This window comes from Pseudomonas sp. KB_12, from assembly GCF_052114545.1.
GTDB classification, from domain to species: domain Bacteria; phylum Pseudomonadota; class Gammaproteobacteria; order Pseudomonadales; family Pseudomonadaceae; genus Aquipseudomonas; species Aquipseudomonas brassicacearum.
Genome location: NZ_JBFREY010000022.1, coordinates 57,672 through 114,297, shown reverse-complemented (window position 1 = coordinate 114,297; position 56,626 = coordinate 57,672). Strand labels below are relative to the sequence as shown.

The 56,626-nt window shown below is 61.5% G+C and carries 47 protein-coding genes (1 of these 47 running past the window's edge); 26 read left to right on the top strand and 21 right to left on the bottom strand.

All coding sequences use genetic code 11. From position 1 onward, the window contains the following. Window positions 1–273 precede the first annotated feature (273 nt). On the bottom strand, window positions 274–2,883 hold the full coding sequence (gene acnB, locus AB4Z20_RS18860; RefSeq protein ID WP_253478577.1) for a bifunctional aconitate hydratase 2/2-methylisocitrate dehydratase: 2,610 nt from the start codon (window positions 2,881–2,883) through the stop codon (window positions 274–276). A 408-nt stretch (window positions 2,884–3,291) separates the two neighbouring features. On the opposite strand from acnB, the gene AB4Z20_RS18855 reads away from it, so the two are divergent. Beyond that, window positions 3,292–3,762: a DUF1289 domain-containing protein gene (locus AB4Z20_RS18855; protein ID WP_214512754.1), complete on the top strand. Its 471-nt coding sequence runs from the start codon at window positions 3,292–3,294 to the stop codon at window positions 3,760–3,762. A 163-nt stretch (window positions 3,763–3,925) separates the two neighbouring features. Here AB4Z20_RS18855 and AB4Z20_RS18850 read toward each other — a convergent pair whose 3' ends face one another. Beyond that, on the bottom strand, window positions 3,926–4,789 hold the full coding sequence (locus AB4Z20_RS18850) for a universal stress protein (protein WP_253475667.1): 864 nt from the start codon (window positions 4,787–4,789) through the stop codon (window positions 3,926–3,928). Between the two features lie 178 nt (window positions 4,790–4,967). On the opposite strand from AB4Z20_RS18850, the gene AB4Z20_RS18845 reads away from it, so the two are divergent. Further along, window positions 4,968–5,573 (top strand): tRNA-(ms[2]io[6]A)-hydroxylase, encoded by a 606-nt coding sequence (locus AB4Z20_RS18845; protein WP_320388813.1) that lies wholly within the window; start codon window positions 4,968–4,970, stop codon window positions 5,571–5,573. A gap of 149 nt (window positions 5,574–5,722) precedes the next feature. Here the strand turns inward: AB4Z20_RS18845 and AB4Z20_RS18840 are convergent, their stop codons facing one another. From AB4Z20_RS18840 to AB4Z20_RS18830, 3 genes are all read right to left on the bottom strand, one after another. After that, complete coding sequence (locus AB4Z20_RS18840) at window positions 5,723–6,211, bottom strand: GFA family protein (RefSeq protein WP_442090394.1); 489 nt, start codon at window positions 6,209–6,211, stop codon at window positions 5,723–5,725. 175 nt (window positions 6,212–6,386) lie between these two features. Beyond that, window positions 6,387–7,004, bottom strand: a complete 618-nt coding sequence (locus AB4Z20_RS18835; protein ID WP_442090393.1) for a DNA-3-methyladenine glycosylase family protein — start codon at window positions 7,002–7,004, stop codon at window positions 6,387–6,389. Between the two features lie 23 nt (window positions 7,005–7,027). Beyond that, window positions 7,028–8,110, bottom strand: a complete 1,083-nt coding sequence (locus AB4Z20_RS18830) for a bifunctional transcriptional activator/DNA repair enzyme AdaA (protein ID WP_320388811.1) — start codon at window positions 8,108–8,110, stop codon at window positions 7,028–7,030. Between the two features lie 145 nt (window positions 8,111–8,255). Here AB4Z20_RS18830 and AB4Z20_RS18825 point away from each other — a divergent pair, with 145 nt between their 5' ends. Continuing rightward, on the top strand, window positions 8,256–8,756 hold the full coding sequence (locus tag AB4Z20_RS18825; protein ID WP_253475651.1) for a hypothetical protein: 501 nt from the start codon (window positions 8,256–8,258) through the stop codon (window positions 8,754–8,756). 76 nt (window positions 8,757–8,832) lie between these two features. Here AB4Z20_RS18825 and AB4Z20_RS18820 read toward each other — a convergent pair whose 3' ends face one another. Further along, window positions 8,833–10,287: a TrkH family potassium uptake protein gene (locus AB4Z20_RS18820; RefSeq protein WP_442090392.1), complete on the bottom strand. Its 1,455-nt coding sequence runs from the start codon at window positions 10,285–10,287 to the stop codon at window positions 8,833–8,835. Window positions 10,288–10,429: 142 nt separating this feature from the next. Between AB4Z20_RS18820 and AB4Z20_RS18815 the strand changes: the two genes are divergently transcribed. Beyond that, on the top strand, window positions 10,430–11,017 hold the full coding sequence (locus AB4Z20_RS18815; protein ID WP_253475645.1) for a LysE family translocator: 588 nt from the start codon (window positions 10,430–10,432) through the stop codon (window positions 11,015–11,017). 85 nt (window positions 11,018–11,102) lie between these two features. Here the strand turns inward: AB4Z20_RS18815 and AB4Z20_RS18810 are convergent, their stop codons facing one another. Continuing rightward, window positions 11,103–11,927: a helix-turn-helix transcriptional regulator gene (locus tag AB4Z20_RS18810; protein ID WP_214512747.1), complete on the bottom strand. Its 825-nt coding sequence runs from the start codon at window positions 11,925–11,927 to the stop codon at window positions 11,103–11,105. 138 nt (window positions 11,928–12,065) lie between these two features. Between AB4Z20_RS18810 and AB4Z20_RS18805 the strand changes: the two genes are divergently transcribed. After that, window positions 12,066–13,028: a GGDEF domain-containing protein gene (locus AB4Z20_RS18805; protein ID WP_253475642.1), complete on the top strand. Its 963-nt coding sequence runs from the start codon at window positions 12,066–12,068 to the stop codon at window positions 13,026–13,028. 192 nt (window positions 13,029–13,220) lie between these two features. Here the strand turns inward: AB4Z20_RS18805 and fabI are convergent, their stop codons facing one another. The 8 genes from fabI to gloB form a co-directional block, all read right to left on the bottom strand. Next, the gene (gene fabI, locus AB4Z20_RS18800; RefSeq protein WP_003202751.1) at window positions 13,221–14,015 is read right to left on the bottom strand and encodes an enoyl-ACP reductase FabI; all 795 of its coding nucleotides are present in this window, start codon (window positions 14,013–14,015) and stop codon (window positions 13,221–13,223) included. Window positions 14,016–14,034: 19 nt separating this feature from the next. Then, window positions 14,035–15,645 carry an ABC transporter ATP-binding protein gene (locus tag AB4Z20_RS18795; protein ID WP_442090391.1) on the bottom strand — a complete coding sequence of 537 codons (1,611 nt, stop codon included), beginning with the start codon at window positions 15,643–15,645 and terminating at the stop codon, window positions 14,035–14,037. Between the two features lies 1 nt (window position 15,646). Then, window positions 15,647–16,666 (bottom strand): ABC transporter permease, encoded by a 1,020-nt coding sequence (locus tag AB4Z20_RS18790; RefSeq protein ID WP_046062782.1) that lies wholly within the window; start codon window positions 16,664–16,666, stop codon window positions 15,647–15,649. A 1-nt stretch (window position 16,667) separates the two neighbouring features. Then, window positions 16,668–17,741 (bottom strand): microcin C ABC transporter permease YejB, encoded by a 1,074-nt coding sequence (locus AB4Z20_RS18785; protein ID WP_442090390.1) that lies wholly within the window; start codon window positions 17,739–17,741, stop codon window positions 16,668–16,670. 4 nt (window positions 17,742–17,745) lie between these two features. Further along, on the bottom strand, window positions 17,746–19,599 hold the full coding sequence (locus AB4Z20_RS18780) for an extracellular solute-binding protein (RefSeq protein WP_258688420.1): 1,854 nt from the start codon (window positions 19,597–19,599) through the stop codon (window positions 17,746–17,748). Then, entirely contained in the window at window positions 19,596–21,428 is a 1,833-nt protein-coding gene (locus tag AB4Z20_RS18775) for an extracellular solute-binding protein (protein ID WP_442090389.1), read from the bottom strand. Before AB4Z20_RS18775 ends, AB4Z20_RS18780 begins: the two co-directional genes overlap by 4 nt. A gap of 238 nt (window positions 21,429–21,666) precedes the next feature. Further along, entirely contained in the window at window positions 21,667–23,118 is a 1,452-nt protein-coding gene (locus tag AB4Z20_RS18770; RefSeq protein ID WP_442090388.1) for a transglycosylase SLT domain-containing protein, read from the bottom strand. Between the two features lie 99 nt (window positions 23,119–23,217). Beyond that, the gene (gloB, locus tag AB4Z20_RS18765; RefSeq protein ID WP_214512741.1) at window positions 23,218–23,985 is read right to left on the bottom strand and encodes a hydroxyacylglutathione hydrolase; all 768 of its coding nucleotides are present in this window, start codon (window positions 23,983–23,985) and stop codon (window positions 23,218–23,220) included. Window positions 23,986–24,050: 65 nt separating this feature from the next. Between gloB and AB4Z20_RS18760 the strand changes: the two genes are divergently transcribed. The 4 genes from AB4Z20_RS18760 to AB4Z20_RS18745 all read left to right on the top strand — a co-directional run bounded on the left by AB4Z20_RS18760 (window position 24,051) and on the right by AB4Z20_RS18745 (window position 27,245). Then, window positions 24,051–24,809, top strand: coding sequence for a class I SAM-dependent methyltransferase (locus AB4Z20_RS18760; RefSeq protein ID WP_214512740.1), 759 nt, complete (start codon window positions 24,051–24,053; stop codon window positions 24,807–24,809). An 88-nt stretch (window positions 24,810–24,897) separates the two neighbouring features. Continuing rightward, complete coding sequence (gene rnhA, locus AB4Z20_RS18755; protein WP_003180633.1) at window positions 24,898–25,350, top strand: ribonuclease HI; 453 nt, start codon at window positions 24,898–24,900, stop codon at window positions 25,348–25,350. Between the two features lie 241 nt (window positions 25,351–25,591). Continuing rightward, the gene (gene dnaQ / locus AB4Z20_RS18750; protein WP_253475633.1) at window positions 25,592–26,353 is read left to right on the top strand and encodes a DNA polymerase III subunit epsilon; all 762 of its coding nucleotides are present in this window, start codon (window positions 25,592–25,594) and stop codon (window positions 26,351–26,353) included. A gap of 277 nt (window positions 26,354–26,630) precedes the next feature. Beyond that, on the top strand, window positions 26,631–27,245 hold the full coding sequence (locus AB4Z20_RS18745; RefSeq protein WP_092145943.1) for a GNAT family N-acetyltransferase: 615 nt from the start codon (window positions 26,631–26,633) through the stop codon (window positions 27,243–27,245). Here the strand turns inward: AB4Z20_RS18745 and AB4Z20_RS18740 are convergent. Together AB4Z20_RS18740 and AB4Z20_RS18735 are read right to left on the bottom strand one after the other, a co-directional pair. After that, entirely contained in the window at window positions 27,211–28,104 is an 894-nt protein-coding gene (locus AB4Z20_RS18740; protein WP_253475630.1) for a LysR substrate-binding domain-containing protein, read from the bottom strand. The genes AB4Z20_RS18745 and AB4Z20_RS18740 overlap by 35 nt on opposite strands. An 86-nt stretch (window positions 28,105–28,190) precedes the next feature. Next, window positions 28,191–28,454, bottom strand: coding sequence for a hypothetical protein (locus AB4Z20_RS18735; protein WP_063320740.1), 264 nt, complete (start codon window positions 28,452–28,454; stop codon window positions 28,191–28,193). A 185-nt stretch (window positions 28,455–28,639) separates the two neighbouring features. Here AB4Z20_RS18735 and AB4Z20_RS18730 point away from each other — a divergent pair, with 185 nt between their 5' ends. The 3 genes from AB4Z20_RS18730 to AB4Z20_RS18720 all read left to right on the top strand — a co-directional run bounded on the left by AB4Z20_RS18730 (window position 28,640) and on the right by AB4Z20_RS18720 (window position 31,089). After that, the gene (locus AB4Z20_RS18730; RefSeq protein WP_320388807.1) at window positions 28,640–29,197 is read left to right on the top strand and encodes an NADPH-dependent FMN reductase; all 558 of its coding nucleotides are present in this window, start codon (window positions 28,640–28,642) and stop codon (window positions 29,195–29,197) included. A gap of 220 nt (window positions 29,198–29,417) precedes the next feature. Further along, window positions 29,418–29,768 carry a metalloregulator ArsR/SmtB family transcription factor gene (locus AB4Z20_RS18725; RefSeq protein WP_214512736.1) on the top strand — a complete coding sequence of 117 codons (351 nt, stop codon included), beginning with the start codon at window positions 29,418–29,420 and terminating at the stop codon, window positions 29,766–29,768. A 37-nt stretch (window positions 29,769–29,805) separates the two neighbouring features. After that, window positions 29,806–31,089 carry an arsenic transporter gene (locus tag AB4Z20_RS18720; RefSeq protein ID WP_442090387.1) on the top strand — a complete coding sequence of 428 codons (1,284 nt, stop codon included), beginning with the start codon at window positions 29,806–29,808 and terminating at the stop codon, window positions 31,087–31,089. A gap of 104 nt (window positions 31,090–31,193) precedes the next feature. On the opposite strand, the gene AB4Z20_RS18715 is transcribed toward AB4Z20_RS18720, so the two are convergent. Further along, window positions 31,194–32,273, bottom strand: a complete 1,080-nt coding sequence (locus AB4Z20_RS18715) for a DUF1853 family protein (protein WP_442090386.1) — start codon at window positions 32,271–32,273, stop codon at window positions 31,194–31,196. Between AB4Z20_RS18715 and AB4Z20_RS18710 the strand changes: the two genes are divergently transcribed. The 8 genes from AB4Z20_RS18710 (at window position 32,265) to AB4Z20_RS18675 (ending at window position 42,629) form a co-directional block, all read left to right on the top strand. Then, entirely contained in the window at window positions 32,265–33,155 is an 891-nt protein-coding gene (locus tag AB4Z20_RS18710; protein WP_003202709.1) for an NAD(+) kinase, read from the top strand. The two genes, AB4Z20_RS18715 and AB4Z20_RS18710, sit on opposite strands and share 9 nt — an antisense overlap. Continuing rightward, window positions 33,152–34,126: a metallophosphoesterase gene (locus tag AB4Z20_RS18705; protein ID WP_172436021.1), complete on the top strand. Its 975-nt coding sequence runs from the start codon at window positions 33,152–33,154 to the stop codon at window positions 34,124–34,126. The genes AB4Z20_RS18710 and AB4Z20_RS18705 overlap by 4 nt, the downstream gene beginning before the upstream one ends. After that, a complete protein-coding gene (locus tag AB4Z20_RS18700) occupies window positions 34,123–34,995 on the top strand; it encodes a rhomboid family intramembrane serine protease (protein WP_442090385.1) in 873 nt (290 codons plus the stop codon). The genes AB4Z20_RS18705 and AB4Z20_RS18700 overlap by 4 nt, the downstream gene beginning before the upstream one ends. Before the next feature lie 45 nt (window positions 34,996–35,040). Next, the gene (locus tag AB4Z20_RS18695; RefSeq protein ID WP_212800142.1) at window positions 35,041–35,301 is read left to right on the top strand and encodes a YeaC family protein; all 261 of its coding nucleotides are present in this window, start codon (window positions 35,041–35,043) and stop codon (window positions 35,299–35,301) included. Then, a complete protein-coding gene (locus AB4Z20_RS18690; RefSeq protein WP_442090384.1) occupies window positions 35,298–36,128 on the top strand; it encodes a DUF2797 domain-containing protein in 831 nt (276 codons plus the stop codon). Before AB4Z20_RS18695 ends, AB4Z20_RS18690 begins: the two co-directional genes overlap by 4 nt. Window positions 36,129–36,141: 13 nt before the next feature. Then, the gene (gene pepN / locus AB4Z20_RS18685; RefSeq protein ID WP_442090383.1) at window positions 36,142–38,799 is read left to right on the top strand and encodes an aminopeptidase N; all 2,658 of its coding nucleotides are present in this window, start codon (window positions 36,142–36,144) and stop codon (window positions 38,797–38,799) included. Window positions 38,800–39,157: 358 nt separating this feature from the next. Next, window positions 39,158–40,210: a WD40/YVTN/BNR-like repeat-containing protein gene (locus AB4Z20_RS18680; protein ID WP_442090382.1), complete on the top strand. Its 1,053-nt coding sequence runs from the start codon at window positions 39,158–39,160 to the stop codon at window positions 40,208–40,210. Between the two features lie 43 nt (window positions 40,211–40,253). Next, entirely contained in the window at window positions 40,254–42,629 is a 2,376-nt protein-coding gene (locus AB4Z20_RS18675) for an efflux RND transporter permease subunit (protein WP_214512729.1), read from the top strand. Between the two features lie 307 nt (window positions 42,630–42,936). On the opposite strand, the gene AB4Z20_RS18670 is transcribed toward AB4Z20_RS18675, so the two are convergent. The 3 genes from AB4Z20_RS18670 to AB4Z20_RS18660 form a co-directional block, all read right to left on the bottom strand. Next, window positions 42,937–47,607 carry a dermonecrotic toxin domain-containing protein gene (locus AB4Z20_RS18670; RefSeq protein WP_442090381.1) on the bottom strand — a complete coding sequence of 1,557 codons (4,671 nt, stop codon included), beginning with the start codon at window positions 47,605–47,607 and terminating at the stop codon, window positions 42,937–42,939. A 113-nt stretch (window positions 47,608–47,720) separates the two neighbouring features. Further along, entirely contained in the window at window positions 47,721–48,446 is a 726-nt protein-coding gene (locus AB4Z20_RS18665; protein WP_442090380.1) for a FadR/GntR family transcriptional regulator, read from the bottom strand. Between the two features lie 239 nt (window positions 48,447–48,685). Then, complete coding sequence (locus AB4Z20_RS18660; protein WP_024619882.1) at window positions 48,686–50,422, bottom strand: IlvD/Edd family dehydratase; 1,737 nt, start codon at window positions 50,420–50,422, stop codon at window positions 48,686–48,688. Window positions 50,423–50,615: 193 nt separating this feature from the next. Here AB4Z20_RS18660 and AB4Z20_RS18655 point away from each other — a divergent pair, with 193 nt between their 5' ends. From AB4Z20_RS18655 to AB4Z20_RS18630, 6 genes are all read left to right on the top strand, one after another. Beyond that, window positions 50,616–51,938, top strand: coding sequence for an MFS transporter (locus AB4Z20_RS18655; RefSeq protein ID WP_442090379.1), 1,323 nt, complete (start codon window positions 50,616–50,618; stop codon window positions 51,936–51,938). Window positions 51,939–52,088: 150 nt separating this feature from the next. After that, window positions 52,089–53,081, top strand: a complete 993-nt coding sequence (araD1, locus tag AB4Z20_RS18650; protein ID WP_258688344.1) for an AraD1 family protein — start codon at window positions 52,089–52,091, stop codon at window positions 53,079–53,081. Between the two features lie 12 nt (window positions 53,082–53,093). Beyond that, window positions 53,094–54,674, top strand: a complete 1,581-nt coding sequence (locus AB4Z20_RS18645) for an aldehyde dehydrogenase (NADP(+)) (RefSeq protein ID WP_442090378.1) — start codon at window positions 53,094–53,096, stop codon at window positions 54,672–54,674. A gap of 238 nt (window positions 54,675–54,912) precedes the next feature. Next, window positions 54,913–55,209: a DUF5629 family protein gene (locus tag AB4Z20_RS18640; protein WP_214512724.1), complete on the top strand. Its 297-nt coding sequence runs from the start codon at window positions 54,913–54,915 to the stop codon at window positions 55,207–55,209. Then, on the top strand, window positions 55,196–56,371 hold the full coding sequence (locus AB4Z20_RS18635) for a lactonase family protein (RefSeq protein WP_442090377.1): 1,176 nt from the start codon (window positions 55,196–55,198) through the stop codon (window positions 56,369–56,371). The genes AB4Z20_RS18640 and AB4Z20_RS18635 overlap by 14 nt, the downstream gene beginning before the upstream one ends. Window positions 56,372–56,527: 156 nt before the next feature. Further along, window positions 56,528–56,626, top strand: partial view of a hypothetical protein gene (locus AB4Z20_RS18630; RefSeq protein ID WP_018611529.1) — the 5' portion only. The gene runs 81 nt beyond the window's last position; only the first 99 of its 180 coding nucleotides appear in the window; it begins with the start codon at window positions 56,528–56,530; the stop codon falls past the right edge of the window.

The following is a 56,626-nucleotide window of genomic DNA, read 5'->3' as shown; positions in this document are numbered from 1 at the left end:
TGGGCCATGGATGGCCCTTCGCGGCGGCCCACGGAGCAATGCCGGAGTGAGGGCACACCGAGCCTAGGCGAGGYGCCGAGTGGTGGGGCAAAGCGCTTTTGGTTACTTTTGGCGCTCTTCCAAAAGTGACCCGCTGTAAGAGCGGAACCCTAAGCCGCCGTTACCGCAGCAACGGATATGTCCCCAGCAAAAAGGCATTCCCCGAAATAGACAGGCAAAAAAAACGCCGCCCCTCGCAAGAAGGGCGGCGTTTTCAGTCGGGCGTTTTAAGCTTTAGGCTTGAACGACCGGGATGTTGGCGTTTGCAGCCGCTTCACGGAACTCGGCGATCTGGTCGAAGCTCAGGTAGCGGTACACGTCCGCTGCCATGCTGTCGATCTTGCCAGCGTATTCCATGTACTCCTCGACGGTCGGCAGGCGACCCAGGATGGACGCAACGGACGCCAGTTCGGCCGAAGCCAGGTAGACGTTCGCGCCGTCACCCAGACGGTTCGGGAAGTTACGGGTCGAAGTCGACACCACGGTGGCGTTTGGCTCGACGCGTGCCTGGTTACCCATGCACAGCGAGCAGCCTGGCATTTCCATCCGTGCACCGGCCTTGCCGTAGATGCCGTAGTAGCCTTCTTCGGTGAGCTGGTGAGCGTCCATCTTGGTCGGCGGCGACAGCCACAGGCGGGTTGGCAGCTGGCCCTTGACCTGCTCCAGCAGCTTGCCGGCAGCGCGGAAGTGACCAATGTTGGTCATGCACGAACCGATGAACACTTCGTCGATCTTCTCGCCAGCAACGCTGGACAGCAGACGGGCGTCGTCCGGATCGTTCGGCGCGCAGAGCACAGGCTCGCTGATGTCGGCCAGGTCGATTTCGATGACTTCGGCGTATTCGGCGTCGGCATCGGCTTCCATCAGTTGCGGGTTGGCGATCCAGGCTTCCATCGCTTGGGCGCGACGTTCCAGGGTACGTGCATCACCGTAGCCTTCGCCGATCATCCAGCGCAGCAGGGTGACGTTGGATTGCAGGTACTCGGTGATCGACTCTTTCGACAGCTTGATGGTGCAACCGGCAGCCGAACGCTCGGCCGAGGCGTCGGACAGTTCGAAAGCCTGTTCCAGGGTCAAGCCTTCCAGGCCTTCGATTTCCAGGATGCGGCCGGAGAAGGCGTTTTTCTTGCCTTTCTTCTCGACGGTCAACAGACCGTTCTGGATGGCGAAGTACGGAATGGCATGAACCAGGTCACGCAGGGTGATGCCAGGTTTCATTTTGCCCTTGAAACGCACCAGGATCGATTCCGGCATGTCCAGCGGCATGACGCCGGTGGCTGCGGCGAACGCGACCAGGCCGGAACCGGCAGGGAACGAGATGCCCATCGGGAAACGGGTGTGCGAGTCGCCACCGGTGCCCACGGTGTCTGGCAGCAGCATGCGGTTCAGCCACGAGTGGATGATGCCGTCGCCCGGACGCAGGGAAACGCCGCCGCGGGTCATGATGAAGTCAGGCAGGGTGTGGTGGGTGGTGACGTCGATCGGCTTTGGATAGGCCGCGGTGTGGCAGAAGGACTGCATCACCAGGTCAGCCGAGAAGCCCAGGCACGCCAGGTCTTTCAGTTCGTCACGGGTCATTGGACCGGTGGTGTCCTGGGAACCCACGGTGGTCATTTTCGGTTCGCAGTAGGTACCAGGACGTACGCCTTGGCCTTCTGCCAGACCGCAAGCCTTGCCGACCATCTTCTGCGCCAGGGTGAAACCCTTGGTGCTTTCAGCGGGGGCTTCAGGCTTCTTGAACAGGTCGAACGCTGGCAGGCCCAGCTCGGCGCGAGCCTTCTCGGTCAGGCCACGGCCAATGATCAGCGGAATACGACCGCCGGCACGGACTTCGTCCAACAGCACAGGGGTCTTCATTTCGAAGGTGGTGATGACTTCGTCGGTACCGTGCTTGCAGACTTTGCCGGCATGCGGGTACAGGTCGATCACGTCGCCCATGTTCATGTTCGAAACGTCGAACTCGATTGGCAGTGCGCCGGCATCTTCCATGGTGTTGTAGAAGATCGGAGCGATTTTGCTGCCGAAGCAGAAACCGCCAGCGCGCTTGTTCGGCACATAAGGAATGTCGTCGCCGAAGAACCACAGCACCGAGTTGGTCGCCGATTTACGCGAGGAACCGGTACCGACCACGTCACCGACGTAGGCGATCGGGAAGCCTTGGCCGCGCATTTCTTCGATCTGCTTCATCGGGCCGGTCTTGCCTTGCTCGTCCGGAACGATGCCGTCACGGGCCATTTTCAGCATGGCCAGGGCGTGCAGCGGGATGTCAGGACGCGACCAGGCGTCTGGAGCAGGGGACAGGTCGTCGGTGTTGGTTTCGCCGGTGACCTTGAACACACGCAGGCTGATCTTGTCGGCCAGCACCGGGCGCTTCTTGAACCACTCGCCGTCAGCCCAGGATTGCAGCACGGCCTTGGCGTGAACGTTGCCGTTCTTGGCTTTTTCAGCCACGTCGTGGAAGGCATCGAACATCAGCAGGGTGTGCTTGAGTTCTTCGGCGGCTACCGGCGCCAGCTCGGCGTCGTCCAGCAGCTCCACCAGGGTCACGATGTTATAGCCGCCCTGCATGGTGCCGAGCAGTTCAACGGCACGCTTGTTGTCCAGCAGAGGGGATTGGGCCTGGCCCTTGGCCAGGGCGGACAGGAAACCGGCCTTGACGTAGGCAGCCTCGTCGACTCCAGGCGGAACGCGATTGGTGATCAGGTCAACGAGGAAAGCTTCTTCGCCAGCCGGAGGATTTTTCAGCAGCTCGATCAGGCCTGCGGTTTGTTCGGCGTTAAGCGGCTGGGGAACGATACCCAGGGCTGCGCGCTCTTCGATATGTTTGCGGTAGGCTTCAAGCACAGTTATTACCCTCATCAGTGGTCCCAAATGGGTGTCCGGGACGCTCATCCAGGAACCCACGGTACTCATGCGCGTCGGCGGCTTTTTGAGCCGCCAGGCCAGAGTTTCCGCACGTTCCTCACAGAAGCTGCTTTCAAAGTTTTACGCCTGCAGAACGGGGAGCTGATGAGGGTTGGCGTTGGGCTTTCCCCGCTGGAAAGACCCTTCGCCAACACCGCTCTGAAGGAACGACTGTGCTCGTGACGCTTTGAAAACAGCTTCTAACGGACATTGGCGCCTTAAAAGGCTGGCTGATTCTACGGGAAAAAAAAATTAAAGGTAAGTTGGGCCTGGAAGTTTGAGGGGTGATCAATCTTAGACAAAGGGCTAACATGCCGGCCTGTCCTGCTTTTGCGTGTGCGTTTCCTTATGCCCAACCAGCTCATCAAGACCCCCTGTGTCGGCCTTTGCTCCACTGTCTACGGTGACCTGGTGTGCCGTGGCTGCAAGCGGTTCCACCATGAAGTGATTCACTGGAACGGCTACAACGAGGACGAAAAGCGCGCGGTGTGGATGCGGCTCGAGCAGCTATTGGTGCAGGTGATGGTGGCCAAGCTGGAGGTTTTCGACCCGGTATTGCTGCGCCAGCAACTGGAGTCGCGCAAGATCCGCTTTGTGCCGCACCAGTCGGAATATTGCTGGGCCTATCAACTGATTGCCCGCGGCGCACGGGTGATCAACAACCTGGAAGCCTACGGCATGGTGCTGATGCCGGAGTTTCGCGACTGGGAACTGCCGGATCTGCGCGATGCCATTGATCGGGAGTTTTTCCTTCTGTCCGAAGCCCATTACCAGCGTTATATCGCGCCGGGGTTCCTGAAGGATGCGTTCGGCGGCTGACAGGCCGAGAGCCTTTGTGGCGAGGGAGCTTGCTCCCGCTCGGCTGCGCAGCAGACGCCTGGATTTTTCAGAACCAGAAACTTTTAAGATCAAGAGCGAGGGTCGCTTCGCAACCCAGCGGGAGCAAGCTCCCTCGCCACAAGAGCCTATAGCCAGGGTCTGTTTATTCCTTGACCGCCAACTCCACCAGATGGTCCTCGACCTCCTGCGGCTTGAGCACCAGCACATCGCTTTCCAGCGTATCGAGCACAGCCTCGGCGGTGTTGCCGATCAGCACCCCGGACAGCCCCGAGCGGGCCACGGTGCCGATCACCGTCACCGCCGCCTGCAGCTTGTGCGCCATGTACGGAATCAAGACGTCCGCCGGGCCTTCTTCGATATGCAGGTGCTGCTCATCGATGTCGAATTCGGCCTGGAACGCCCGGCATTGTTCGCGGTAACGGGCTTCGATGGTTTCCTTGAGCTGGAACGTCGGGTCGGCGGACGAGAGCATCGGCGAGGGGTGGGCGCTGATCACATGCAGGTGCGCCTTGGCGAGGAGGGCGATGTCATAGCCATGATCGATGATGGTGGAGTGCAGGTGGCGATGCTCGCCGTCGGCATTGCCAACGTCGACGGCCGCCAGGATCACCTTGTCTTTCCAGGAACCGGCGGTTTTCACCAGCAGCACCGGGGTTGGGCAGTGACGTAGCAGCTTCCAGTCCGCCGGGGTCAGCAGGGCTTTTTTCAGCGGGCTGTCGGGGAAGTGCTGCTTGATCACCAGCCCGCAGCCTTCCGCCTGCTGCACGTCGATGATGGTGTCGTGGAGGCTTTCGTTCCAGGCCTGCTCGGTGGTGACGCTGTAGCCGTCGGCCAGCAGGGCGGCCTTGAGCACGCTGAGCAGGCCGGCATGGTCATGCTTTTTGTCGCACACCAGCAGGTGCAGGTGGGCCTGGGTCACTCCGGCGATCAGTTTGGCGCGCTTGAGCGCCAGGCTTTCCGAATGTTCGGGCTCAATAACCACCAGGATGCTGCGAATGGCTTGCATGATCGGCGTTCTCCTGCAATGAAAAGGCTGGCGTTGCTCAACTATAGTTGTTGTGGGGCAGTCTAGTTGTTGTGGATGAGTCTTCGACTTGATGCATATCAACGGCGGTGGCTGGTGGTCTGGGGGCAGGCCGGTATAATCGGCGCCCTTCGCTCGACTACCTTTTCCCGTGAGCCCCATGAATCTTCCCGAAATTCACGAATTCCTTGGTTGCCGCACCCCCGATGCCTGGGTCCAGGCCGCGTTGGCTGACCAGGAAACGTTGCTGATCGACCACAAGAACTGCGAGTTCAAGGCGGCCAGCACCGCCCTGAGCCTGATCGCCAAATACCATTCCCACGTCGACCTGATCAATCTGATGTCGCGCCTGGCCCGGGAAGAGCTGGTGCATCACGAGCAGGTCATGCGCTTGATGAAAAAGCGCAAGATCGGTTTGCGCCAGCTCTCAGCCGGGCGTTATGCCTCGGGGCTGCGCAAGGTGGTTCGCAGCCACGAACCGGTCAAGCTGGTGGACACCCTGGTGGTTGGCGCCTTCATCGAGGCCCGCAGTTGCGAGCGTTTCGAGGCCTTGGTGCCGCATCTGGATGAAGAACTGGGCAAGTTCTATTTCGGTTTGTTGAAAAGCGAAGCCCGGCATTTCCAGGGCTACCTGAAACTGGCTTACCAGTACGGTGACGCCAAGGACATTGCCCAGGTGATCGACAGGGTCCGTGAGGCCGAGCGGGAGCTGATCGAGTCGCCGGATGTGGAGTTTCGGTTCCACAGTGGTGTGCCTGCGGTATAGCGCTGTTTGTCCTGACGCCATCGTCGGAACGCCGCCCGGAGCAAGCTCGCTCCCACATTTGATCTTCAGTGAACACAAATAATGTGAACACAGGAAATCCCCTGTGGGAGCGAGCTTGCTCGCGATGAGGCCTTATGCAGCGCTGCCTCTCAAACGCTCAGCCCCAGGCGTTCATGCCACTGAGCAATCGACTCCTCGGGATAAACCTCGAACTGCTGGTCGCCCGGATGCGCCTCGACTTCCACCCACGGCGCCCTGGAGCCCAGCATCAGGTGGGTGTGCTCCGGCGGTACCGGCAGCGGTGTGTCGATGGCCGAGGCAAAGGGGTGAATCAGCTCCGGCCATTCGGGGCTGAACAGCCATAGCCCCGAACCGCACAAGGAACAGAAATGCCGTTCGGCACTGCTGCGGTGGGCGCGTTTATCGCCTTCGTCCTTGAGTCGTGCGTGGTAGATCGAGATGTGCTTGCGACCGCGCACCTTCAGGCTCCGGGCATCGCCCCCCAGGTTGATCGCAAAACCGCCGCCGCCCTGGGTCTTGCGGCAGATCGAGCAGTAGCAGCGCTGATAAGGGTAGGGGTGAGCACTGTCGAGGGTGAACGACACCGCGCCGCAGTGGCAGGATCCTTCGAGTTGCATGGGAACCTCCAATGGGATTGGAATGTTCATGACAGACTAGACGGTTAGTATTTCTAGGCAGTTGAATTTATGTTTGATGTGCGGACGTCATCGCGAGCGAGCTCGCTCCCACAGGGGATATGTGGTTTCCCGGAGTCCAATGTGGGAGCTCGCTCGCGATGAACGATGACACGGTCTAGCGGCCGGGCACCCGCCACAAATACCACGCCGCCACCGTCCGATAAGGGCTCCAGGCCAGGCCGATCTCAACCATCTGCTTGCGGCTCGGCTGTTGCTCCAACCCCTTGAGCCGCCGATAACCTTCGCGTACGCCAAAATCATCGGCTGGCAGGATGTCTGGTCGCTCCAGGCTGTAGATCAGCAACATCTCCACGGTCCAACGCCCGACGCCACGCAGGCTGACCAGGCGTTCGATCAACGTTTCATCCTCCATCGCCCGCGCCGTGGCGTAATCCGGCACCACTCCGTCCAGGGCCGCTTGGGCGATGCCCTGGATCGTCGCGACCTTGCTGGCGGAAAACCCACAGCCGCGCAACTGCGCAACGTCTGTCGCCAGGATCTGCCCGGGATTGGGGAAGGTTTGCGGCGGGAACAGCGCCAGCAGCCGACCGAGGATTGCATCGCCTGCCTTGGCGTGCAGTTGCTGGTAGGCAATCGCCCGCACCAAGGCTTCATAGGGATCGCGGGCCGGCTTGGGTTGCAACAGGCACGGGCCGGTCACCTCGACGTGACGTCGCCAGTCTTCGTCGAGGCTTGCCAGCAAGGCGCTGGCGTCGTGGTAGGGCACAGGCATCGGGTATTTGTTCTCCGGGGCGCTCAAAACGCCAGGGGCAGCGAAACCTGCACCGCGGCTTTCTCCAGCCGTAGCAGAAATGCCTTGCGCGGCTGGCCGCCACCATAGCCGGTCAACGAGCCATCTGCACCGATCACTCGGTGGCAGGGAATGACGATGGCCAAGCGATTCTGCCCGTTGGCCAGGCCTACGGCGCGGCTGGCGCCAGGGCTGCCCAGCGCCGTGGCGATGCCGCCGTAGCTGCGGGTTTCGCCGTAGGGAATCTTTTGCAGTTCAGCCCAGACCCGTACGGCGAAGGCGCTGCCGGGCATGTGCAGCGGGACGTTGAATGTCGTGAGCTTGCCGGCGAAATAGTCGGCCAGTTCGGTTTCGATCTGTTGTAAATGAGCGTTGTGCCCGGGCGCAACCGTGTAGCCGTAGCGTTGCTGCAGCTCTTCCAGCTCCTTGGTCAGGGCCGGACGGTCGAGGAACTCCAGCAGCACCAGGCCTCGTCGTTCGGCCATGGCCAGCATGGGCCCCAACGGTGTGGTCAGGCGGGTGAACAGCAAAGGTTCGCTGAGGGCCGCGCGCCCCGGTGTGATGTGGAAGGATTTCACGAAGGCGTCACGAAAACCGCTCAATGACTCATAACCGGAGTCGAATGCGGCATTGTCGATGGAGCTGCCGTCCTTGATGCCGCCCAAGGCAATGCCCAGGCGGCGGGTGCGCAGATAGGCGTGAAAGGTCATGCCGAAATGTTGCTTGAACCAGCGGCGCAATTTCAGCGGCTCGATACCTTGTTCCAGCAGCAGGGCATCGGTCCAGCGCAGGTCGGGTTCGGCGTCCACGGCTTTGAGCAGGGCCTGGATCCAGTCTGGCGCGATGGCGGCGGCGTCCAGGGGCTTGCAGCGCAGGCAGGCCCGGTAACCGGCGGACATGGCTTCGTCGGCATGGGCGAAGAACTCCACGTTCTCCGGTTTCGGCTTGCGCGCGGTGCAACCGGGGCGACAGAAAATGCCGGTGGTCTTGACCGCAGTGAAGAACACCCCCTCGTAGGCGGTGTCTCGTTCGAGCATGGCGCGGACCATCTCGGCGTGGGGCGGGAGCAGCGAGTCTTGTCGGTTCATGGGGCAGAGCATAGAACCGTGCCCGGAACGACTCCACCGAAAAATCGACAGTGAATTTCCGTTCACTTGGTCGGACGGTCACGAACAAAAATTGAACCTGCGAGTCTTAAAGGTTCAACCGTTGTTTTTGTCTTTCGGAGACATCATGTCCAAGCATAAGAAATCTCTCATCGCCGTTGCTGTCTGCGCCTTGGCGTTCGGTGCCTCGGCTTTGCTGCCTGCTGAGTTGTCGCCTATCGGTTCGAGCTATGCCGCAGGCGGTGGCAATGGAGGTGGTGGTGGCAATGGTGGAGGAAACGGCGGCGGTAATGGTGGTGGCAATGGCGGTGGCCACGGTGGTGGCATTGGTGGCGGCACCGGTGGTGGGCAGGGCCATGACAAGTCTGGTGATTCCAGCGGCCTTGGCAAAGGATTGGCCAGCGACCACACCGGTACTCGCACCCGCGATCATGGCCTGAGCGGCAAGCACACGGGTACCACTCGCACCGACCGCACCAGCAAGGCTTCGCTGACCTCGAGCATCGCCAAGGACCGTGATACCCGTGGCCTGACCAAGGCATCGGCGATTTCCACCGCTACACCAGGTACCCACAACACCAAGGGCCTGACCAACGCGACCAGCTCTTCGATCAAGAACGACCGCTGATCGCTTGAAAAAGCCGCGGCGCCTGTGCATGGCGTCGCGGCTTTTTTGTTTGTCTGTCTTGCCTGACCCGACGCGTTCAATACTTCCAGAACACGGGTGTGAACAACACCAGCACCGTCAGGATTTCCAGCCGACCCAGCAGCATGCCTATGGTCAGCAGCCACTTCGCCGCATCCGGCAAGGTCGAGAAGTTGCCGGCTGGCCCGATGATCGTGCCCAGCCCGGGGCCCACGTTGCACACGGCGGTGGCCGCGCCGGTCAGGGCGGTGGTCCAGTCCAGGCCGATCAGCGCCAGCCCCAGCGCGATAGCGCCAATGGTGATGGTGAAGAAGAACGAAAAGGTCAGCAGCGAGCGGACGATCTCTTCGTCGATGGGGTGATTGTTGTATTTTTTCTGGATCACCGCCCGGGGATGGATCAGTTGTTTCAGGCTGCCCATCAGCAACTCGCCGGCTACCTGGAAGCGGAAGATCTTCAGCCCACCGGCCGTCGATCCCGAGCAACCGCCAACGAACGTCAAATAGAAGAACAGCAGCAAGGCAAAGCTGCCCCATAGGGTGTAGTCGCCCAGCGCCACGCCCGTGGTGGTGACCACCGACGTCACGTTGACGGCCACGATACGGACCGAATCCCACCAGCTGTAGTCGCTGTTCAGGCTCAGCCAGGTCCCCACGATGAGCCAGGTGATGACCAGGAAACCGACGAATCCCCTGACTTGCTGGTCCTTGAGCAGCGCGCGTTTATGGCCGCGCAAGGTGGCGACGTACAAGGTGAAGGGCAGCGCGCCTGCCATCATGACGACCACCGACACCCAGTGAATGGCCGGTTGGGGCCAATGCCCCAGGGAAGCATCCGATGTGGAAAAGCCACCCGTGGAAATCAACGACATCGCGTGGTTGATCGCTTCGAAGGGCGTCATGCCGGCCAGCCACAAGGCCAGGGTGGCGAGAGCGGTCAAGCCGACATAGATCCACAGGATGTAGTTCGCCGCGACATGGGAGCGCGGCGTGACTTTCTCTGACCAGTCCGACGACTCGGTCTGGAACAGCCGCATGCCGCCGACCCGCAGCAATGGCAGGATCGCCACTGCCATGCCAATGAAGCCGATCCCGCCAAGCCAGTGCAACATCGAGCGCCAGATCAACAGGCCGGGGGAGGCAGTGTCCAGGCCGGTCAGGATGGTCGAGCCGGTGGTGGTGATGCCCGACATGGTCTCGAAAAAGGCATCGGTGTAGCTGATGTGGTGGATCAGTACCATGGGCAGGGCGGCGAAGCTGCAGACGATGACCCAACTGGCGGTGGTCAGCAGGTACATGTCCCGCGGGCGCATCTGGGTGTTTGCTGGCCGACCACGCGCCACCAGCGCGATGCCGCAGACGAAGGTGATCAGGCTCGACCACAAAAACGCCGAGAGGTCATCGTTGCGCTCGTACATCACCAGCGTCACAAGCGGGATTGCCATGCTGGCAGCCAGGGTGATCAGGAAAATACCGAGGATGAAGCCAATAAACCGCACTACCGCAATGGACATAGAACACGCCTGGATGAATAAGCCGCACAGTATTGTTTTTGTGGTGGGCTGATGGGTAGCCCCTTGGGCAGTTTTGTTCAATACCGCTCGCGATTGGCAATTTACCTTGATCGCCACCTCACAGATAAGAAGAAGGTATGCGATGAGTTTGATTCTTTCCATGGCGGCGTTTGCCCTGGTCGCCTCCATTACACCTGGCCCGGTCAATATCGTCGCCCTCAGCTCCGGGGCGCGGTACGGGTTTCGTGCGACGTTGCGCCATGTGGGCGGTGCAACCCTGGGGTTCGTCTTGCTGCTGGTGCTGATGGGGCTGGGGTTGCATGAAGTGTTGCAGCGCTGGCCTGGCCTCACACGGGTGGTGCAACTGGGCGGCGTGGGGTTTCTGTTGTTCATGGCCTGGAAACTGGCGATGGACAGCGGGCACCTGGGTGGCGAGGACGAGGGGCGGGCGCCTTCGATGTTCTATGGCGCGTTGATGCAATGGCTCAACCCCAAGGCGTGGCTGGCCTGCGTGGCCGGAATGGGGGCATTCGTGGCCGATGGTGAGGCGCGGCTGGTGTGGCAGTTTGCGGCGATCTACCTGGTGATCTGCTACGTCTCGGTGGGCTGCTGGGCCTACGCCGGGAGTTTCCTGCGCACCTGGCTGGGTAATCCGGCGACCATGCGCCTGTTCAATCGGACGATGGCGGTGTTGTTGGTGGCCAGTGCGGTGTATCTGCTGTTGCCTTGAGCTGAAGTGGCGGCAACCCTGGTTTTTGAGAAGGAAGAGCTGTTGTGGCGAGGGCCCCCGGTTCAAACAATGTGGTGGTGCGGTATCAGCCTCGATATTGCCCGGGCGTGGCCGCCAGGTGTTGCTTGAAGGCACGCTGGAAATGCGCCTGGTCGGCAAACCCGCTGTCCAGCGCTACGTCGGCGATCAGCTTGCCTTCGCGCAATTGGCGCCGGGCAAACTGGATTCGGCGGTTGACCAGGAAGGCGTGGGGCGTCATCCCGTAATGGCGCTTGAAGGCTCGGCTCAGGTAGGACGGCGACAGTTGCGCGGCGGTGCAGATGTCTTCGAGCTTCAAGGCTTCACTGCAATGGTCGTGGATAAACTGCGCCGCACGCATCAGGCCCGGATGGCTGCCACGATCCGGGCGACCGGCAGGGTTGAGCCGTTGTTGCAGGTCAATGAAAAACGCCTCGGCGGCGGCGTGCTTGTCGCCAGCGTCGAGTTGCTCGTCTACCAATTGCCCATACAGTTTTTCCAGCGCGGTAAACAGTTCCACGTCGCGGCTGTGCGTGGTGGCGAAGCCCTGGAAATCCAGGCTTTCGTCAAAGCCGATACGGCGCTGCAAGTCCCTGAGCCACTGGGTGTCGACGTACAGCATCACGTAGGACCACGGCTGATCGTCGATCGGGTTGCACGCGTGGACGTCGCCCGGGTTCATCAGCACCACCGTGCCACTTTCCACCTGGAATTTCGATCGTTCGTGAAGGTAGGTGCTGCGCCCAGCGGTGATCGCACCGATGGAAAAGTGGTCATGGGAATGGCGCGAATAGCAGACCTTGCGCCCATCGCCGATGGCCCGGGCTTCGATGAAGGGCAGGGCCGCGTCGCGCCAGAAGCGTGGGGCGTCGTCATGGGGGGCGTGCTTCATCGGTCAGCGTCCTCGTCTTGAACCTGAGTGGCAGTGTATTAGTCCTGACCGGCAAATGCCCGTCGGATTTAGCCCGTTCGGTTTGAAGGGTTGGGGTCCTGGGCTAGACTTCATGAAGTCCTGCCAATGGAGTTTCCGATGCTTGCGCCACGCAAACCGGACGACGAAGCCGATCGCCTCAAGAATCTGCACTCGCTCAAGCTGCTGGATACCGCACCCGAAGAGCGGTTTGACCGCCTGACCCGTCTTGCCCGACGCCTGTTTGACGTGCCCATCGCGCTGGTGTCCCTGGTGGACGCCAACCGGCAATGGTTCAAGTCCAGCGCCGGCCTGGACGCCAGCGAAACCCCGCGGGAGATTTCCTTCTGTGGGCATGCGATTTTGCAGGATCAGATCCTGGAGATCTGCGACGCGGAACAGGACGAACGCTTCCACGACAACCCACTGGTCACGGACAAGCCTGGCATTCGCTTCTATGCGGGACATCCGCTGGGGTTGGAGGACGGCAGCAAGCTTGGCACGTTGTGCCTGCTCGACACCCGGCCGCGCAAGCTCAATGACGAAGAGCGCGAATTGCTGCGCGACTTGGCCCGCATGGCCGAACAGGAAATGGTCGCGGTGCAGATGGCGAGCATGGACGAGCTCACGCTGTTATCCAATCGACGTGGCTTCAGGACGTTGGCCCAGCATGCCTTGAATGTGTGTGATCGTTTGTCGCGACCGGCGACGCTGCTGTTCTTCGATCTCAATGACTTCAAGCCGATCAACGACCGTTATGGGCACGCCGAGGGCGACAACGCGCTGAAAACCTTCGCCGATGTGCTGCGTATCGCTTTTCGCGAAAGTGATGTGATCGGCCGCCTCGGCGGCGACGAATTCGTGGCGTTGCTCACCGGTTCTTCCCATGTCGAGATAGCGGCAATCATGGCGCGGCTCAAGGAAATCCTCGATGAGCGCAATGCGATGTTGCAGCGTGGCTATGACATTCGTTTCAGTGTCGGCCAGATCGAGTACGACCCCCAGCGTCATCAGTCGATCGACACGCTACTGGCGGACGCGGATGCGGCGATGTACACGCAGAAACAGGCGTTACGCAGCTAGTACAAGCCAACCCCCAGATCCAATGTGGGAGCGAGCTTGCTCGCGAAGGCGTAGGCACAGTCAATATCAATGCCAGCAGACCCACCGCTTTCGCGAGCAAGCTCGCTCCCACAAGGGATTTGTAGTGAGAGCATAAAAAAAACGCCGCTTGGCCTTTCCAGGGCAAGCGGCGTTTTTGCTGCAACGTGAAGATTACTCTTCGATGTTGCCCATGGCGGTGGTGTTGAAGCCGCCGTCCACGTACATGATTTCACCGCTGATGCCCGACGCCAGGTCCGAGCACAGGAAGGCGCCGGCGTTGCCGACTTCTTCGATGGTGACGTTGCGACGCAGCGGGGTTTGCGCTTCGTTGGCGGCCAGCATCTTGCGGAAGTTCTTGATGCCGGAAGCAGCGAGGGTGCGGATCGGACCTGCCGAGACGCAGTTGACGCGGGTGCCGTCCGGGCCCAGGGAACCGGCCAGGTAACGGACGCCGGCTTCCAGGGAGGCCTTGGCCATGCCCATGACGTTGTAGTTCGGCATGGTGCGCTCGGCGCCCAGGTACGACAGGGTCAGCAGGCTGCCGTTGCGGCCTTTCATCATTTCGCGACCGGCCTTGGCCAGGGCCACGAAGCTGTAGGCGCTGATGTCGTGGGCAATGCGGAAACCTTCACGGGTGGTGGCTTCGGTGAAGTCGCCGTCCAGTTGGTCGCCCGGGGCGAAGCCCACGGAGTGCACGATGCAGTCCAGGCCGTCCCACTTCTTGCTCAGTTCTTCGAAGACCTTGGCGATTTCTTCATCGCTGGCCACGTCGCACGGGAAGCACAGCTCAGGGCTCGAACCCCAGCCTTGTGCGAACTCTTCGACACGACCCTTGAGCTTGTCGTTCTGATAAGTGAAGGCAAGCTCAGCGCCCTCGCGATGCATGGCGGCGGCGATGCCGGATGCGATGGACAGCTTGCTGGCGACACCGACGATCAGTACGCGCTTACCGGCGAGAAAACCCATGTGTTGCTCCTCTTTCAGGTTATTCGGCAGTTGTTGGGGCCAGGAAGGCGGCCTCCAGCAACTGCTGTGTATAGGGGTGCTGCGGCGCGGCGAATATGCTGCGGGCATCACCTTGTTCGACCACTTGGCCATGCTTGACCACCATCAACTGGTGGCTCAGCGCTTTGACGACAGCCAGGTCATGGCTGATAAACAGGTACGTCAGGTTGTACTTGGTTTGCAACGACCGCAACAGCTCCACCACTTGGCGTTGCACGGTACGGTCCAGGGCCGACGTCGGTTCATCCAACAGAATCAACGCCGGCTTGAGCACCAGGGCCCGGGCAATGGCGATACGCTGCCGTTGCCCTCCGGAAAATTCATGGGGGTAGCGGTTCCGGGTTTCCGGGTCCAGGCCTACCTCCTTCAATGCCGCGATTATCGCTTGTTCCTGTTCGGCTTCGGTGCCGATCTTGTGGATCCGCAGGCCTTCGCCGACGATCTGGCTCACACACATCCGTGGGCTCAGGCTGCCAAATGGGTCCTGAAACACCACTTGCATCTCCCGGCGTAGCGGCCGGACTTGTTGCTGCGTCAGGCTGTCCAGCTGCTTGCCTTCGAAGCGGATCCCGCCCTGGCTGCCGATCAACCGCAGGATTGCCAGCCCCAGGGTGGATTTGCCGGAACCGCTTTCGCCGACGATGCCCAGGGTCTGGCCCTGGGGCAGGCTGAAGCGGATACCGTCCACGGCCTTGATGTAGTCTACCGTGCGTTTGAACAGGCCTTTCTTGATCGGGAACCAGACTTTCAGGTCCTCGACCTGCAACAGCGGCGGGCCGACGACGTTGCTCGCCGGGGTGCCGCTGGGCTCGGCGCCCAGCAGTTCCCGAGTGTACGGATGCTGCGGTGCGCGGAACAACTCTTCGCACGATGCCTGTTCGACGATGCAACCGCGCTGCATGACACATACGCGATGCGCAATTCTTCGCACCAGGTTCAAATCGTGGCTGATCAGCAGCAGCGACATGCCCAATCGTGCCTGCAATTCCTTGAGCAATTGGAGGATTTTCAGCTGGACGGTGACGTCCAGCGCGGTGGTCGGCTCGTCGGCGATCAGCAGTTCCGGCTCGTTGGCCAAGGCCATGGCGATCATCACCCGCTGGCGCTGGCCGCCGGACAGCTCGTGGGGCAGGGCCTTGAGGCGCTTGTGGGGCTCGGGAATGCCGACCAGCTCCAGCAACTCAAGGGTCCTGCGGGTCGCGACCTTGCCGCTCAGGCCCTTATGGATGCCGAGCACTTCATTGATCTGTTTTTCAATGGAGTGCAGCGGGTTGAGGGACGTCATCGGTTCCTGGAAGATCATCGCGATCCGGTTGCCGCGGATATGACGGATGGTTTTTTCCTTCAAATCCAGCAAATTCTGGCCGGCGTACTGGATGGTCCCGGTGGGGTGATGGGCCAGCGGGTAGGGCAGCAACCGCAGGATCGAATGGGCGGTGACCGATTTGCCCGAGCCGCTTTCACCCACCAGGGCCAGGGTTTCGCCGCGCTTGATATCGAAGCTGACCCCCTCGACCACGCGCTGGCGGCGTTCGCCGACAATGAACTCTACTGCCAGGTCACGCACTTCGATCAGGTTGTCCTGGTTCATTTCACTTCCTCGGATCGAAGGCATCGCGAGCGGACTCGCCGATGAACACCAACAGGCTCAACATCAGGGCCAGCACGGCGAACGCGCTGATGCCCAACCATGGCGCCTGGAGGTTGGATTTGCCCTGGGCCACCAGCTCACCCAGGGACGGCGCGCCGGGCGGCAGGCCGAAGCCGAGGAAATCCAGGGCGGTGAGGGTGCCGATGGCGCCGGTGAGGATGAACGGCATGAAGGTCATGGTCGAGACCATGGCGTTGGGCAGGATGTGGCGGAACATGATCGCGCCGTTCTGCATGCCCAGCGCCCGGGCGGCGCGCACGTATTCCAGGTTGCGCCCGCGCAGGAATTCGGCACGGACCACATCCACCAGGCTCATCCAGGAAAACAGCAACATGATGCCCAGCAGCCACCAGAAATTGGGCTGGACGAAACTGGCCAGGATGATCAGCAGGTACAGCACCGGCAACCCGGACCAGATTTCCAGGAAACGTTGGCCAGCCAGGTCCACCCAGCCGCCATAGAAGCCCTGCAGGGCGCCGGCGATCACGCCGATGATCGAGCTGAGCACGGTCAGCGTCAGGGCAAACAGTACCGAGATGCGGAAGCCATAGATGACCCGGGCCAGGACATCGCGACCCTGGTCGTCAGTGCCCAGCCAGTTCACCGAAGAGGGCGGCGCCGGGGCCGGGACCTTCAGGTCGTAGTTGATGCTCTGGTAGCTGAACGGAATCGGTGCCCACAGCACCCAGGCGTCCTTGGCCGCCAGCAGTTCGCGGATGTAGGGGCTCTTGTAGTTGGCTTCCAGCGGGAACTCGCCGCCGAACGTGGTTTCCGGGTAGCGCTTGAGGGCCGGGAAGTACCAGCCGTCGTCGTAATGCACCACCAGCGGCTTGTCGTTGGCGATCAACTCGGCTCCCAGGCTCAGCCCGAACAGGATCAGGAACAGCCACAGCGACCACCAGCCTCGCTTGTTGGCCTTGAACAACTCGAAGCGACGGCGATTGAGAGGGGACAGGTTCATCTCAATGCTCCCGGCTTTCGAAGTCGATGCGCGGATCGACAAAGGTGTAGGTCAAATCGCCGATCAGCTTCACCACCAGCCCCAGCAAGGTGAAGATGAACAGGGTGCCGAACACCACCGGATAGTCGCGGTTGATCGCCGCTTCGAAACTCATCAGGCCCAGGCCGTCGAGGGAGAAGATCACTTCCACCAGCAGGGAGCCGGTAAAGAAAATCCCGATGAAGGCCGAAGGGAAACCGGCGATCACCAGCAGCATGGCGTTGCGGAATACATGGCCGTAGAGCACCCGATGGCGGGTCAGGCCCTTGGCCTTGGCGGTGACCACGTATTGCTTGTTGATTTCGTCGAGGAAGCTGTTCTTGGTCAGCAGGGTCATGGTGGCGAAGTTGCCGATCACCAGGGCGGTCACGGGCAAGGCCAGGTGCCAGAAGTAATCGAGGATCTTGCCGCCCATGCTCAATTCGTCGAAGTTGTTGGAGGTCAGCCCACGCAAGGGGAACCAGTCGAAATAGCTGCCGCCGGCAAACACCACGATCAGCAGGATGGCGAACAGGAATGACGGGATCGCGTAGCCGACGATGATGGCCGAGCTGGTCCAGACGTCGAAATGGCTGCCGTGCCGCGTGGCCTTGGCGATCCCCAGCGGGATCGACACCAGGTACATGATCAGCGTGCTCCACAACCCGAGGGAGATGGACACCGGCATCTTTTCCTTGATCAGGTCGATAACCTTGGCGTCGCGGAAGAAACTGTCGCCGAAGTCCAGGTGGGCGTAGTTCTTGATCATGATCCACAGGCGTTCGGACGCCGACTTGTCGAAGCCGTACATACGCTCGATTTCCTTGACCAGCCCCGGGTCCAGGCCCTGCGCGCCGCGGTAGGAGGAGCCTGCCACGGACACTTCGGCACCGCCGCCGGCAATGCGGCTGGTGGCGCCCTCGAAACCCTCGAGCTTGGCGATCATCTGTTCCACCGGCCCGCCGGGTGCGGCCTGGATGATGACGAAGTTGATCAGCAGAATGCCGAACAGGGTCGGGATGATCAGCAGCAGTCGCCGAAAAATATAAGCCAGCATTTCGTTACTCCACGCTCGCAGGGGCGGCGATTTGCTGCTCGATGACCTGCTTCTCTACTTCATCGGCCGGCTTGACCTCTGGCTTGACCCACCAGGTGGTGGTGCCGATGTCATAGGTCGGCGTGATTTTCGGATGGCCGATGTGGTTCCAGTAGGCCACGCGCCAGGTCTTGATGTGCCAGTTGGGAATCACGTAGTAGCCCCATTGCAAAACCCGGTCCAGCGCCCGGGCATGGGCCACCAGGCTCTTGCGCGAATCGGCGTTGATCAGCTGTTCCACCAACTGGTCCACGGCCGGGTCCTTGAGGCCCATGGTGTTGCGGCTACCGGGTTTGTCGGCGGCGGCCGACATCCAGAACTCGCGCTGTTCATTACCCGGTGAGCTGGATTGCGGGAAGCTGCCCACCACCAGGTCAAAGTCCCGGGAGCGTACGCGGTTGACGAATTGGGAGACGTCGACCCGACGGATGATCAGCTCGATGCCCAGGTCGCTCAGGTTACGTTTGAACGGCAGCAGTATCCGCTCGAACTCGGTCTGGGCCAGCAGGAACTCCAGCACCACCGGTTTGCCCTGGGCGTCGACCATCTTGTCGTCGACGATGCGCCAGCCGGCCTCTTGCAGCAATTGGTAGGCCTTGCGCTGCTGGTCGCGGATCATGCCGCTGCCGTCGCACATCGACGGCTGGAAGGCGTCGGTGAAGACCTGTTCGGGAATCTTGCCGCGCAGGGGCTCGAGGATCTTCAACTCGTCTTCGCCGGGCAGGCCGGTGGCGGCCATTTCCGAATTCTCGAAATAGCTGCGGGTGCGGGCGTAGGCACCGTTGAACAGCTGCTTGTTGGTCCACTCGAAGTCCAGCAGCAGGCTCAAGGCCTTGCGCACCCGTACGTCCTGGAAGATCGGCCGGCGCAGGTTGTAGACAAAGCCTTGCATGCCGGTGGGGTTGCCGTTGGGGATCTGTTCCTTGATCAACCGGCCTTCGGTCACGGCCGGGATGTTGTAGGCGTTGGCCCAGTTCTTGGCGGTCATTTCCAGCCAGAAATCGAACTGCCCGGCTTTCAAGGCTTCGACCGCGACGGTGTTGTCGCGGTAGTAGTCGGTAGCCAGTACGTCGAAATTATAGAAGCCGCGATTGACCGGCAGGTCCTTGCCCCAGTAGTCCTTCACCCGCTCATAGCGGATCGAACGTCCGGCCTTCACTTCAGCGACTTTGTAGGGGCCGCTGCCCAGCGGGATCTCCAGGTTGCCCTTGCTGAAGTCGCGCTCGGCCCACCAGTGTTTTGGCAATACTGGCAGTTGGCCGAGGATCAACGGCAGTTCACGATTATTGGTGTGCTTGAACTTGAACAAAACCTTGAGCGGGTCTTCGGCGATGACGTCGGCGACGTCGTTGTAATAGCCGCGAAACATCGGCGCGCCGTCCTTGGTCAGGGTCTGGAAGCTGAAGACCACATCCTCTGCGCGTACCGGGTGACCGTCGTTGAAGCGGGCTTCGGGACGCAGGTAGAAACGCACCCAGCCATTGTCCGGGGCTTTCTCGATTTTTTCGGCGATCAGGCCATATTCGGTGAACGGTTCGTCCAGGCCCTGTTTGGCCAGGGTGTCGTAGATCAGGCCGATGTCATCGGCCGGCACGCCTTTGCTGATGAACGGGTTGAGGCTGTCGAAGCCCCCAAAACCGCCCTGGCGGAAGATTCCGCCTTTGGGCGCGTCCGGGTTGACGTAGTCGAAATGCTTGAAGTTGGCCGGGTACTTCGGCGGCTCGTTGTACAAGGTCACGGCATGCTGCGGCGCGGCACAGGCCAGCCCGGCGAATAACAGGCTGCTGGCCTGCAGGAGCAGGGCGCGTAAAGGCTTCATTGATCTTTCTCCGAAGATTTCAGCCACCATGCGCTCAGGCCCAGGGTGTAGGGCGGCGTGGTGATGAAGGCGAACCGGTTGCGGTACGCCAGGCGATGATAATTGAGATACCAGTTGGGAATGCAGTAGTGCTGCCACAGCAGCACGCGATCCAGGGCCTTGCCGGCGGCGACCTGTTCGTCGCGGGTCTGGGCGGCGAGCAGCTTTTCCAGCAGATGGTCGACCACTGGGTTGGCGATTCCGGAGTAGTTCTTGCTGCCCTTGACCCCGACCTGGCTGGAGTGGAAGTACTGCCATTGCTCGAGGCCCGGGCTGAGGGTCTGGTTCAAGGTCAGCAGGATCATGTCGAAGTCGAACTGGTCCAGGCGCTGCTTGTACTGGGCACGGTCCACCGTGCGCAGCCGGGCCTGGATGCCGATGCTGGCGAGGTTCTCGACGTAGGGTTGCAGGATGCGCTCCAGGTTCGGGTTCACCAGCAGGATTTCGAAGCTCAGGGGCTGGCTGTCGGCGTTCAGCAGGCGTTGGCCGTTGAGGCTCCAACCGGCTTCCTTCAATAACCCCAAGGCTTTGCGCAGGGTTTCCCGGGGAATGCCGCGACCGTCGGTCTTGGGCAAGCTGAAGGGGTCGGTGAGCAGTTTGGGCGGCAATTGTTCCCGGTACGGCTTGAGCAGCAGCCATTCATGGCCCACCGGCAGGCCGGTGGCGGAAAACTCGCTGTTGGGGTAATAACTGAGGGTGCGCTTGTAGGCGCCACTGAACAGGGTGCGGTTGGTCCACTCGAAATCGAACATCAGCCCCAGGGCTTCACGTACCTTGACCTCGGCAAACGTGCCGCGCCGGGTGTTCATGAACAGGCCTTGGGTCTGGGTCGGGATCTGGTGGGGAATCTGTGCCTTGATTATGTCGCCACGCTTGATCGCCGGAAAGTCATAGCCATTGGCCCAGTTCTTGGCCTGGTGTTCGATGTAGATATCGAACTCGCCAGCCTTGAAGGCTTCGAAGGCAACTTCGCTGTCACGATAGAACTCCACGTCCATGCGGTCGTAGTTGTACTTGCCGCGATTGACCGGCAGGTCCTTGCCCCAGTAATCCTTGACCCGTTCGAACACCAGCTGGCGGCCTGGTTGCACTTTGGTGATGCGATACGGCCCGCTGCCCAGGGGCGGTTCGAAGGTCGTCGCCTTGAAATCGCGGTCTTTCCAGTAATGCTGGGGCAACACCGGCAGTTCCCCCAGGCGCAGGATCAGCAGCGGATTGCCCGCGCGCTTGAAGACAAAGCGGATTCTCAGCGGATTGAGAATGTCGACCCGCAGCACCTCCTGCAGGTTGGTGCGGTATTGCGGATGGCCTTCCTTGAGCAGCGTCCTGTAGGAGAACGCCACGTCATAGGCGGTGATAGGCACGCCATCATGAAAGCGCGCTTCGGGGCGCAGGTTGAACACCACCCAGCTGCGGTCTTCGCTGTATTCCACCGACTGGGCGATCAGGCCATAGCTCGATGTCGGTTCATCACCGGACGGTGCGTACTGGCCTGTGCCGACCATCAGTGGTTCGTTCAGCTCATTGATGCCGTATTGCAGGAAATTGGGCGTGGAAACCGGGCTGCTGCCCTTGAACGTGTAGGGGTTGAGCGTATCGAAGGTGCCGAATGCCATGACTCGCAAGACACCACCCTTGGGCGCTTGCGGGTTGACCCAGTCGAAGTGGGTGAATCTGGCCGGGTACTTGAGCGTGCCGAACTGCGCATAGCCATGGCTTTCGCTTATGGCTGCGCTGGCGGGAGAGCTCAAGGCCAGGCTGATCAGGAGCAAGAGGAGGGGACGTATCAAGTCTGAGATCCGATCCAGGCGGCTTGGGCTTTTATGGCCTGTACAGTAACAGCTTGTATCGGCAGGAAAAAGGTGGGGTTTAGAGGGGGTGCCAGTCAGCTAAGCGGATACCTGTGGGAGCAAGGCTTGCCCGCGATGAACGATATCGCGGTTCAACTGTTAAACCGCGGTGCGGCCATCGCGGGCAAGCCTTGCTCCCACAGATGAGTCCCTCACCACACAAAGCTCCCCGGTCATCTCAGTGCGGGGAATAGACCGTCAGCATCTGCCCAGGCTTGAGCGCCTTGCCCATCCGCGGGTTCCAGCGCTTGAGGTGCTGCATTTCCACGTTGAAGCGCTTGGCGACGACGTACAGCGAATCACCTTGCTTGACCTTGTATTGGGTCTGCTTCTTCTGGTCCTTGCTGTTGGCGGCCACCACGGTGCTGATGCGCTTGCCAGTGGTCTTGCTGGCCTTGGCGTCTTGCATCACCAGGGTCTGGCCGACCTTGAGCTTGTTGCCGCTGAGTTTGTTCCAGCGTTGCAGGTCTTTGGTCTGGACGTTGTTGGCCTTGGCGATCTGGGCGAGGTTTTCGCCGCGCTTGACACGGTAGGTGCGCGAGGCGCCTTCCACGTCGTCGCTGTCGTCGGCCGATTCAAAAACCGGCTTGAGCGAGCGCTGGCTGATCAACTCTTCAGGACGCATGGTCGACAGGCTGGCGGTCAGCAACTGGGCCTTGGACGTGGGCACCAGCAGGTGCTGGGGGCCGTCGATGGTGGTGCGTTGCTTGAAGGCCGGGTTGAGCTGGAACAGCTCGTCTTCGTCGATGTTGGCCACCGCCGCGACCTTGGACAGGTCCATGCGCTGGTTGATCTCGACGACCTGGAAATAGGGTTCGTTGGCGATCGGGTTGAGGTTCACGCCATAGGCATCGGGCGAGAGCACCACCTGGGACAGCGCCAGCAACTTCGGCACATAGGCCTGGGTCTCGCTGGGCAGCGGCAGGTTCCAGTAGTCGGTGGGCAGGCCAAGCTTCTCGTTGCGCTCGATGGCGCGGCTGACCGTACCCTCGCCGGCGTTGTAGGCCGCCAGCGCCAGCAACCAGTCGCCGTTGAACATGTCGTGCAGGCGCGTCAGGTAGTCCAGGGCGGCCGTGGTGGAGGCGGTGATGTCGCGACGCCCATCATAGAAGCGGGTCTGGCGCAGGTTGAAGTAACGCCCCGTGGACGGGATGAACTGCCACAGGCCCACTGCGTTGGCCCGGGAATAGGCCATGGGGTTGTAGGCACTCTCGATAACCGGCAGCAACGCCAGCTCCAGCGGCATGTTGCGCTCTTCGAGGCGTTCGACGATGTAGTGGATGTACAGGCTGCCGCGCTCACCGGCGCTTTCCATGACGGAAGGGTTGCTGGCGAACCACAGGCGCTGTTGCTCGATACGCGGGTTGACGCCGGCCGTTTCCTGCAGCTGGAAGCCCTGGCGCATGCGCTCCCAGACGTCCTGGGGTACTTGAGGGCTGGGTTTCTCAGTGAGCCATACCGGCTTCTGTTTGGCGCGAGCGGCGATATTCGGTGTGTGCGCCGCGTCGGTCTGCGGCAGCTGGCTCGTGCTCTGGCAGCCCGCCAATGTGGCGGACACAGCCACCGCGATGGCTTGAGCCAAGCGGGTCAATGTGTCTGACTGGACGGACCTGCGTATAGATGACGACATTGGCTGGAAGTAAGTTCCGGGCAAAAATGTCGGCCGATTCTAGGAAGCGCACCCCAACAGGTCAACCTTTCAGAATTTTTGTATCAATCGATAGCTGCCTTAGAACGTATCTTTCCAAGCCCTCAAGGCCGCAAAAACCTCACTCGGCGTCTGGTTTCGCTGGCCGTTCCGTTCGTCTGCTTTTTGTTTAACGGATGTTTCAGTCGTGCGCAGGAACGGATTGGTGAGTTTTTCCAGGGCCAGGGTCGAGGGCAGCGTCATGATGCCTTCGCTGCGTTGCCGGCCGACTTTTTCCAGGCGGGCGGCGACGTCCGGATTGCCGGGCTCCACGGCGGCCGCGAACTTCAGGTTGCCGAGGGTATATTCATGGGTGCAGTAGACCAGCGTATCTTCAGGCAGGGCGGCGAGGCGACTGAGCGAATGGTGCATTTGCGCAGGCGTGCCTTCGAAGAGCCGGCCGCAACCGGCGGCGAACAGGGTGTCGCCACAGAACAGCAGGCCATGGTGGTAGTAGGCAATGTGCCCCAGGGTATGGCCGGGCACGGCGTAGACATCGAAGTCCCAGCCGAGCACGCTGACCTTGTCGTTGTCATGCAGGGCCTGGTCGCGCGCCGGGATGTTTTCGCTGGCCGGGCCGTAAACGGTGGCGTTCGTCGCATTCTTCAGCGCCTGGACGCCGCCGACATGATCATGGTGATGGTGGGTGATCAGGATGTCGCTCAGGACCCAGCCCGGATGGGCCTCGAGCCAGGCCTGCACCGGAGCGGCGTCACCTGGGTCGACCACGGCGCAGCGCTGGGTGGCGTGGTCCTGTAACAACCAGATGTAGTTATCGGTGAATGCGGGCAGGGCACTGATCTGTATCATCGTGGAATTCGCCAAGCGGAAAACAAAGGCGCATCTTAGAACTTCCTGACGCGTTGGAGAATGCAATGACCGATGAAGCGTTCGCTCAGGCTGATCCTGACTGGCTGGCGTTGATCAGCGCCGCCCGTGAATGGCTGTCCGGCCCTGTCGGGCAATTTTTGCTGGAAGAAGAACGGCGCATGCTCGAAGACGAGTTGGGCCGGTTCTTCGGCGGCTATCTGGTGCACTACGGCCCTTCGGCGCAAACGCCGCCGTCGGCGCCGCAAGTCCAGCGCAACGTGCGCCTGGGGGCGCCGTTGCCCGGGGTGGAAATCGTCTGCGAGGAGCAGGCCTGGCCATTGAGCGAACATGCCGCCGACGTGGTGGTCATGCAGCACGGCCTGGATTTCTGCCTGTCGCCCCACGGTCTGTTGCGTGAAGCCGCCAGCAGCGTGCGCCCCGGTGGGCACCTGTTGATCATCGGCATCAACCCCTGGAGCGCCTGGGGCTTGCGTCATGTGTTTGCCCACGACGCCTTGCGCCAGGCCCGCTGCATCTCGGCGTCGAGGGTCGGCGACTGGCTGAACCTGCTGGGCTTTGCGCTGGAGAAACGCCGCTTCGGGTGCTATCGTCCGCCGCTTGCGTCGCCCAAGTGGCAGGCGCGCCTGGCTGGCTGGGAGCGCAAGGCCGGTGACTGGCAGCTGTCCGGTGGCGGTTTCTACCTGTTGGTGGCACGCAAGATCGCGGTCGGGCTGCGCCCGGTGCGCCAGGTGCGACGCGAGCCGATGGGCAAGTTGATTCCCTTGCCAATGGCCAAGGTCAATCGTCGCCACATCGAGCCATAACCTTTTTCGATGGTTCTTGCCAGCATTGGGCTGCGGGTGTTGTCGGGCCCGATCGGCGGGCCTTTGCATTTTTTCTGGATAGATTGGCATGAGCGATAGCGTAGAACTCTTCACTGATGGCGCCTGCAAGGGCAACCCCGGTCCAGGCGGCTGGGGCGCGTTGCTGGTGTGCAAGGGCGTGGAGAAGGAACTTTGGGGCGGCGAAGCCAATACCACCAACAATCGCATGGAGCTGATGGGCGCCATCCGAGGCCTGGAAGAGCTCAAGCGGTCCTGCGATGTGTTGTTGGTGACCGACTCGCAGTACGTGATGAAAGGCATCAACGAGTGGATGGCGAACTGGAAGAAGCGCGGCTGGAAGACGGCGGCGAAGGAGCCGGTAAAAAACGCCGACCTCTGGAAGCTGCTGGATGAACAGGTCAACCGCCACAACGTCACCTGGAAATGGGTGCGCGGCCACATCGGCCACCACGGCAACGAACGGGCCGACCAGTTGGCCAATCGTGGGGTCGATGAGGTGCGGGGCTACAAGCAGGCTTGATTCTCGGATGCGTCCCTGTGGCGAGGGCGCTTGTGTGGGAGCAAAGCTTGCTCGCGATACAGGCGCCCTGGTTTTCCTGAAAGACCGCATGATCTTCATCGCGAGCAAGCTTTGCTCCCACAGTGTTTGCTCTCGTTCATCACTTGCTTCCAAGAGCCTGGGTCCCAGGTAAATCCCCTTGCGACAAGAGCGTGTTAACATCCGCGCTTTTGCAAGACTGCCCGCTGAGAGCTGAACACTGATGGCCAACAGATCTGTAGTACTGGATACCGAAACCACCGGCATGCCGGTGACCGATGGTCACCGGATTATTGAAATCGGTTGTGTCGAGTTGATCGGCCGGCGCCTGACCGGTCGCCATTTCCACGTTTACCTGCAACCGGATCGCGAAAGTGACGAAGGCGCCATCGGCGTGCACGGCATCACCAACGAATTCCTGGTGGGCAAGCCGCGTTTCGCCGAAGTGGCCGATGAGTTCTTCGAATTCATCCAGGGCGCGCAGTTGATCATCCACAACGCGGCGTTCGACGTCGGGTTCATCAACAACGAATTCGCCCTGATGGGCCAGCGCGACCGGGCTGACATTACCCAGCATTGCACCATCCTCGATACCCTGATGATGGCCCGGGAACGTCACCCTGGGCAGCGCAACAGCCTCGACGCCTTGTGCAAGCGCTATGGCGTCGACAACTCCGGTCGTGAACTGCACGGCGCCTTGCTCGACTCCGAGATCCTGGCCGACGTCTACCTGACCATGACCGGCGGCCAGACCAGCCTGTCCCTGGCCGGTAACGCCTCGGACGGCAACGGTACCGGTGAAGGCTCTGGCAACCAGGCCACGGAAATCCGGCGTTTGCCCGCTGACCGCCAGCCCTCGCGGATTATCCGCGCCAGCGAAAACGACCTGGCCGAACATGCCGCGCGTCTGGAAGCCATCGCCAAGTCTGCAGGCGCTCCGGCATTGTGGACGCAGTTGGCCGAGTCGCAGGCCGCCTCGCACTGATGAAACCCTTCCTGTGGGAGCCAGCTTGCTCCGGGCGGCGTTCCGACGATGAGGGTAGTTCAGCCTGCGTCAATGCTGAATGTGCCGCCGTCATCGCGAGCAAGCTCGCTCCCACAAGGTTATCCATCGTTCATTTCTCGCCACAATCGCCACGACCTTCTACCCTGAGGTAACGGGCAGGCTACGGATCCCGCTTGATGTGTGAAGATTTGAAAGGCAAGGGCAATGGATGGCACCACGCCGTTGGTTGTCTCAAGGAATGAGGACCTTCCCCAGTATGCAACCGGTCATGAATCCCAAACACCCCGGGTTGTCGGTGCGCGTCGTCGATGACGGCTTTGCCGCTTATATCTGGGGCAGTGACTTCAGCTTCGAAGTCAGCGACTACGCGACGGCGCAGATCGGTCGGCCCGTCAGCCAATGGCCGGTGACGCCCATTGTTCCCTATCGCAAGTGCTATGGCATCGATCCCGAGGAATTCAGCAGCTTCCGCAATGCCCCGGACAGCGAGATTTTCATGGCTTATCTCGACGACCAGCCCGTGGGGCATCTGGTGGTCAGTACCAACTGGAACGGCTACGCCCACATCGACGAGTTGGCGGTGCATGCCCCGGCCCGTCGCCACGGGGTGGCCAAGGCATTGCTCGATGTCGCCCAGTTCTGGAGCCGCAAGAAAAAACTGCCGGGCATCATGCTCGAGACCCAGAACAACAATCTGGGTGCGTGCCGGCTCTATGAGCGTTGCGGCTACGTGCTCGGCGGTATCGATCACTTGCGCTATCGCGGCATTGACCGGCATACCGCCGAAGTGGCGTTGTTCTGGTACCGGCTGTTCGACGATCCGCTGGGCATGTCGATCAGTGGCTCAGCAACGCCTCGGCTTGTTCCGTAACCCGTTCCAGCAGCGATTGGACGGCGGGCGAGGGCGGCGTGCCGTTCAGGCTCAGGGCATAGAGACCAATCGCAATGGCCGGCGATAGCGGGCAGACGTCCAGGCCACTGCCCTTGGCACCCGAGGCAGTGAACGGGTCGACGATGGCAAGGCCTTCGCCGGCCTCGACCATCGCGCGCATCATCTGATGGGTCTGGACGCGGATCTGGATCATCGGCGCCGGCCGCAGCGCCGCCAGTTTATGCTCGAACGCCGGGCTCAGCGGGTCATGGCCATCCAGGCCTACCAACGGCTGGCCTGCCAGGTCCTGGAGCGAAATGTATTTCTGTCGTGGTTGCAGCCAGCCGTGAGGTGCCAGCAATTGCAGTTTGCCCTGGGCGATCATCTGGCAATGGATGTCGGGGTGTTCGGGGTCGTGCAAGCTCAGGCCCAGGTCGCTTTCACGCAACAGCAGGCTGTGGACGATGTCGCGGGTCGGTTGGCTGAGCAGGGTGCAGGGCGCATCCGGATGGCGGCGACGCAAGGCGGCGATGCTCTGGGGCAACAACTGCTGGGCCAGCGGCGGGGTGCAGATAATGCGCAAGGGTGGCGCCTGATAGTGTTTCAGGCTGCTGGCCAGGCGCTGTACCGGTTCGAGGGTGTCGTACAGCCGCGTGATGCCGTCGCGCAGTTCAAGGGTTTCCCGGGTGGCCTGCAGGCGCCCACGCACGCTGGCAAAGAGCATGAAGCCCAATTGGGCCTCGGCATCGCGCAGGATTGCCTCGACCTCCACCACCGGCAGTTGCAGCCATTCGGCCGCCGTGCCGAGGTGACCGGTCTGCAGCAGCGCCTGGATCACTTCGATGTGGCGTAAACGCATGCAAGAAGTCCATGTTCGGCGGGTGAGCCATTGAGTGGCTGAATCCTAACCCAAGTCCGGGCATGACTTCTGCTCATAACTGCCGGTTATGAAGCTATTTGCGTTTCAGTGGGTGTTTGAGCCTGCAGTGGCGTTTCCGGTTCGCGCGTCAATTCGATTTGAGATTGCACCAGAATAAATTTGCCGTCTTCGAGTTTGTTGACTCGATCACCGATAGCCAACTTATAGGTGGTGACAGGCTCCTTGCCGTTTCCGTCGGGCGACGGGGTCGATTCCTGAAACTCATGCACTGAATAGACGCGACCTTCGGCGTCCCGCGCATGAAATTGTCCGACAAGTACTGCTGCCATTGCTTAGAACCTCTGGAAATAAATCACTCGATTTGCGGTTCTGTAGACCCTGGTCAAGCGCGGTAAGTTTTCCTACATGAAAAAAATAGTCCAGCCGACAGGTTTTCGTCGCTCCACTGGTCCAATTGTCAGCCCGATCATCTATAACTACAGGCTCCTTTGAGCCGACAGTCGAGAAGCCTCTCATGAGTAATGTCTACACAGTGGCCGTTTTGGTGGGCAGCCTGCGCAAGGCATCGATCAACCGCAAGGTCGCGCTGGCACTGGCTGACCTGGCGCCAGCCAATCTCAAACTGAACATCGTCGAGATCGGCGAGTTGCCGCTCTACAACGAAGACATCGATGTTTCCCCTCCGCCAGCCTACAGCACTTTCCGCCAGCAGGTGGGCGCGGCCGACGCCTTGTTGTTCGTTACGCCTGAGTACAACCGCTCGGTACCGGCGCCGCTGAAAAATGCCATCGACGTCGGCTCGCGTCCCTACGGCCAGAGTTGCCTGAGTGGCAAGCCGGGCGCGGTGATCAGTGCTTCGCCGGGCGCCATCGGTGGTTTTGGTGCCAACCATCATTTGCGCCAGTCGCTGGTATTCCTTGACGTTCCCTGCATGCAGCAGCCGGAAGCCTACCTGAGCGGTGCCGGGACGGCGTTTGACGAGGCGGGCAACCTGTCGGACTCGGTACGGCCGTTCCTGCAGACGTTCATCAATGCCTATGGCAAGTGGGTCGAGCAACACAAGAAGGTTTGATACTCCCATATTTCAGGTAAACACCTGTGGCGAGGGAGCTTGCTCCCGCTGGACTGCGAAGCAGGCCCCCGGGGCGGTCGCTGCGCAACCGAGCGGGAGCAAGCTCCCTCGCCACAAGTGCATCTAAGACCGCATCCACAGCGGCAATTCAATCCCCGCTTTACTGGATATTCGAATTTCCATATATTCGCCCCTTCGCACTTCCAGGCGGTCCTTAGCCATGTCTGATTCCCACAACCCCGTCGATGTCTTCAAGGCGTTGGCCGATGACACTCGTACGCGCATTGCGCTGTTGGTGGCCCGTGAAGGTGAGTTGTGTGTCTGTGAGCTCACCGCCGCCCTGAGCCTGAGCCAGCCGAAGATTTCCCGGCACCTGGCGCAGTTGCGTAACGCCGGCCTGCTCAGCGACCGGCGCCAGGGGCAATGGGTTTACTACCGTCTGCATCCGCAGTTGCCGGCCTGGGTCAGCACTTTGCTGGAGCAGGCGTTGGCGGCCAACACGGCGTGGCTGATGGCGGATGTCGAGCGTTTGGGTGCCATGGCTGATCGTCCGGTGGCGCGTTGCTGCTGATTTTCTCTTTTCAATCCTCCTTCCAAGGCTGTTGCACATGCTGATCGCGTCATTGATTTTCCTGCTGACCATTACGTTGGTGATCTGGCAGCCCAAGGGGCTTGGCGTCGGCTGGAGCGCGACGCTCGGCGCGCTGCTGGCGTTGTTGAGCGGGGTGGTGCAGGTCGGCGACATTGCGCTGGTCTGGCAGATTATCTGGAACGCCACCGGTACGTTTGTCGCGCTGATCATCATCAGCCTGCTGCTGGACGAGGCCGGCTTCTTCGCCTGGGCGGCCTTGCACGTGGCCCGTTGGGGAAAGGGCAGCGGGAGCAAGCTGTTTGCGTTCATGGTGCTGCTGGGGGCGCTGGTGTCGGCCCTGTTTGCCAACGACGGGGCGGCGTTGATCCTGACGCCCATCGTGATTTCGATGCTGCTGGCGTTGCGGTTTTCCCCGGCGGCGACCCTGGCATTCGTGATGGGCGCCGGTTTCATCGCCGACAGCGCGAGCCTGCCGCTGGTGGTGTCGAACCTGGTGAACATCGTCTCGGCGGACTTCTTCGGCATTGGCTTCAACCGCTACGCGGCCGTCATGGTGCCGGTGAACCTGGTCAGCGTGGCGGCCAGCCTGGCGATACTGATGTGGTTCTTTCGTCGCGACATCCCGGGTGACTACGACCCCGATCAACTGGACGATCCGGCGACGGCGATCCACGACAAGGCAACGTTTTATGCCGGCTGGGTGGTGTTGGTGATCCTGCTGCTGGGCTGCTTTGCGCTGGAGCCGCTGGGGATTCCCATCAGCGCGATCTCGGCGGTCTGCGCTGCGTTGCTGCTGGCCGTCGCGGCCCGCGGCCACAAGATTTCCACCCGCAAGGCGATGAAGGAAGCGCCCTGGCAGATTGTGATCTTCTCCCTCGGCATGTACCTGGTGGTCTATGGCCTGCGCAATGCCGGGTTGACCGGCTACCTGGCCCATTGGCTTGACGGCTTCGCCGAATATGGCGTGTGGGGGGCGGCCATGGGCACCGGCGTGCTGACGGCGTTGCTCTCGTCGGCCATGAACAATTTGCCGACGGTGCTGGTCGGCGCCTTGTCCGTCGATGCCAGTCAGGCCACCGGGGTGGTGAAGGAGGCGATGATCTACGCCAACGTCATCGGCAGCGACCTGGGCCCGAAAATCACCCCGATCGGCAGCCTGGCGACTTTGCTGTGGTTGCATGTGCTGGAGCGCAAGAACATCCAGATCGGCTGGGGGTACTACTTCAAGGTCGGGATCGTGCTGACGGTGCCGGTGTTGCTGGTGACATTGGCGGCGCTGGCGGTGCGGTTGTCACTCTAAACCGTAGCGGCCCCTTCGCGAGCAAGCTCGCTCCCACAGGAGAGTGCATTCCAATGTGTGGGAGCGAGCTTGCTCGCGATGAGGCCCGGCAGGCAGCACAAGGCTCAGCCATTACCCGGCACATCCGGCCAAAGATCGGCCACCAGGAATAGCCGCTCAGCTTCTTCCCACTCCCCCTTGGCATTTTCAGTCAGGCGCACCATCAGTTGCGCCGGCGCCATCGGGTCGAGGTCCAGTCGCCAGGCGTCCAGTTGCGCAGTGCTCCAGGTCTGCTCCGCCGGATAATGGGCCGGGGCCAACCAGGCGGCGCGGGGCAGGGGTTGCCAGCGCCCAGGTGGGCGCTGGGCGCTGAATGCAGGCCAATCCCGCTGATGCAGCCAACTGCCCCGCAAATGCCGCGGGTGCGCACCGGTCGGCGGGTCGGCGTGGCCCGGCCAGGGGTAGAGCAGGTACCCGCCGAGCCAGAGCTCGGAGCGGAATACCTCGAGGCCGGTCGGCTCAATGCCCAATGCCGCCAGGGCCTCACGGCTTTCCGGGCGGGCCGAGATCGGCAATTGGTGTTCGCGCAGATGAGCCAGCTTGCGGTCGAGCCGGTCATGGCAACCCGGGCCCAGCCATTGCGCGGCGTCCAGTCCGGTGCCTTGTTGCGGGCCGAGGTACAACTTGATCGCCAACTCCAGATGATGGATGCCGTCACGATCGCGCAGCAGCAGGTCCAGTTCGCCCAGGGTATGGCCTTCGTGGCGGATCGGCAGGTTTGCGGCAATCAGTTCGATGCCTGGAGCGTGCTGCACGGCAAACTGCCACAGCCTTTCGTAATACAGCCCCAGGCGTCGCGTCCGTCCCAGGGACAGGCAGTGCAGCAGCGGGTAGCTGTCACGGTCCAGTTGTCGCAGCCAGTGCTCCAGCTGATCCGGCGCCTGCACCCAGTCACTGCCGGCCAAGGGGTGGCGCTGGGGCCAGGGCGTGTCGATGAGCATCGGCGGGGTGATGATCGCCCACGCGAGGTCGCGCACTTCTGGGTGGCGAAGGCGGCGGGGCAAGTCCAGCAATTCAGGGAACAGGATCATTTTGCGAGCATAGCTGCTGCGACGAAGGCTTAAAGGATTTTGTCTATGGAGCGCTTTCGCCCATAATCGTGGTTTTCGCCCGCCGCAGACCCTCGCAGGAGCCTCATGGAGCAATTTCGCAATATCGGCATCATCGGTCGCCTGGGCAGTTCGCAGGTGTTGGACACCGTTCGCCGTCTCAAACGTTTCCTCCTGGAGCGACACCTGCATGTGATCCTCGAAGATACCATCGCCGAAGTCTTGCCGGGCCATGGCCTGCAGACGTCGTCGCGCAAGATGCTGGGCGAGGTCTGCGACATGGTCATCGTGGTCGGCGGCGACGGCAGCCTGCTGGGGGCCGCCCGGGCCCTGGCGCGGCACAACATCCCGGTGCTGGGAATCAACCGGGGCAGCCTGGGGTTCCTCACCGATATCCGCCCTGACGAGCTGGAAACCAAGGTCGCCGAGGTGTTGGACGGCCACTACCTGGTGGAAAACCGCTTCCTGCTGCAAGCCGAGGTCCGTCGTCACGCCGAAGCCATCGGCCAGGGCGATGCCCTCAATGACGTGGTGCTGCACCCCGGCAAATCCACGCGCATGATCGAATTCGAGCTGTACATCGACGGCCAGTTCGTCTGCAGCCAGAAGGCCGACGGCCTGATCGTCGCCACTCCCACCGGTTCCACGGCCTATGCGCTGTCGGCCGGCGGCCCGATCATGCACCCCAAGCTCGACGCTATTGTGATTGTGCCCATGTACCCCCATACCTTGTCTGGGCGACCCATCGTGGTCGATGGCAACAGTGAGCTGAAAATCGTCGTGTCCAAGGATATGCAGATCTACCCGCAAGTGTCCTGTGACGGCCAGAACCATTTCACCTGCGCGCCGGGTGACACCATCACCGTCAGCAAAAAAGCGCAGAAGCTGCGCCTGATCCATCCGCTGGATCACAATTACTACGAAGTCTGCCGGACCAAGCTCGGCTGGGGCAGTCGGTTGGGGGGTGGAGGCGACTGATGCTCGATCCTGCGCGCAGTTACGATTTGATCGGTGACGTGCACGGATGCGCCCTGACCCTGGAACACCTGCTGGACCGACTCGGTTACCACAAGCAGGGCGGGGTCTGGCGGCATCCGTCGCGCATGGCTGTGTTCCTGGGGGACATCATCGACCGTGGCCCGCGGATTCGCGAGGCGCTGCACATCGTCCATGACATGGTCGTGGCCGGCCAGGCGCTGTGCATCATGGGCAACCACGAGTTCAACGCCCTGGGTTGGAGCACACCGGCATTGCCGGGCAGCGGCCAGCGCTACGTGCGCGAACACACGCCACGCCATGCCCGCCTGCTCAACGAGACCCTGACCCAGTTCGAGCAGCATCCCGGCGACTGGCATGACTTTCTCAAATGGTTCTACGAACTGCCGCTGTTTGTCGACGCCGGCCGGTTCCGGGTGGTGCATGCCTGTTGGGATGCGGGCCTGATCGAACCGCTGCGCGGCCTGTTCCCGGACGGTTGTGTCGACGAACATTTCCTCCAGGCCTCGGCGCAACCGGGCAGCTTTGCCTGCACAGTGTTCGATCGTTTGCTGCGTGGCACCGACATGCGCCTGCCCCATGGCCTGACACTGACGGGTGGCGATGGCCTGACCCGTTCGTTTTTCCGCACCAAGTTCTGGGAAGACAACCCGCAGACCTACGGCGACATCGTGTTCCAGCCCGACGCGTTGCCGGAACCGGTGGCCCGCACACCGCTGTCGCCGGATGAAAAGAACAACCTGCTGCGCTATGGCGTCCATGAACCGTTGCTGTTCGTCGGCCACTATTGGCGCAGCGGCAAGCCCGCGCCCATTCGCCCGAACCTGGCCTGCCTGGATTACAGTGCGGTGCTCTACGGCAAGCTGGTCGCCTATCGCCTCGACCAGGAAACCCGCCTGGATCCGCACAAGTTTGTCTGGGTCGATGTCGAGCGGCCGGAGGTGGTGCAATGAGCGTCGTCGCGGTTTTGCGCCTGCCCCTGGCAGTGGACCTGAGCGGTTTCGTCAAGCTGCTGCAACGCATGCAGGTACCCCATCGTGTCAGCGAAGAGGCGGGCGAGCAGGTGCTCTGGGTGCCGGATGAAATCAGCGAGGACGTGCGTTCGTTGTACGCACGTTTTCCCGCCGGCGATCCCGATCAGCAGTTGGAACTGCCAGACACGGGTGGCACTTCCCGGCGAGCGGGGTTCGTCCAGCAACTGAAGTGCAGTCCAGTGACGGCCGTGGTGTTGTTGCTGAGCCTGATCGTCAGCGCGGTCACCCTGCTGGGGGAGAATCTTGAGATCCTGCGCTGGCTGACCTTCCTCGAGTTCCGCGTCGTTGGCGACTACATCCAGTTCACACCGTTGGCCGATAGCCTGGCGGCGGGGCAGTGGTGGCGCCTGGTAACGCCGATGCTGATTCACTTTGGCTTCCTGCACATCGCCATGAATGGCATGTGGTACTGGGAACTGGGACGGCGGATCGAAGCGCGCCAGGGTGGCATCAACTTGTTGGGGCTGACGCTGCTGTTCAGCCTCGTCTCCAATTTTGCCCAGTACTTTTTCAGCGGCCCGACGCTGTTCGGTGGCTTGTCGGGGGTGTTGTACGGCTTGCTGGGCCATTGCTGGATCTACCAACTGCTTGCACCGAACCCGGCCTATCACTTGCCCCGTGGGGTGTTGGTGATGATGCTGGTGTGGTTGCTGCTGTGCCTGTCCGGGCTGGTTTCGCTGATCGGTTTCGGTGAAATCGCCAATGCGGCTCACGTCGGCGGGCTGCTCGTCGGCTGCTTCACGGGGTTGTTGGGTGGGCTGTTCGCTCGCCGTAAAATGGCCCTTTGACCGGCACCTGTGCCTTTTGAGAATGCGCAATTGCGCGGAGAACCCATGTCTTCCTTCAACGAAATGATCCAGAACATCACCCCCGACATCTACCGGAGCCTGAAACTGGCGGTGGAAATCGGTAAATGGGCCGATGGCAACAAGCTCACCGCCGAGCAGCGCGAGCTGTCGCTGCAGGCGATGATCGCCTGGGAAATCCAGAACCTGCCCGAAGACGAGCGTACTGGCTACATGGGCGCGCAGGAATGCCATTCGAAGTCCACCGAAGTGCCGAATATCCTGTTCAAGTCGGACGCCATCCATTGATCGAGATTGGCCGCGGTGCAATCAGCAAGATGTCGGCGCGCCTTGACGGGCCGACCGTTCAATACGCCTTTCGCCTGGGCGAAGTCGAGGTGCCGGTCAACCCGTTGATCGGCAGCACGGTGCGCCTGGAGTACCTCGGTGCGATCCACTGCACCCACTGTGGACGCCGGACCAAGACCAGCTTCAGCCAGGGTTATTGCTACCCGTGCATGACCAAGCTGGCCCAGTGCGACCTGTGCATCATGAGCCCCGAGCGTTGCCATTACGAGGCGGGCACCTGCCGCGACCCGGCTTGGGGCGAGCAGTTCTGCATGACCGATCATGTGGTCTACCTGGCCAATTCCTCGGGCGTGAAGGTCGGCATCACCCGCGCCACGCAATTGCCGACCCGCTGGCTGGACCAGGGGGCGAGCCAGGCGCTGCCGATCGTGCGGGTCGCCACCCGTCAGCAGTCGGGGTTTGTCGAGGACCTGTTCCGCAGCGAGGTGGCGGACAAGACCAACTGGCGCGCCTTGCTCAAGGGCGACGCCGTGGCGGTGGACCTGCCGGCGATCCGTGACGCGCTGTTCGAAAGCTGCGCCCAGGGATTGCAGGGCTTGCAGGAACGATTCGGCCTGCAAGCGATCCAGACCATAGCGGACGTCGACCCCATCGAGATCCGTTATCCGGTGGAGCAATACCCGGCCAAGATCGTCAGCTTCAACCTGGACAAGAACCCGATTGCCGAAGGCACGCTGCTGGGAATCAAGGGCCAGTACCTGATTTTTGACACCGGCGTGATCAATATTCGTAAATACACGGCCTACCAGCTCGCCGTGCATCAGTAGAAGGATTCGACCCATGCGCACCGAACAACCGAAGATGATTTACCTGAAGGACTATCAGGCGCCCGAGTACCTGATCGATGAGACACACCTGACCTTCGAGTTGTTCGAGGACCACAGCCTGGTCCATGCGCAACTGGTGATGCGCCGCAACCCCGAGCGCGGTGCCGGGCTGCCGCCGCTGGTGCTCGATGGCCAGCACCTGGAACTGCTCTCGCTCAAGCTCGACGACGCCGACCTGGGGCAGGGCGACTATCAATTGGACGACAGCCACCTGACCGTGCACCCCAAGGCCCAGGCCTTCACGGTCGACACCACCGTCCGGATCCACCCGGAAACCAACACCGCCCTGGAAGGTTTGTACAAGTCCGGCAGCATGTTCTGCACCCAGTGCGAGGCCGAGGGTTTCCGCAAGATCACCTATTACCTCGACCGCCCGGATGTGATGAGCAAGTTCACCACCACCGTGGTGGCCGAGCAGCACAGCTATCCGGTGCTGCTGTCCAACGGCAACCCGATTGCCAGCGGCCCCGGCGAAGACGGCCGGCACTGGGCGACCTGGGAAGACCCGTTCAAGAAGCCGGCCTACCTGTTTGCCCTGGTGGCCGGTGACCTGTGGTGCGTCGAAGACACCTTCACCACCCTGAGCGAGCGCACCGTAGCGCTGCGCATCTATGTCGAGCCGGAAAACATCGACAAATGCCAGCACGCCATGACCAGCCTGAAGAAGTCGATGCGCTGGGACGAAGAGGTATACGGGCGCGAGTACGACCTGGACATCTTCATGATTGTCGCGGTCAACGATTTCAACATGGGCGCCATGGAGAACAAGGGCCTCAATATCTTCAACTCCAGCGCCGTGCTGGCCCGCGCCGAAACCGCCACCGATGCCGCGCACCAGCGGGTCGAGGCGATCGTGGCCCACGAATACTTCCATAACTGGTCGGGCAACCGCGTGACCTGCCGCGACTGGTTCCAACTGTCGCTCAAGGAAGGTTTCACGGTGTTCCGCGACGCCGGGTTCTCGGCCGACATGAACTCCGCCACGGTCAAGCGCATCCAGGACGTGGCGTACCTGCGCACCCACCAGTTCGCCGAAGACGCCGGCCCCATGGCCCACCCGGTGCGTCCGGACAGTTTTATCGAGATCTCCAACTTCTACACCCTGACCGTGTACGAAAAGGGCTCGGAAGTGGTTGGCATGATCCACACCCTGCTGGGGCCTGAAGGTTTCCGCAAGGGCAGTGACCTGTACTTCGAACGCCATGACGGCCAGGCCGTGACCTGCGACGACTTCATCAAGGCCATGGAAGATGCCAACGGCGTCGACCTGGCCCAGTTCAAGCGCTGGTACAGCCAGGCCGGTACACCACGGCTGGCGGTGAGCGAGTCTTACGACGCCGCCGCCAAGACCTACAGCCTGACCTTCAGCCAGAGTTGCCCGCCGACCCCGGACAAGCAGGAAAAGCTGCCGTTCGTGATTCCCGTGGAGCTGGGCCTGCTGGACAGCAAGGGTGCTGAAATCCCTCTGCGCCTGGCCGCAGAAGCGGCGGCAGACGGCACGTCCCGAGTGATCTCGGTGACCGAAGCCGAGCAAACCTTCACTTTCGTCGATGTCGCTGAACAGCCGCTGCCTTCGTTGCTGCGTGGTTTCTCGGCGCCGGTGAAGCTGAGCTTCCCGTACAACCGCGACCAGTTGATGTTCCTCATGCAGCACGACAGCGACGGCTTCAACCGCTGGGATGCCGGCCAGCAGTTGTCGGTGCAGGTGTTGCAGGAGCTGATTGCCCAGCATCAGCAGGGTGCCAGCCTGACGCTGGATCCGCGCCTGGTCAGTGCGCTGCGCAGCGTGCTGTCGGACGAGTCCCTGGACCAGGCCATGGTCGCCGAAATGCTCTCGCTGCCAAGCGAAGCCTACCTGACGGAAATCAGCGAAGTGGCTGACGTCGAGGCGATCCATGCCGCCCGTGACTTCGCCCGTCAGCAGTTGGCCGAGAACCTGTTTGAAGCCCTGTGGCTGCGTTACGCAGCCAACCGCGACCTGTCGAAGAAAACCCCTTACGTGGCCGAGGCCGAGCATTTCGCCCGTCGCGCGTTGCAGAACATCGCGCTGTCGTACCTGATGCTCACCGGCAAGCCTGAGGTTCTGAGCGCGACCCTGGAACAGTTCGACACCGCCGACAACATGACCGAGCGCCTGACCGCGCTGGCGGTGCTGGTCAACTCGCCATTCGAAGCCGAGAAGGCCAAGGCTCTGGAAGTGTTTGCGGAAAACTTCAAGGGCAACCCACTGGTCATGGACCAATGGTTCAGCGTCCAGGCCGGCAGCCCGTTGCCGGGTGGCCTGGCGCGGGTCAAGGCATTGATGGAGCACCCGGCGTTCAATATCAAGAACCCGAACAAGGTGCGGGCGCTGGTGGGAGCGTTTGCCGGGCAGAACCTTATCAACTTCCACGCCGCCGACGGTTCGGGTTATCGCTTCCTGGCGAACCTGGTCATCCAGCTCAATGGCTTCAACCCGCAGATCGCCTCCCGGCAACTGGCTCCGCTGACTCGCTGGCGCAAATACGACAGCGCCCGCCAGGCGCTGATGAAAGCCGAGCTGGAGCGCATCCTGGCATCCGGCGCGCTTTCCGCCGATGTGTTCGAGGTGGTGAGCAAGAGCCTGGCGTAAACAGGCACTGCCTTACCTTTGTGGCGAGGGAGCTTGCTCCCGCTGGCCTGCGAAGCAGGCCTGATCCTGGTTTCACTTTCGCTGCGAATGGCGGGTGGACCAAGGTCAGGGAGTCCTTCGGCCTCCAGCGGGAGCAAGCTCCCTCGCCACATTTATCATCGTCGCGAATGTCTTCTGATTCATCCCCCGGTCAATACCCCCTGGTTAACAAAAGATAACGTGGCGTCGATTGTCAGACCTTTCGAAAGCCCGATAGGATAGGTCAGCTTGCGAAGTGGCTCTAGAGTGCAGCTTTCAGGGCTATGCTCCAGGACTGGCAACGTACCAAGCCATAACAATAATAATGGGGGAAAGGTCTATGAATGAGCCTGTCATGGCTGCGGGCCGCAGCCGGCCGCCGATGCTGCGCAGAGTTGCGTTGCTGGCTTCGGCGCTCTCGCTGCTGGGCTCTGCGCTGTTGTCGGCACCGGTGATGGCTGTTGCGGCGTCGACGTCCGATGTCATCTATTCCGTCGAGTCGGTCAAGGCCAGCAAAACCCTGATGCTCGATGTGGTCCACGCCGGCCAGCGCCTGGTGGCGGTCGGTGATCGGGGGCACATTGTCTATTCGGACGACCAGGGCACGTCCTGGACCCAGGCCAAGGTGCCGACTCGTCAACTGCTCACGGCGGTATTTTTCGTCGATGACAAACACGGCTGGGCCGTGGGGCACGACGCGCAGATCCTCGCCAGCAATGACGGTGGCAGCACCTGGACCAAGCAATTCGAAGACCTTACCCGCGAAGCACCCTTGCTGGACGTCTGGTTCAAGGATGCCAGCAACGGTTTCGCCGTGGGCGCCTACGGCGCACTGCTGGAAACCACCGACGGCGGCAAGCACTGGGAAGACGCCAGCGACCGCCTCGAAAACGAAGACCAGTTCCACCTCAATGCGATAGCCGCCGTGAAAGATGCCGGGCTGTTCATAGTCGGCGAGGCTGGCAGCATGTTCCGCTCCGCCGACTGGGGCCAGACCTGGGAAAAGGTCGAAGGCCCTTATGAAGGCTCGCTGTTCGGGGTCATCGGCACCGCCCAGCCTTCGACGCTGCTGGCCTATGGCTTGCGCGGCAACCTTTATCGTTCCACTGACTTCGGCGGCACTTGGGATCAGGTCGAGCTCAAGGCCGCGCGCGGTGCCCTGGAGTTCGGCCTGTCAGGCGCTACGCTGCTGGCGGACGGTTCCATCGTGATTGTCGGCAACGGCGGCAGCGTCGTGCGCAGTACCGACGACGGCGAGACCTTCAGCGTGTTCAACCGCCCGGACCGAATTTCCGTGGCAGCCGTCACGGCGGCAGGCAACGGCAACCTGATCCTGGCGGGGCAAGGCGGCGTTCGTGCCACCACGTCCACCGGCGCCGAACTGAGCAAATGAGTCACGCCTGCAAGACGGGCACAAAAACAAGAAGGCGGACCCCATGAGCAGTCATCACCAAGACAAGGCGACGTTCCTCGAGCGCCTGATTTTCAACAACCGCCCGGCAGTGATCATCATTTGCCTGCTGGTCAGCATTTTCCTGTTCTGGCAGGCCACGCTGATCCGGCCCTCCACCAGTTTCGAAAAAATGATCCCCCTCGAGCACCCCTTCATCCAGAAGATGCTCGAGCACCGCAACGACCTGGCAAACCTGGGCAACACGGTGCGCATTTCCGTGGAAGCCACCAACGGCGACATCTTCTCCAAGGAATACATGGAGACCCTGCGCCAGATCCACGACGAGGTCTTCTACATTTCCGGCGTCGACCGTTCCGGGCTCAAGTCGTTGTGGAGCCCAAGCGTGCGCTGGACCGAAGTGACGGAGGAGGGCTTCGCCGGCGGTGAGGTGATTCCCCAGAGCTATAACGGTTCGGCCGACAGCCTCGACCTGCTGCGCAACAACGTGCTCAAGTCCGGCCAGGTCGGGCGCCTGGTGGCCAACGATTTCAAATCGAGCATCATCGACATCCCGCTGCTGGAGTCCTATCCCGACCCGCAGGACCAGGGCAAATTGCTCGCCCTCGACTACCGGAAATTTTCCCACGAGCTTGAAGACAAGATTCGCAACAAATTCGAAGCCCAGAACCCCAACGTGCAGATCCATATCGTCGGTTTCGCCAAGAAAGTCGGCGACCTGATCGACGGCCTGGTCATGGTGGTGCTGTTCTTCGGCGTGGCCTTCGTCATCACCCTGATCCTGCTGTACTGGTTCACCAACTGCATGCGCAGCACCGTTGCGGTGTTGACCACCACCCTGGTGGCCGTGGTCTGGCAACTGGGACTGATGCATGCGGCTGGTTTCGGCCTGGATCCGTACTCGATGCTGGTGCCGTTCCTGATCTTCGCCATCGGCATTTCCCATGGGGTGCAGAAAATCAACGGCATCGCCTTGCAGTCCAGCGAGGCGGACAACGCCCTGACAGCGGCGCGGCGCACCTTCCGGCAGTTGTTCCTGCCGGGGATGATCGCGATCCTGGCGGACGCCGTGGGCTTCATCACCTTGCTGATCATCGACATCGGCGTGATCCGCGAACTGGCCATTGGCGCCTCCATCGGCGTGGCGGTGATCGTGTTCACCAACCTGATCCTGCTGCCGGTGGCGATCTCCTACGCCGGCATCAGCAAGCGTGCGGTCGAACGCAGCAAGAAGGACGCGACCCGCGAACATCCGTTCTGGCGCATGCTGTCGAACTTCGCCAGCGCCAAGGTCGCGCCGGTGTCCATTGCCCTGGCGGTGATCGCCTTTGGCGGTGGCCTCTGGTATAGCCAGAACCTGAAGATCGGCGACCTGGACCAGGGGGCGCCGGAATTGCGTCCGGACTCGCGCTACAACCAGGACAACAATTTCATCATCAGCAATTATTCCACCAGCTCCGATGTACTGGTGGTGATGGTCAAGACCAAGGCCGAAGGCTGCTCGCGCTATGAGGCCATGGCTCCGATCGATGAGCTGATGTGGAAGATGCAGAACACCGAGGGGGTGCAGTCGGCGATTTCCCTGGTGACCGTGTCCAAGCAAATGATCAAGGGCATGAACGAGGGCAACCTGAAATGGGAGACCCTGTCGCGCAACCCTGACGTGCTGAACAACTCCATTGCCCGGGCCGATGGCCTGTACAACAACAGTTGCTCCCTGGCGCCGGTGCTGGTGTTCCTCAACGACCACAAGGCCGAGACGTTGGACCGCGCGGTGAAGGCGGTGCAGGACTTCGCCAAGGAAAACAACCGCGACGGCCTGGAGTTCATCCTTGCCGCCGGTAACGCGGGCATCGAAGCGGCCACCAACGAAGTGATCAAGGCGTCGGAACTGACCATCCTGATCCTGGTGTACATCTGCGTGGCGACCATGTGCATGATCACCTTCCGTTCCTGGGCGGCGACGTTGTGCATCGTGCTGCCGCTGGTGCTGACCTCGGTGCTGGGCAACGCCCTGATGGCATTCATGGGCATTGGCGTGAAGGTCGCGACCTTGCCGGTGGTGGCACTGGGCGTGGGCATCGGCGTGGACTACGGCATCTACATCTACAGTCGCCTGGAAAGTTTCCTGCGGGCCGGGTTGCCGTTGCAGGAGGCTTACTACCAGACACTGAAATCCACCGGCAAGGCGGTGCTGTTCACCGGTTTGTGCCTGGCGATCGGTGTGTGCACCTGGATCTTCTCGGCCATCAAGTTCCAGGCGGACATGGGGTTGATGCTGACGTTCATGTTGCTGTGGAACATGTTCGGCGCGTTGTGGCTGCTGCCGGCGCTGGCGCGGTTCCTGATCAAGCCTGAGAAACTGGCGGGGCAGAAGGGCAATTCGTTGTTTGCTCATTGATCGACGGTAGAACCTGCCCAATGTGGGAGCGAGCTTGCTCGCGATAGCGGTGTGACAGTCAATGAAGGTGTTGAATGTCAGTGCGCGATCGCGAGCAAGCTCGCTCCCACAGGTTTTTTTTGCCGCTCAGACACTGATCATTCCAGTCCAAACCCAGCCTCTGTGGCGAGGGAGCTTGCTCCCGCTGGACTGCGAAGCAGGCCCCTTGGGCGGTCGCTGCGCAACCGAGCGGGAGCAAGCTCCCTCGCCACAATGAATGACCCCGCCTTGGGTGAGCGGCATCACAACCCTTACGCTTGCGTTGTCATCAGGGCGCCAACGGCAAGAACTTGCTCTGCGCCATGAGCTTGCCGATGTTCCCTCGATGCACATTCACCACCGCGTAGGGGCTATCCGCCTTGGCGAGCAGCGAGTGATAGTCTTCCCGGCGTTGTGCCTTGGTTTTCAGGTGGGCGACGCTGTAGTTGGCTTTCGGCGTATCGATTTTTTCGTAGTGAAAATGCGCGTACCAGAGGGGGAAGCCGTCACGGTTGTTGATGGCATATTCCTGGAGGAAGTCCTTGCGGGCTCCTTTCAACGCTTTGCGCTCACTCAGTCGCGCGACTTGTATCAGGTTCTTTTCGAACAGGTACTGGAGGTTGCCGTCGGTGGGCGGCAGGTGCAGGCTCAATTCGACACGCAGGGCGCTGCCCCTGGACGTCAGTCTGGAAATGGCCTCGGTCAACTGCCTGCCCAGCGCTTGATCGGCCGGCGTGCGTGGTGTTTGTGATGCTGAGAAGGCCCTGTCGAGTTCTTCCGAGATCGCGCGGAAGCGACTGGCCTCATTGTTCATGATCTCTTCGATTTCCTGAGGATGACGGCAACGCTTTTTATAGCTTTCAGCGCGGCGAAGACGTTTTTCCAACTCCTCCAGCAGTGTTCGCGCATCGCCCTTGATCGCGTTGACCGATCGGGTCCTGGGGGCTCGAGCCGGTCGGTGTACGTCGACAACGTCCCAGACGTCGTCGTGACGCGAATAGGTGGCCAGCACCTGATCGTCGACTTGGGAGCGCAACTCGACGACTTCAATCGGCAAGGAGGTGCCGGCAGGTTTCAGGTCACCAATCAGAACGCCACTTTTTCGGGTCTTGATCACCTTTTTCTGTGGGCTTCCGGAAGGTGCTTTGGGACGTTTGGGCGCGCGCTTGCGCGGTGTCGGTTCGGGTTTGACTTCTGCCGCCAGTTTGCCGGACGCATCCTGGTACAGGCTGTCAAGCAGCGTGGTCAGCTTCTCGAAATAGACGTCGTTGATATCGTCGGCATAAAGGGTTTTCATGCCCTGCAAGGCGTCGAGGGCTTCGCCATAATGCTCGGTCAGGCTGGTCAGTACCTCAAGCTGCTCAGAGGCGCTCAGGTCGTACAGTTGCAGGTCAGCGTGGGAACGTACTTGCTCGGCCAATGGCTTGACGATGCGATACAGGCTATCGGGCAAGTCGGTTTCCGGGTTTTTGATGGCCAGTATCGGCAGGGCGGCCAACTGCAGGGCCTTGGTGCCTATGACATTCCTTTCATTCTGCGGACGGCCGCGGGTCAGGCGGTCGAACGCTTGGGCCCCCACCGAATCCAGGTTCAATAGCTTCTCCAGGTACTCATCCTTGAGTTGCAGCCAATGGATGGCGCGATCATTGATGTCGTTCATGGCTTCGAGGAACACCACGTAGCCCGGCATGTCGCGAACCACGTCTTCTTCCACAAACGTTCCGAAAAACTGCGGGTGAGCGGTATTGAGGGCCCGTTGATCTATTTCTACCATCAGGAAGGCCTTGCGGGCATTGTTGACGACATTCTCCATCAGCCCGCGGACGCTTGCAGAAGGCAAGCCAATGCCCAGCCTTGCGCGCTCGGGCACGCTGTCCAGCAGTTTCAAATAGATGTCGGTCTGCTCGTTGAGCAGGTCATAAAACACCTTTCGTTTGGGTGCGCGCTGCTCCTCGGTAAAGGCGCTTCCTTCCTCGAGCCGGGTCATCACTTGTTGGGCAATCTCCAGGGATCGTTGCTGTTCGTTTTCCCGGGCGAGGTAATCGTTTATTTCAGCGGTCAGCTCGACAGCTTTCTGGACATTGAGGCGACGCTGGTCAGCCAGGCGCTTGGGCGGTGCACCTCCACGCAGGCGCAAGCGCAGATCCAGGGACCAGTTGCCGTCCAGGTCAGATTGCAGCGCAGGCCCGGTCTGTGTCGGGTCGAGCGGGTCGACAATCGTGGTGCCGTCCGGGTCCGGGTTGACTCGATACAGGCCGTCCTGCATCAACGCGTGCCATTTGTTGCCAATCACGTACAGGCCTTTGAAAGGACCATTTCCAATCGGCTCAGGCAAAGCAGTTGGACGCGTCACCTGCATGCGCCGTATGCGGGTACGTTGTTCCTGCGTCAGGTGGCGGCGAGGGCTGCTGAAACTGAAGTCCAGCGAGCTGCTGGATTGTTCGCCTGGCAAGGCCACGGAGCCCTCCAGAATGCTCGGTAAGTCTGGCGCGGGCCACCGCTGGGCAACCATGCGCGGTGCGGGAGCACGCATTGCCTGGTGCTCGACTGCTACCGGCAAGGAGGCGCGAGCAGGCGCACGGACGGAGGGAAACTGGCTCACCAGCATGGCCAGGTTGACCAGCAAGTCGACGGCGGCCAGTTCCCGCGTCGTCGGATCTTCACTGATCAGCGCCGGGATATCCTGGCTGGCGCTGGCCATCAGGCTCCACAGCCAGACGCTGGCCATGGCCGGGCCACGCAACAAGGGAAACAACAGCGTATTGAACAACAGGCTGCCGCCCTCAAGAAATACCGCCCAGCGGCTTTCGCTGTTGGAGACCGAGTTGCGGTCGGCCTGGGCGATCAAGGCTCGGGCGTTGCAGCCATAGAGGTACTGCAGCAGTTCGCCGTTGTGCAGGTATTGCAGCAGTTCGTCGCTGACACCGTCGATGGCGAGTGTGGCCGGAGCGGGTTTTTCAGGGGCGCTGAATTCGTCGCCCTGGATAAAATGCACGATGTGCGGCTCCAGGAAGCCACCATTGGCATACACCTGGCGCGCGGCATCGGGCATCCAGGTCAGGATGCTGTTTTGCAGGTCCCCGGCAGTGACGACGGCCTGCAACAGGGCCTGGCGTGTCGGAAACTCCAGCAGCGCGGGCGCATACAAAGGGCGATACAAAAGGTGCGGGCCGGTTTTGACGTCCTGCATTTCGACAATGAACATGTTGCCGACGACGTCGGGCCGGGCCTCGGGCTTGCGTAGGAAGGCCAGGTGTCGGATGACTACCTCACGACCGTCGATTTGTCGATCATCGGCGTCGGGCTGCAGGACCGCCTCGATCAGGCGCAACCCTTGGCGGGTCATGCCGTTTTCGTTATTCAGCATGTTTTGTAGCGCTTCCAGCGGTAGCTGCGCCAGGATCTGTTCGGCAAACATCCGCTGATATTCCTGCGCTTGAGGCGTGTCGCTCAACAGTTCCTCTTGCAGGTAGCGAGGGTAGGCCGCACCGATGTCTACCTGTTCGATCAAGCCGCCTTTACGACTAATAAAGTCTGGCGTCAGCCATGCGGGCAATGCCAGGCCCAGGCGATGACTGAGCTTCAGGTGTCCGCTGGGCCGTGCGACGAGGTTGTCGATGGCCAGTCGAGTCAGGCTCATCGTTCTTTTCTCACTGATGCCTACGGTCCCCGGATACCCCGCGGAGACGGTGAAAACCAGCGTCACATCGTCGGGTTGGAACTGGCTGGGGGGAGCCTTGGCCGGGCTGCTGTCATTGGTTTTGCTCATCAGCGTGAGTAAAGCGTCAGTCGTAAAAGTCTTGAGGTCACTGAGAGAGGTTCGTCCTTGATCGCGTTTCTTGACACTGGCCAGCGCCAGGCTGTAGCGCTGGAACCTTGTTTGATCGGCCAGGGACGCCTGTTTCAACCATTCGGGCAGTAGCGGCTCGAGTCGTGTCGATGTTTCAGGCGTGAGGCGTGGCGCGTCGCGCAGATAGCGGGCCGGGTCGCTTAGCTCGTTGTAGAGCGTCTTGAGGTCTTGCAGGCCAATCCGGGAGGGCAATTGCACCGCCTTAAGGTCGGCCAATTGCTGCTCCAATATCAAGGCGGCCTGGGTGTCGAAGGCATTGCCGCCGATCTCGTAGCGTTGGCAGGTGACGGTGTCGACAATGTAGCGGCTGGCGATCCGTTCGCCCCAGTCGCGATTGAAGGCGTCCATCGAAGCGAAGGACTGCACGGCGCTGCCGGGGCTGCAAAGCAGAATGATGAGCCCGTAGCGTGTGTAATGAAGCAGGAGGATCTCGTTGCTGGGCAGTACGGTGCTGGAGGTGCCCTGGGTGAGGGTGCTTTCCAGGCTGTAGGCGTAGACGGCGGGGGTATTGCGGCTGAAGCGTTGCTTACGGTCCGGCCAACGGACGATCTGGTCCAGGGTCTCGCGTGCTGGTTCCGTGAGGCCTGGCTGTTGCAGCCCACGGATATGCAGCAGGTTTTTGAGGGTGTCGCTGAGCCATTGCCAGCGGCTGGTATGGGTGTCGGTTTGGGCGTGGGTGCTGATGTCGGTGTTCCAATAGCGGGTCAGCGCATCCTCCAGCCCGATCGGTAGGGTCCAGGGCAGTTCAAGCAACAGCTTTTTGATGACCTGCATGTCCAACTTTTCATCGCCTGACCAAAGGCGGTGTGGGACCGAGTCGGAAAGATAACAGTCAAGATGACCCCGCGAACTGAAATCCACGGGTGTGTCGAGGGCCAGGTAGTCGAGCACGAGGGGCATGAAGGGTTGGAAGTTCCAGGCGCGGGCGGCTGCATTCGGCGTTGCCAATTGGGTCTTGGAGAGGTCGATGGTCAGCGAGGGGTATTTTGCCGTGATGGCTTGTTCAAGCATTTGTTGCGCGACCTGCTCGAAGGTCGGGCGGCTGGCGAATTGCTGGCTGATGTTTTGTGCAAGCGCAGAGGGGGTGTCGGCCGGTGTGGGCGAGGTCATAAGAAGTCCTTTTCCTGAACTCATGGCCGTCGGGATGACGGCGAGAGTCAAGTGTCGGGATTTCCTTCCTCTGCGGGCGGTATATAGATACCACCCGTTGGGCCAGCGTTATGTCAGGCCTGGTCGTGATCGTTGCCCAGCACTACATTCAGCGCGCTGCGGGCATCGTCAAGTTGCACCAGCGTGGCATGGCGGGCGCCGAGGGCGTCGCGGTTCTCGATGGCAGTGAGGATCGCCTTGTGGCGCGGCATCGCCAGTTCATGCAGGTTGGGCCGCTGGTTGGAATGCTTGAGCGCCTCGGCGATGGCCACCGACAACATGTTGCAGAGGTTGGCGAGCAGGTCGTTGTGGGTGGCGTCGGCGATGCGGCTGTGGAAGTCCAGGTCCGGTTGCAGCACGGCCTCGGGGGTCGGTGCCGCTTCCATGCGCTGGTAGGCCTCGCGGATGGACGCGATGTCGGCCTCGTTGGCGAACTGTGCGGCGAGGGCGGCGGCCGCCGGCTCGATGATGCTGCGCACGCTGGTCAGCAGGTTGAAGAACTCATTCTGCGGGCTGCTCTGCATCAGCCAATGCAGCACATCCGGATCGAGCATGTGCCACTCCCGCCGGGCCTTGACCACCGTGCCCACGCGCGGTCGCGAATACACAAGACCCTTGGCGACCAGCACCCGCGTGGCTTCACGCAGCACCGGACGGCTGACCGCGTACTCTTCGCACAACAAGGCTTCAGCGGGCAGTTTGTCGTCCGGCTTGAAGCGCCCGGAAACGATCTGCATGCCCAGTTCCTGGACGATGCGCGCGTGCATGCTTTTGCGGTCGGAAGGTTTACGGTAATCCATGGGGCGCGGCGCGATCCTGTGCGAGGGGAGTGCTGCGCATGATAGCAGGCGCGGCGATGGCGGGTCGCTAGTGCGATTTTTGATTTAGATACAGACCCATTGTGGGAGTGAGCTTTTGTGGGCGCTGAGCTTGCTCGCGATGAGGCCCTTCCAGTCAACATCTCTGTTGTCTGTTACACCGCTATCGCGAGCAAGCTCAGCTCCCACAAAAGCTTTCACCTACAGGGGGAGACTTGGGATCAGTGGGAGTGGCGTGGCACCTCGGCGCCGCGGCAGCCGACCAGGAAGTCGAAGTCGCAGCCCTGGTCCGCTTGCAGCACGTGCTCGATGTACAACTGGCGATAACCGCCCACCAACAGGTTCTGCGGTGGCGGCAGGTCGGCCAGGCGCGCGGCGAGTTCTGCGTCCGGGATGTCCAGATGCAGGCGGCCGCTGGCGCAATCGAGTTCGATCCAGTCGCCTTCCTTCACCGCTGCCAGAGGTCCGCCGGCGGCGGCTTCCGGTGCCACGTGCAGCACCACCGTGCCGTAGGCGGTGCCGCTCATGCGTGCGTCGGAAATCCGCACCATGTCCGTCACGCCCTGGGCCAACAGCTTGGCGGGCAAGCCCATGTTGCCGACTTCGGCCATGCCTGGATAACCCTTCGGCCCGCAGTTTTTCATCACCAGGATCGAGTTGGCGTCCACGTCCAGTTCCGGGTCGTTGATCCGTGCCTTGTACTCGTCGAAGTTCTCGAACACTACCGCGCGACCGCGATGCTGCATCAGTTCGGCGGTGGCGGCGGACGGCTTGAGTACCGCGCCCAGTGGCGCCAGGTTACCGCGCAGCACACAGATACCGCCGTCGGCGCGGATCGGGTTGTCCAGGGTACGGATGACTTCGTCCTGGCCGTAGATCGGTGCGTCCTTGGTGTTCTCGCCGAGGCTCTTGCCGTTGACGGTCAAGGCGTTCGGATGGGGAATCAGGTTGGCTTCGCCGAGGCGACGCAGCACGGCGGGCAGGCCGCCGGCGTAGTAGAACTCTTCCATCAAGAAGCGTCCGGATGGCTGCAGGTCGACGATGGTCGGCATGCCGCGACCGATGCGGGTCCAGTCGTCCAGGTCCAGTTGCACGCCAATGCGCCCGGCGATGGCCTTGAGGTGGATCACCGCGTTGGTCGAACCGCCGATGGCCGCATTGACGCGGATGGCGTTTTCGAAAGCTTCCTTGGTCAGGATCTTCGACAGTTTCAGGTCTTCACGGACCATTTCCACGGCGCGCATGCCGGACATATGGGCCAGCACATAACGCCGTGCGTCCACGGCTGGAATCGCCGCGTTGTGGGGCAGGGACGTACCGAGGGCTTCTGCCATGCAGGCCATGGTCGAGGCGGTGCCCATGGTGTTGCAGGTGCCGGCCGAGCGGGACATGCCGCCCTCGGCCGCGAGGAAATCGTCGATGGTGATGGTGCCGGCCTTGACCTGTTCGCTCAATTGCCAGACCACCGTGCCGGAGCCAATGTCCTGGCCTTTGTGCTTACCGTTGAGCATCGGCCCGCCGGTGACGACGATGGCCGGTACGTCACAACTGGCGGCGCCCATCAGCAGGGCGGGGGTGGTCTTGTCGCAACCGGTGAGCAGCACCACGCCGTCAATCGGGTTGCCGCGAATCGCCTCTTCCACGTCCATGCTCGCCAGGTTGCGGGTCAGCATGGCGGTGGGGCGCAGGTTCGATTCGCCGTTGGAGAACACCGGGAATTCCACCGGGAAGCCCCCGGCCTCGATCACACCGCGCTTGACGTGTTCGGCGATCTGCCGGAAGTGCGCGTTGCACGGCGTCAGCTCCGACCAGGTGTTGCAGATGCCGATGATCGGCTTGCCATGGAACTGATGGTCGGCGATGCCCTGATTTTTCATCCAGCTGCGGTACATGAAGCCGTTCTTGTCGGCGGTGCCAAACCATTGGGCCGAGCGCAGGGAGGGTTTCTTATCAGACATGATCGATTCTCTTATTGTATGACTATATTGTTCTAGCTGAAGCGTAACATAAGCGCAATTTGTGCGGTTTGGAAGTGTTGTTGGGTAAATAGTATTACTATATAGTCCGATTCAATGGAGGGATTGTCCTGGCGGTCATTCGCGAGAGAAATCCCCCGAGGTTCCATAACAACAACAATCGGAGACCGGTCCCATGAGCCAGGAATTGCGGCTTATACGTCGCATCACGCTGAAACTGATTCCCTTCCTGATCCTGCTGTACCTGATCGCCTACGTGGACCGCTCTGCGGTGGGCTTTGCCAAGCTGCACATGGGTGCCGACCTGGGCATCGGCGACGCCGCCTACGGCCTGGGTGCAGGGCTGTTTTTCATCGGTTATTTCCTGCTGGAGATCCCCAGCAACCTGATGCTGGAACGCTTCGGTGCCCGGCGCTGGTTCGCCCGGATCATGATCACCTGGGGCGCCATCACCATCGGCATGGCGTTCGTACAAGGCCCGCATAGCTTCTATGTGATGCGCTTTCTGCTCGGTGCGGCCGAAGCCGGGTTCTTCCCGGGCGTGCTGTACTACATCACTCAGTGGTTCCCGGTGCGCCATCGCGGCAAGATCCTGGGCCTGTTCATTCTTTCCCAGCCCATCGCGATGATGATCACCGGCCCCGTGTCCGGTGGCTTGCTGGGCATGGACGGCATCCTTGGCCTGCACGGCTGGCAGTGGCTGTTCATCGTCATCGGCCTGCCGGCGGTGCTGTTGACCTGGCCGGTGCTGCGTTACTTGCCGGACGGCCCGCAACAAGTGAAATGGATGGACCAGGCCGAGAAGGATTGGCTGACCAGTGAACTGAAAAAAGACCTGCAGGAATACGGCCAGACCCGCCACGGCAATCCGCTGCATGCCCTCAAGGATAAGCGTGTCTTGCTGCTGGCGCTGTTCTACCTGCCGGTGACCTTGAGCATCTACGGCCTGGGCCTGTGGTTGCCGACGCTGATCAAGCAGTTCGGCGGCAGTGACCTGGTGACTGGCTTCGTGTCGTCGGTGCCGTACATCTTCGGCATCATCGGTTTGCTGATCATTCCCCGCAGCTCCGACCGCTTGAACGACCGCTACGGTCATCTGGCCGTGTTGTACGTGCTGGGCGCCATCGGCCTGTTCCTCAGCGCCTGGTTGTCGGTGCCGGTGTTGCAATTGGCGGCGCTGTGCCTGGTGGCGTTCGCGCTGTTTTCCTGCACGGCGGTGTTCTGGACCTTGCCGGGGCGTTTCTTTGCCGGCGCCAGTGCGGCGGCGGGCATTGCGTTGATCAACTCGGTGGGCAACCTGGGCGGCTACATCGGCCCGTTCGTGATCGGTGCGCTGAAGGAGTACACCGGCAACCTGGCCTCGGGGCTGTATTTCCTGTCGTGTGTGATGGTGTTCGGCCTGGTATTGACCGGCGTGGTCTATCGCCTGCTGGAGCGCAAGCATGTGCTGCCAGTGGACCAGTTCGCGGCCAGCGCCCGCGGGGCGACGCGTACCTGAGGTCACTGCAATCAACTGTGGGAGCGAGCTTGCTCGCGATGGCGGTCTGACAGTCGACATCATGGGTAAATGTAAGGCCGCTATCGCGAGCAAGCTCGCTCCCACAAGGGACCGGCGTTGTATTTAAGTTATGTTTGCAAGGAGAAAGATATGCGTTTAGTTCAGTTCGAATTGCCAAACGGCGAACGCCGCGTCGGTGTAGTCGAGGGCGATCAGGTGCGCGAAGTGCAGGGCGCTCGCACCGTGCGCGACCTGGCGCTGGCGGCCATCGAAGCGGGCGTGAAGCTTGAGCAACAGGTCAATAGCCTGGGCCTGGGGGCGAGCCATGACTACGCCCGGTTGCTCGGTGACCTGCGCATCCTGCCGCCGCTGGACCACCCGGACCCGGCGCACCTGTTGGTCAGCGGCACCGGCCTGACCCACCTGGGCAGCGCCTCGGCCCGGGACAAGATGCACCAGCAGGCCGGTGACGAAGCGGCCATGACCGACACCATGCGCATCTTCAAGTGGGGCGTGGAGGGCGGCAAGCCCCAGGCCGGGCAGGCTGGTGTGCAACCGGAATGGTTCTACAAGGGCGACGGCAGCATTGTGGTCCGCCCGGGCCATCCGTTCCCGCTGCCGCCCTTTGCCGAAGACGCTGGCGAAGAGCCGGAAATCAGCGGCCTGTACGTCATCGGTCACGACGGCAAGCCTTATCGCCTGGGCTTTGCCGTGGGCAACGAGTTTTCCGACCACGTGATGGAGCGCAAGAATTACCTGTACCTGGCCCATTCGAAATTGCGCAGTTGCAGTTTTGGCCCGGAACTTCGCGTGGGTGAACTGCCTCAACATCTGTCCGGGACCAGTCGTATCCTGCGCAACGGCGAAGTGCTGTGGCAGAACGAATTCCTCAGCGGCGAGGCGAACATGTGCCACAGCCTCGAAAACCTGGAATTCCACCACTTCAAGTACAGTCAGTTCCTGCGCCCAGGGGATGTCCACGTTCACTTCTTCGGCACCGCGACCCTGTCGTTCGCCGATGGCATCCGCACGCAGCCGGGGGATGTGTTCGAAATTAGCCAGGCTGAATTCGGCGCGCCGCTGGTCAACGGCATTGCCCCGGTGGACGCGGTGTTCAACCCGGGTACTATCGGCACACTTTAAAGGAGACTTGCGATGAACCAGATCCTTGGCCACAACTACATCGGCGGTGCGCGCAGCGCCGCCGGCCAGACTCGCCTGCAGAGCGTCGACGCCAGCACCGGCGAAGCCTTGCCCCATGACTTCGTCCAGGCCACGGCCGAAGAAGTCGACGCCGCCGCCAAGGCTGCCGCGGCGGCTTATCCTGCCTACCGCAGCCTGAGTGCGGTGCGCCGGGCCGAGTTCCTCGAGGCCATTGCCGATGAGCTGGACGCCTTGGGCGATGCGTTCGTGGCCGTGGTCTGCCGTGAAACCGCGCTGCCGGCGGCACGGATCCAGGGCGAGCGCGGTCGTACCAGCGGCCAGATGCGCCTGTTTGCCAAGGTCCTGCGCCGGGGTGATTTCTACGGTGCGCGCATCGACCGAGCGTTGCCTGAGCGCACGCCGTTGCCCCGTCCGGACCTGCGTCAATACCGCATTGGCCTTGGGCCAGTGGCGGTGTTTGGCGCCAGTAACTTCCCCCTGGCATTTTCCACCGCCGGGGGCGACACGGCGTCGGCCCTGGCGGCCGGTTGCCCGGTGGTGTTCAAGGCCCACAGTGGCCACATGGCGACCGCCGAGTACGTGGCCGATGCGATCATCCGCGCGGCTGAAAAGACCGCGATGCCGGCGGGTGTGTTCAACATGATCTACGGTGGTGGCGTTGGCGAATGGCTGGTCAAGCATCCGGCGATCCAGGCCGTGGGTTTCACCGGCTCCCTCAAGGGCGGGCGTGCCCTGTGCGACATGGCGGCCGCACGGCCGCAGCCGATCCCGGTGTTCGCCGAGATGTCGAGCATCAACCCGGTGATCGTGTTGCCCCAAGCCCTGGAAACCCGCGCCGAGAGCGTCGCGCGCGACCTGACCGCCTCGGTGGTGCAGGGCTGCGGTCAGTTCTGTACCAACCCTGGCCTGGTGATCGGCATTCGTTCGCCGCAGTTCACCGCCTTCACCCAGCAGGTAGCCGCGCTGATCGGCGACCAGGCGCCCCAGACCATGCTCAACGCCGGCACGCTGCAAAGCTACGGCAAGGGCCTGCAGAAGTTGCTGGCTCACCCGGGCATCGAGCATTTGGCCGGGCGCGAGCAGCAGGGCAACCAGGCCCAGCCGCAGTTGTTCAAGGCTGACGCCAGCCTGCTGATCAACGGTGACGAGGCGCTGCAGGAAGAAGTGTTCGGCCCGACCACGGTGTTTGTCGAAGTCGCGGACCAGGCGCAACTGACCGCCGCGCTGAACGGCCTGCACGGTCAACTGACGGCAACGATGATCGGCGAGCCGGCGGACTTCGAACGGTTCAGCGAACTGACGCCGCTGCTGGAGCAGAAGGTCGGCCGCATCCTGCTCAACGGTTATCCGACCGGGGTGGAGGTGTGTGATTCGATGGTGCACGGCGGGCCTTACCCGGCGACGTCCGATGCCCGTGGTACGTCGGTGGGCACCCTGGCGATCGATCGTTTCCTGCGTCCGGTGTGCTTCCAGAACTACCCGGACAGCCTGTTGCCCGAGCCGCTGAAAAATGCCAACCCGCTGGGGATCCTGCGGTTGGTGGATGGCGTGCCGGGGCGCGAGGCGCTCTGAGGGTTGCGGTGAGGCCGTTATATTCAAGTTGAATGTGCTGGCCTCATCGCGAGCAAGCTCGCTCCCACAGGGGGGCTTTGGTGAATACAAAATTCGTGTTCGCTGGAAATCCAACTGTGGGAGCGAGCTTGCTCGCGATGGCGATCTTCCCATCGAAACCGCTTTCGAACCTTATGGCCCAAGGCCCACGCCCACATTGGGTTATCATGACGACTTTCCCAATGAACGACTGATCGCCATGACTGCCGTAACCGACACCCTGCTGCACGCCCTCGAATCCTGCGACATGCTGATTATCGATGGGCTGCACGCGTTCGATTTTTCTCTCGACGAGCAGGACCAGTTGCACGTCGAGTGCATGAACGGCCGCACCCTCGAGCACTGGCGCTTCACGCCAGCGCAGATGCAGGCCGCGATATTCGACAAAACCCTGAACCACTGGATCATCACCAGCGATTCGGGCGACCACCACTTGGAGTGCGTGGAAGCTACCAGCGGCCACGACGATGAGGACGACGAAGATGAAAATGCGTAGTCTCTGGCCGTTGCTGATGGCTGGCAGCCTGGGCGCCATGGGCGTCCAGGCAGGCACCGATGAACGCCATCAACTGCTGGTGGGTTCCTACACCGCCGGCCAGAGCGAGGGCATTTACCGGATGCAATTCGACAGCCGCACCGGCCAGCTCGATGCCAACCCGTTGCAAGTGATCAAGACAGACAACCCGTCGTGGCTGACCCTTTCCAAGGACATGACCCGGCTGTTCGTGGTCAACGAAAACGGGCCGGGCCAGAAAGACCCGGTGGGCAAGGTCAGCAGCTACGCCATTGACCCGAAGACCCATGAACTGAGCCTGATCAATCAGGTGCAGTCCCTGGGCAACGAGCCGACCCATTCCAGCCTCAGCGGTGATGGCCGGCATCTGCTGGTCAGCAACTACTCGGTGGTGGAAGACCCGGGCGGCACGCTGGCGGTATTGCCGGTGGGCGCCGATGGCAAGCTGGCACCGGTGGTGCAGTTGAGCAGTCATCAGCCGAGCAAGGTCAGCCCCGAGCGGCAGATGTCGGCCCATGTGCACGCCGCAGTGCCGTCGCCCGATGGCAAGTACGTGTTCGCCAACGACCTGGGGGCGGACAAGGTGTTCATCTACCGCTACGACCCCAAGGCCAATCCAGAGCTGCCGTTGACCGCTGCCGACCCAGCCTTCGTGCAGTTGCCACCCGGCAGCGGCCCGCGTCACCTGTTGTTCAGCGCTGATGGCAAGCACGCCTGGCTGACCATGGAAATGAGCGCGCAAGTGGCGGTGTTCGACTATCAGGACGGTCGATTGACCCAGCGCCAACTGGTCGACCTGGCTGCCGGCAAGCCACAACCGGGCAGGGCGGCGGCTGCGCTGCATGCGTCCCGGGATGGCAAGTTCCTCTACGTCAGTAACCGTGGCACCACCAACGAAGTGCTGGTGTTCGCTATCGACCCGGCCACTGGCACGCTCAAAGAGCTGCAGCGGCGCTCGGTCGAAGGCGATCATCCACGGGAATTCAGCCTCGACCCGAGCGGGAAATTCCTGCTGATTGCCAACCAGAAGAGCAACCAGATCGTGGTGCTCGAGCGCGATCCGAAGACCGGCCTGCTGGGTAAAACCGTGCAGAAAATGCCGATGGATGCGCCCAGCGATTTGAAGTTCATCGTCCGTCAATAGACCGCAGGCCCCGTTTTTCGGGGCCTGCGCCGTTGTATCAACGAGACTGATATTCGCAAGTGATGCAAAGCATTTCAACGCAGGACGCCTCGGCGCGTAAGTTTGCTTCACGGCCCAACCGGGCAAGTCAGCCAACTGAATCCGAGGTCTACCGCCATGAATCTGAATCTCTTCTCCGTGATCGCCGCTTCCGCCATCTCTGCCACCGTGGCGCTGCCCGCCAGTGCCAGCATCGAGATCAGCGACAAGAAAAAT

Excerpts from the sequence above, each read along its gene's own strand:
- AB4Z20_RS18855 (WP_214512754.1), top strand. The coding sequence starts at position 3,292 with ATGCCCAACCAGCTCATCAAGACCCCCTGTGTCGGCCTTTGCTCCACT.
- AB4Z20_RS18850 (WP_253475667.1), bottom strand. The coding sequence starts at position 4,789 with ATGCAAGCCATTCGCAGCATCCTGGTGGTTATTGAGCCCGAACATTCG.
- AB4Z20_RS18845 (WP_320388813.1), top strand. The coding sequence starts at position 4,968 with ATGAATCTTCCCGAAATTCACGAATTCCTTGGTTGCCGCACCCCCGAT.
- AB4Z20_RS18840 (WP_442090394.1), bottom strand. The coding sequence starts at position 6,211 with ATGCAACTCGAAGGATCCTGCCACTGCGGCGCGGTGTCGTTCACCCTC.
- AB4Z20_RS18835 (WP_442090393.1), bottom strand. The coding sequence starts at position 7,004 with ATGCCTGTGCCCTACCACGACGCCAGCGCCTTGCTGGCAAGCCTCGAC.
- AB4Z20_RS18830 (WP_320388811.1), bottom strand. The coding sequence starts at position 8,110 with ATGAACCGACAAGACTCGCTGCTCCCGCCCCACGCCGAGATGGTCCGC.
- AB4Z20_RS18825 (WP_253475651.1), top strand. The coding sequence starts at position 8,256 with ATGTCCAAGCATAAGAAATCTCTCATCGCCGTTGCTGTCTGCGCCTTG.
- AB4Z20_RS18820 (WP_442090392.1), bottom strand. The coding sequence starts at position 10,287 with ATGTCCATTGCGGTAGTGCGGTTTATTGGCTTCATCCTCGGTATTTTC.
- AB4Z20_RS18815 (WP_253475645.1), top strand. The coding sequence starts at position 10,430 with ATGAGTTTGATTCTTTCCATGGCGGCGTTTGCCCTGGTCGCCTCCATT.
- AB4Z20_RS18810 (WP_214512747.1), bottom strand. The coding sequence starts at position 11,927 with ATGAAGCACGCCCCCCATGACGACGCCCCACGCTTCTGGCGCGACGCG.
- AB4Z20_RS18805 (WP_253475642.1), top strand. The coding sequence starts at position 12,066 with ATGCTTGCGCCACGCAAACCGGACGACGAAGCCGATCGCCTCAAGAAT.
- fabI (WP_003202751.1), bottom strand. The coding sequence starts at position 14,015 with ATGGGTTTTCTCGCCGGTAAGCGCGTACTGATCGTCGGTGTCGCCAGC.
- AB4Z20_RS18795 (WP_442090391.1), bottom strand. The coding sequence starts at position 15,645 with ATGAACCAGGACAACCTGATCGAAGTGCGTGACCTGGCAGTAGAGTTC.
- AB4Z20_RS18790 (WP_046062782.1), bottom strand. The coding sequence starts at position 16,666 with ATGAACCTGTCCCCTCTCAATCGCCGTCGCTTCGAGTTGTTCAAGGCC.
- AB4Z20_RS18785 (WP_442090390.1), bottom strand. The coding sequence starts at position 17,741 with ATGCTGGCTTATATTTTTCGGCGACTGCTGCTGATCATCCCGACCCTG.
- AB4Z20_RS18780 (WP_258688420.1), bottom strand. The coding sequence starts at position 19,599 with ATGAAGCCTTTACGCGCCCTGCTCCTGCAGGCCAGCAGCCTGTTATTC.
- AB4Z20_RS18770 (WP_442090388.1), bottom strand. The coding sequence starts at position 23,118 with ATGTCGTCATCTATACGCAGGTCCGTCCAGTCAGACACATTGACCCGC.
- gloB (WP_214512741.1), bottom strand. The coding sequence starts at position 23,985 with ATGATACAGATCAGTGCCCTGCCCGCATTCACCGATAACTACATCTGG.
- AB4Z20_RS18760 (WP_214512740.1), top strand. The coding sequence starts at position 24,051 with ATGACCGATGAAGCGTTCGCTCAGGCTGATCCTGACTGGCTGGCGTTG.
- rnhA (WP_003180633.1), top strand. The coding sequence starts at position 24,898 with ATGAGCGATAGCGTAGAACTCTTCACTGATGGCGCCTGCAAGGGCAAC.
- dnaQ (WP_253475633.1), top strand. The coding sequence starts at position 25,592 with ATGGCCAACAGATCTGTAGTACTGGATACCGAAACCACCGGCATGCCG.
- AB4Z20_RS18745 (WP_092145943.1), top strand. The coding sequence starts at position 26,631 with ATGCAACCGGTCATGAATCCCAAACACCCCGGGTTGTCGGTGCGCGTC.
- AB4Z20_RS18740 (WP_253475630.1), bottom strand. The coding sequence starts at position 28,104 with ATGCGTTTACGCCACATCGAAGTGATCCAGGCGCTGCTGCAGACCGGT.
- AB4Z20_RS18735 (WP_063320740.1), bottom strand. The coding sequence starts at position 28,454 with ATGGCAGCAGTACTTGTCGGACAATTTCATGCGCGGGACGCCGAAGGT.
- AB4Z20_RS18730 (WP_320388807.1), top strand. The coding sequence starts at position 28,640 with ATGAGTAATGTCTACACAGTGGCCGTTTTGGTGGGCAGCCTGCGCAAG.
- AB4Z20_RS18725 (WP_214512736.1), top strand. The coding sequence starts at position 29,418 with ATGTCTGATTCCCACAACCCCGTCGATGTCTTCAAGGCGTTGGCCGAT.
- AB4Z20_RS18720 (WP_442090387.1), top strand. The coding sequence starts at position 29,806 with ATGCTGATCGCGTCATTGATTTTCCTGCTGACCATTACGTTGGTGATC.
- AB4Z20_RS18710 (WP_003202709.1), top strand. The coding sequence starts at position 32,265 with ATGGAGCAATTTCGCAATATCGGCATCATCGGTCGCCTGGGCAGTTCG.
- AB4Z20_RS18700 (WP_442090385.1), top strand. The coding sequence starts at position 34,123 with ATGAGCGTCGTCGCGGTTTTGCGCCTGCCCCTGGCAGTGGACCTGAGC.
- AB4Z20_RS18695 (WP_212800142.1), top strand. The coding sequence starts at position 35,041 with ATGTCTTCCTTCAACGAAATGATCCAGAACATCACCCCCGACATCTAC.
- pepN (WP_442090383.1), top strand. The coding sequence starts at position 36,142 with ATGCGCACCGAACAACCGAAGATGATTTACCTGAAGGACTATCAGGCG.
- AB4Z20_RS18680 (WP_442090382.1), top strand. The coding sequence starts at position 39,158 with ATGAATGAGCCTGTCATGGCTGCGGGCCGCAGCCGGCCGCCGATGCTG.
- AB4Z20_RS18675 (WP_214512729.1), top strand. The coding sequence starts at position 40,254 with ATGAGCAGTCATCACCAAGACAAGGCGACGTTCCTCGAGCGCCTGATT.
- AB4Z20_RS18670 (WP_442090381.1), bottom strand. The coding sequence starts at position 47,607 with ATGACCTCGCCCACACCGGCCGACACCCCCTCTGCGCTTGCACAAAAC.
- AB4Z20_RS18665 (WP_442090380.1), bottom strand. The coding sequence starts at position 48,446 with ATGGATTACCGTAAACCTTCCGACCGCAAAAGCATGCACGCGCGCATC.
- AB4Z20_RS18660 (WP_024619882.1), bottom strand. The coding sequence starts at position 50,422 with ATGTCTGATAAGAAACCCTCCCTGCGCTCGGCCCAATGGTTTGGCACC.
- AB4Z20_RS18655 (WP_442090379.1), top strand. The coding sequence starts at position 50,616 with ATGAGCCAGGAATTGCGGCTTATACGTCGCATCACGCTGAAACTGATT.
- araD1 (WP_258688344.1), top strand. The coding sequence starts at position 52,089 with ATGCGTTTAGTTCAGTTCGAATTGCCAAACGGCGAACGCCGCGTCGGT.
- AB4Z20_RS18645 (WP_442090378.1), top strand. The coding sequence starts at position 53,094 with ATGAACCAGATCCTTGGCCACAACTACATCGGCGGTGCGCGCAGCGCC.
- AB4Z20_RS18640 (WP_214512724.1), top strand. The coding sequence starts at position 54,913 with ATGACTGCCGTAACCGACACCCTGCTGCACGCCCTCGAATCCTGCGAC.
- AB4Z20_RS18635 (WP_442090377.1), top strand. The coding sequence starts at position 55,196 with ATGAAAATGCGTAGTCTCTGGCCGTTGCTGATGGCTGGCAGCCTGGGC.